Origin of the sequence: Erwinia sp. Eh17-17, assembly GCF_039675725.1 — a bacterium.
Classification (GTDB): Bacteria; Pseudomonadota; Gammaproteobacteria; order Enterobacterales; family Enterobacteriaceae; genus Erwinia.
The window spans coordinates 114592-172262 of the sequence record NZ_JBDFQT010000001.1 but is presented as its reverse complement, the minus strand read 5'-3'; the positions used below and the strand labels follow the sequence as shown (position 1 = coordinate 172262).

Annotated in this window: 34 protein-coding genes (2 of these 34 only partly in view); 8 read left to right on the top strand and 26 right to left on the bottom strand. The window is 53.1% G+C overall.

Annotated elements, in window-relative coordinates:
- The 5 genes from ompC to ABEH87_RS00680 all read right to left on the bottom strand — a co-directional run.
- A protein-coding gene (gene ompC / locus ABEH87_RS00700) for a porin OmpC (protein WP_346573008.1) crosses the window boundary here: on the bottom strand, window positions 1-389 show its beginning. It extends 718 nt beyond the left edge of the window; only the first 389 of its 1107 coding nucleotides appear in the window; it begins with the start codon at window positions 387-389; the stop codon falls past the left edge of the window.
- A gap of 461 nt (window positions 390-850) precedes the next feature.
- Window positions 851-2020, bottom strand: coding sequence for an HlyD family efflux transporter periplasmic adaptor subunit (locus ABEH87_RS00695; protein WP_346573006.1), 1170 nt, complete (start codon window positions 2018-2020; stop codon window positions 851-853).
- A complete protein-coding gene (locus tag ABEH87_RS00690) occupies window positions 2017-4185 on the bottom strand; it encodes a type I secretion system permease/ATPase (RefSeq protein WP_346573004.1) in 2169 nt (722 codons plus the stop codon). The genes ABEH87_RS00695 and ABEH87_RS00690 overlap by 4 nt, the downstream gene beginning before the upstream one ends.
- A gap of 39 nt (window positions 4186-4224) precedes the next feature.
- Window positions 4225-5574, bottom strand: a complete 1350-nt coding sequence (locus ABEH87_RS00685; RefSeq protein WP_346573002.1) for a TolC family outer membrane protein — start codon at window positions 5572-5574, stop codon at window positions 4225-4227.
- 494 nt (window positions 5575-6068) lie between these two features.
- The gene (locus ABEH87_RS00680) at window positions 6069-21074 is read right to left on the bottom strand and encodes an Ig-like domain-containing protein (protein WP_346573000.1); all 15006 of its coding nucleotides are present in this window, start codon (window positions 21072-21074) and stop codon (window positions 6069-6071) included.
- 798 nt (window positions 21075-21872) lie between these two features.
- Between ABEH87_RS00680 and ABEH87_RS00675 the strand changes: the two genes are divergently transcribed.
- The 3 genes from ABEH87_RS00675 to rcsB are packed head-to-tail and all read left to right on the top strand — an operon-like array spanning window position 21873 to window position 26352.
- Window positions 21873-23027, top strand: a complete 1155-nt coding sequence (locus tag ABEH87_RS00675; RefSeq protein WP_346572998.1) for an MFS transporter — start codon at window positions 21873-21875, stop codon at window positions 23025-23027.
- A 15-nt stretch (window positions 23028-23042) separates the two neighbouring features.
- Window positions 23043-25703 (top strand): phosphotransferase RcsD, encoded by a 2661-nt coding sequence (rcsD, locus tag ABEH87_RS00670; RefSeq protein ID WP_346572996.1) that lies wholly within the window; start codon window positions 23043-23045, stop codon window positions 25701-25703.
- Window position 25704: 1 nt separating this feature from the next.
- Window positions 25705-26352: a response regulator transcription factor RcsB gene (gene rcsB, locus ABEH87_RS00665; protein ID WP_346572994.1), complete on the top strand. Its 648-nt coding sequence runs from the start codon at window positions 25705-25707 to the stop codon at window positions 26350-26352.
- A gap of 61 nt (window positions 26353-26413) precedes the next feature.
- On the opposite strand, the gene rcsC is transcribed toward rcsB, so the two are convergent.
- Window positions 26414-29269 (bottom strand): two-component system sensor histidine kinase RcsC, encoded by a 2856-nt coding sequence (gene rcsC, locus ABEH87_RS00660; RefSeq protein WP_346572992.1) that lies wholly within the window; start codon window positions 29267-29269, stop codon window positions 26414-26416.
- Window positions 29270-29374: 105 nt separating this feature from the next.
- Window positions 29375-30358, bottom strand: coding sequence for an AraC family transcriptional regulator (locus ABEH87_RS00655; RefSeq protein WP_346572991.1), 984 nt, complete (start codon window positions 30356-30358; stop codon window positions 29375-29377).
- 76 nt (window positions 30359-30434) lie between these two features.
- On the opposite strand from ABEH87_RS00655, the gene ABEH87_RS00650 reads away from it, so the two are divergent.
- The gene (locus ABEH87_RS00650) at window positions 30435-31445 is read left to right on the top strand and encodes a hypothetical protein (protein ID WP_346572989.1); all 1011 of its coding nucleotides are present in this window, start codon (window positions 30435-30437) and stop codon (window positions 31443-31445) included.
- 64 nt (window positions 31446-31509) lie between these two features.
- On the opposite strand, the gene gyrA is transcribed toward ABEH87_RS00650, so the two are convergent.
- Window positions 31510-34146, bottom strand: a complete 2637-nt coding sequence (gene gyrA / locus ABEH87_RS00645; protein WP_346572987.1) for a DNA topoisomerase (ATP-hydrolyzing) subunit A — start codon at window positions 34144-34146, stop codon at window positions 31510-31512.
- Window positions 34147-34336: 190 nt separating this feature from the next.
- Here gyrA and ubiG point away from each other — a divergent pair, with 190 nt between their 5' ends.
- Window positions 34337-35062, top strand: a complete 726-nt coding sequence (gene ubiG, locus ABEH87_RS00640) for a bifunctional 2-polyprenyl-6-hydroxyphenol methylase/3-demethylubiquinol 3-O-methyltransferase UbiG (RefSeq protein WP_346572985.1) — start codon at window positions 34337-34339, stop codon at window positions 35060-35062.
- A gap of 40 nt (window positions 35063-35102) precedes the next feature.
- Here the strand turns inward: ubiG and ABEH87_RS00635 are convergent, their stop codons facing one another.
- From ABEH87_RS00635 to ABEH87_RS00575, 13 genes are all read right to left on the bottom strand, one after another.
- Window positions 35103-35732 carry a hypothetical protein gene (locus ABEH87_RS00635; RefSeq protein ID WP_346572983.1) on the bottom strand — a complete coding sequence of 210 codons (630 nt, stop codon included), beginning with the start codon at window positions 35730-35732 and terminating at the stop codon, window positions 35103-35105.
- Entirely contained in the window at window positions 35729-37417 is a 1689-nt protein-coding gene (locus tag ABEH87_RS00630; protein WP_346572981.1) for a hypothetical protein, read from the bottom strand. Before ABEH87_RS00630 ends, ABEH87_RS00635 begins: the two co-directional genes overlap by 4 nt.
- Before the next feature lie 31 nt (window positions 37418-37448).
- Window positions 37449-37976 (bottom strand): tight adherence pilus pseudopilin TadF, encoded by a 528-nt coding sequence (gene tadF, locus ABEH87_RS00625; protein ID WP_346572979.1) that lies wholly within the window; start codon window positions 37974-37976, stop codon window positions 37449-37451.
- 431 nt (window positions 37977-38407) lie between these two features.
- On the bottom strand, window positions 38408-39169 hold the full coding sequence (locus ABEH87_RS00620) for a hypothetical protein (protein WP_346572977.1): 762 nt from the start codon (window positions 39167-39169) through the stop codon (window positions 38408-38410).
- Window positions 39166-40080 (bottom strand): type II secretion system F family protein, encoded by a 915-nt coding sequence (locus tag ABEH87_RS00615; RefSeq protein ID WP_346572975.1) that lies wholly within the window; start codon window positions 40078-40080, stop codon window positions 39166-39168. Before ABEH87_RS00615 ends, ABEH87_RS00620 begins: the two co-directional genes overlap by 4 nt.
- Window positions 40077-40988 (bottom strand): type II secretion system F family protein, encoded by a 912-nt coding sequence (locus ABEH87_RS00610; RefSeq protein WP_346572973.1) that lies wholly within the window; start codon window positions 40986-40988, stop codon window positions 40077-40079. The genes ABEH87_RS00615 and ABEH87_RS00610 overlap by 4 nt, the downstream gene beginning before the upstream one ends.
- Window positions 40981-42234, bottom strand: a complete 1254-nt coding sequence (locus tag ABEH87_RS00605) for a CpaF family protein (protein WP_346572971.1) — start codon at window positions 42232-42234, stop codon at window positions 40981-40983. Before ABEH87_RS00605 ends, ABEH87_RS00610 begins: the two co-directional genes overlap by 8 nt.
- 6 nt (window positions 42235-42240) lie before the next feature.
- Complete coding sequence (locus tag ABEH87_RS00600; protein WP_346572969.1) at window positions 42241-43392, bottom strand: hypothetical protein; 1152 nt, start codon at window positions 43390-43392, stop codon at window positions 42241-42243.
- Between the two features lie 3 nt (window positions 43393-43395).
- On the bottom strand, window positions 43396-43851 hold the full coding sequence (locus tag ABEH87_RS00595) for a hypothetical protein (protein WP_346572967.1): 456 nt from the start codon (window positions 43849-43851) through the stop codon (window positions 43396-43398).
- On the bottom strand, window positions 43838-45139 hold the full coding sequence (locus tag ABEH87_RS00590; protein WP_346572965.1) for a pilus assembly protein N-terminal domain-containing protein: 1302 nt from the start codon (window positions 45137-45139) through the stop codon (window positions 43838-43840). The genes ABEH87_RS00595 and ABEH87_RS00590 overlap by 14 nt, the downstream gene beginning before the upstream one ends.
- A gap of 2 nt (window positions 45140-45141) precedes the next feature.
- On the bottom strand, window positions 45142-46047 hold the full coding sequence (locus ABEH87_RS00585) for a hypothetical protein (protein WP_346572963.1): 906 nt from the start codon (window positions 46045-46047) through the stop codon (window positions 45142-45144).
- 557 nt (window positions 46048-46604) lie between these two features.
- A complete protein-coding gene (locus ABEH87_RS00580; RefSeq protein ID WP_346572961.1) occupies window positions 46605-46829 on the bottom strand; it encodes a Flp family type IVb pilin in 225 nt (74 codons plus the stop codon).
- A gap of 275 nt (window positions 46830-47104) precedes the next feature.
- Window positions 47105-47746 carry a winged helix-turn-helix domain-containing protein gene (locus ABEH87_RS00575; protein ID WP_346574532.1) on the bottom strand — a complete coding sequence of 214 codons (642 nt, stop codon included), beginning with the start codon at window positions 47744-47746 and terminating at the stop codon, window positions 47105-47107.
- Between the two features lie 1097 nt (window positions 47747-48843).
- Here ABEH87_RS00575 and nrdA point away from each other — a divergent pair.
- The 3 genes from nrdA to yfaE all read left to right on the top strand — a co-directional run bounded on the left by nrdA (window position 48844) and on the right by yfaE (window position 52607).
- Entirely contained in the window at window positions 48844-51129 is a 2286-nt protein-coding gene (gene nrdA, locus ABEH87_RS00570) for a class 1a ribonucleoside-diphosphate reductase subunit alpha (protein WP_346572959.1), read from the top strand.
- A 91-nt stretch (window positions 51130-51220) separates the two neighbouring features.
- A complete protein-coding gene (gene nrdB / locus ABEH87_RS00565; RefSeq protein WP_346572957.1) occupies window positions 51221-52351 on the top strand; it encodes a class Ia ribonucleoside-diphosphate reductase subunit beta in 1131 nt (376 codons plus the stop codon).
- Between the two features lies 1 nt (window position 52352).
- The gene (yfaE, locus tag ABEH87_RS00560; RefSeq protein ID WP_346572956.1) at window positions 52353-52607 is read left to right on the top strand and encodes a class I ribonucleotide reductase maintenance protein YfaE; all 255 of its coding nucleotides are present in this window, start codon (window positions 52353-52355) and stop codon (window positions 52605-52607) included.
- 59 nt (window positions 52608-52666) lie between these two features.
- Here yfaE and ABEH87_RS00555 read toward each other — a convergent pair whose 3' ends face one another.
- The 5 genes from ABEH87_RS00555 to menH form a co-directional block, all read right to left on the bottom strand.
- Window positions 52667-53857: a nicotinamide mononucleotide deamidase-related protein YfaY gene (locus ABEH87_RS00555; protein ID WP_346572954.1), complete on the bottom strand. Its 1191-nt coding sequence runs from the start codon at window positions 53855-53857 to the stop codon at window positions 52667-52669.
- A gap of 80 nt (window positions 53858-53937) precedes the next feature.
- The gene (menE, locus tag ABEH87_RS00550) at window positions 53938-55302 is read right to left on the bottom strand and encodes an o-succinylbenzoate--CoA ligase (RefSeq protein WP_346572952.1); all 1365 of its coding nucleotides are present in this window, start codon (window positions 55300-55302) and stop codon (window positions 53938-53940) included.
- Window positions 55284-56252 carry an o-succinylbenzoate synthase gene (gene menC, locus ABEH87_RS00545; protein ID WP_346572951.1) on the bottom strand — a complete coding sequence of 323 codons (969 nt, stop codon included), beginning with the start codon at window positions 56250-56252 and terminating at the stop codon, window positions 55284-55286. Before menC ends, menE begins: the two co-directional genes overlap by 19 nt.
- Entirely contained in the window at window positions 56252-57109 is an 858-nt protein-coding gene (gene menB / locus ABEH87_RS00540; RefSeq protein WP_346572949.1) for a 1,4-dihydroxy-2-naphthoyl-CoA synthase, read from the bottom strand. Before menB ends, menC begins: the two co-directional genes overlap by 1 nt.
- A gap of 9 nt (window positions 57110-57118) precedes the next feature.
- Window positions 57119-57671, bottom strand: the 3' portion of a protein-coding gene (gene menH / locus ABEH87_RS00535) for a 2-succinyl-6-hydroxy-2,4-cyclohexadiene-1-carboxylate synthase (RefSeq protein ID WP_346572947.1). The gene runs 215 nt beyond the window's last position; the window shows 553 of its 768 coding nt (coding positions 216-768); the start codon falls outside the window, past its right edge; its stop codon occupies window positions 57119-57121.

The window sequence follows — 57671 nt, the reverse complement described above, 5'->3', positions numbered from 1 at the left end:
AGGACGTCGGTCCACGCGCCGATGTCGTACAGCACGCCGTAGTTACGACCATAATCGAGAGAGCCTGCATCGCCAAACTTCAGACCTGCAAAGCCAACGCGGGTATAGCTGTCCGCAGTCCCCTGGCTTTCAGCGGTGTTCAGCGCAGCCTGATATTCCCACTGACCGTAACCCACCAGCTGGTCGGAAATCTGAGTTTCGCCTTTGAAACCAAAGCGCAGGTAAGACTGGTCACCGTCTGAACCGGCATCGTCAGAGAAGTAGTGCAGGCCGTCAACTTTACCGAAAAGATCCAGCTTGTTGCCGTCTTTATTATAGATTTCGGCCGCACCGGCACTACCGGCAACCAGCAGCGCTGGAACCATCAGGGAAAGAACGCGAAGCTTCATTTTAATACCCTCTCGATTATAAGTTTTATTTTGCCACTGCGTGCTAAGTGTGGAAATTAAGCACTTAGTGTCATCTTAAGCCGGGGAGAGTAATTATCTATCAAGAAAATGATACTAAATTTCGGAAAATGTTTCATTGAAGGGTTATAACATTTCTGAATGTAAATAACGGGGAACTTTTACACAGCACAGAGGGACCAAAAATAGCGCACAAAAAGACAAAAAATAAGATAACTCTTATAATTCATCACGTTAATAAAACAGCCTGCAATAGGCACTGATTGATAAAAAATTTCCAGAAAGGCGTTGTATTATTATCCCGCTATCATCATTTTATTGAATTATTATCTTCACTCACCCCGAATGAGTTGTACCATCTAATATTGTTGCCAGGCTTAATGCCTGGCATTTTTTTATCTGTTGCGAATGCCCCCCTGTTTCTGACCATTGCTGGCCAAATATCAACGCTCGCGCATCGACTCTTTGACCTTGTTCAGAGGCTTGATCAAATAGTCCATTACGGACTTCTGGCCGGTTTTAATCTCAACATTCGCCACCATTCCCGGCACTATCGGGAATTTACGCCCCGCTTTATTCGTCAGCTCTGCTTTATCGGTACGCACATAAACCCGGTAGTAATACTGGTCACGTTTGACCTCATCCTGCAGGGTATCAGGCGATACGGTTTCCACCTCTCCGCGCAGGTCGCCGTAAATCGACGAATCATAGGCCGTGACTTTCACCGTCGCCGGCAGTCCGGGGCGAATATAGGCAATATCACGTGGGTTGATGCGGGTTTCAATCAGCAGTTGATCCTCCAGCGGCACAATCTCCATCAGCTTGCCGCCCGGCTGAAGTACACCGCCCACGGTGGTGACCTGAATATCTTTTACGATGCCGCGCACCGGGGAGTATATGGTGGCACGGGTCAGCTGATCCTCTTTTCCGGTCATCACCTGCAGCTGCGCGTCCAGATCGGCGTTGTTTTTCACCTGCTCTTCGCGCGCGCGCACGGCATAATCGTTTCGGGCCTCATCAATTTTCCCCTGCAGCTCGGCAACCTGACGGCGCAGACGGATTACTTCCACCTCTCCCGCCGCACCTTTCGCCACCAGCGGCTGTGTCATACGCAGTTCATCCTGAACCAGTTTTTTTGACTGCTCCAGATTACTCACCGTCTCCTGCAGGTTACGCCGCCGCGACTGGAACAGCTGCGTTTCACGCGCCACCAGATCCGGTTCTTTCAGCGTTTCCGCACTGAATTTTAGCGGCGCTTCGGTCAGCTCAGCCCTTAAACGCTCAGCCGATGCGCGCAAAGTGCGCGCTCTGGCTGCCGCTTCACCAAAGTTAGACTGGAAGCGGGTGGGGTCGAGTCTGGCCAGCACCTGCCCTTTCTCGACAATGTTGCCTTCGTGTACGTTGAGTTCGTCCACGATGCCGCCGTCCAGGCTTTCAATCACCTGCGCCCGGCTGAGCGGCGTCACTTTCCCGGTGCCGACGGTGACTTCATCAAGGATGGCAAAATGTGCCCAGACAAAAAACAGCACCAGCGCCAGGGTACAGAGCCAGATGATGGCAGAGGTGCGCCGTTCATTCTGTTTCAGACTGCGATCCATCAGTACCAGACTCATGCGGTGTCTCCTGCTTTTACGGGGGTCACAGGCTGAGCCGCCTGGGCGGTCTGGGCGGTGGCTCGCTTCAGAATGTCATCTTTCGGACCGTCAGCGATGACGCGGCCGTTATCCATCACGATAATGCGGTCCACCATTTTCAGCAGCGCAGGACGGTGCGTCACCAGCACCAGCGTGCGTCCGCTCAGCCAGTTCTGCATCTGGCGGATAACGTGTTCTTCAAGCTGTTCATCCATCGAGGCGGTAGGTTCGTCCATCAGCACCACCTGCGGCTGACGCAGGATCATGCGGCTGAGCATCACCATCTGGCGCTGCCCGCCGGACAGCCCGCGCCCGCCCTCATTGATGATGCGGTCCAGGCTGGCAGCATCCTGCTGAACCAGGCTTAGTGCTCCGCTGACGCGCAGCGCCTGCAACATATCCTGCTCGCTGGCGTGCGGGTTGCCCAGCATCAGATTCTGCCGCAGCGTGCCGAAGAACAGGCGCGAATCCTGCGACAGCCAGCCTAGCTGACGGCGCAGATCGACCGGGTCGATGCGGCGGACGTCAACACCATCGACAATCACCTTGCCCTGGGTCGCCAGCGCCTGACCGGCCAGCAGCTTCAACAGCGTGGATTTGCCCGCGCCAACGCGGCCAAGAATGGCGATGCGTTCGCCGGGTTTGATTTGCAGCTGGTTAATGGCGATCACGTTTTTCACGTTTTCTTCATCGTAGCTGTACTGAACGCCGCGCAGATCGTAGTGCCCCGTCAGGGTCGGACAGTGTGCCATATCGCCCTCTTCCGGCTGATCGAGCGGTTTTTTCAGCAGTTCATCCAGCCCGTTCATCGCGCTTTTAGCATGCTGCCAGCGCGAGAAGACCATGGTCAGCTGCATCAGCGGCGCGATGGTGCGCGAGGAGAGCATACTGCTGGCCACCAGCGTACCCGTAGTTATCTGACCGTCGAGTACCAGATAAACCCCGAACACCAGCATGCTGGCATAGGTCAGCTGCTGCACGCTCGATGCCCAGCCGGTCAGACGTGCGCCCCACAGGCGCTGCTTCATACCGATGGCTGCACTCACCTCGTGCGTCTGTTCCCACTGGCGTTGAAAGTAGGGTTCCGCCTGCAGTGACTTGATATCCTCAATCCCTTCGATGGTTTCTACCAGAATGGCGTTGCGCAGCGCCCCTTCGCGCAGTCCTTCTTTGGCCAGCTTTGCCATCGGGATCTGGATCAGCAGGCCGGGAATGACGATCAGCGGGATCGCCAGCAGCGGCACAATCACCAGCGGTCCGCCTATGAATGCCATGATAAACAGGAACAGAATCACAAACGGCATATCTGCCGCCGCGCCAACGGTGGTCGAGGTCAGCAGTTCACGCACCTGATCAATCTCGCGCAGCTGAGAAATAAACGACCCGGTCGATTTCGGACGTGCCTCGTTGCGGATATTCATCGCGCGCGCAAACAGCATAGAGGACACTTTCAGGTCGATGCGTTTTCCCATCAGATCAGAGACCTGGGTACGCATCAGACGAATGAGATATTCGATCACCGCTGCGATCAGTACGCCGCCAAACAGCACCCACAGCGTGGCTTCCGACTGCGCGGGGATCACCCGGTCATAGATCTGCATTGAGAACAGGATGCCCGCCAGCGCCAGCACGTTACCGACAATCGACGCGAGGGAAATTTCGCCTATTTTGCGCCCCATGCCGTTAAAGTTCTGCCAGAACCAGTGTTTTTTATACGGCTGGACGAACTCATCAATGCGCGCATCGCGCCCGCGCGCCGCGACGCCGATAATGCCCACTTCCTGCTGGCTCTGCTCCAGCAGCTGTGACAGCTCGCTTTCGCGTACCACGTCGCCGCCGTCACTGAGCCAGTAACGGGCATTCCCCTCGCTGTCGATAGCTTCCACCACCACCACGCTGCCGCTTTCCATAATCAGCACCACCGGCGTCACCTCCTGCCGCCAGCGAATGCTGTCACGCGGGGTCATCGTCAGGTGCAGGCCAAGCAGCCCTGCCAGCCGTTCAAGCTGCTGCGGCGGGGTGAGATGTTCAAACCAGCGCATCTGCTGGCGCAGGGTTTTACCGTCAGCCGGTTTACCAAAGCGGGCCGCCACGCGCAGCATGGCGTCGATCCAGTTTTCCGTGGTTGCGGTCTGTTTAGTCATATAAAACTGCCTTATCTGGTTATCTTACCCGCAGCCGCACTACAGCGACGGCAGCGTTTGTCCGCTATTGGCTTCACGATCGATGCCCAAAATGTCCAACAGATTGTCAACCGCTGCGGCATAACGCACCGTGGCATCCCAGCCATCGTACAGTGCCGTCAGGCGGCTGCTGTCAGCCTGGAAGACATCCTGCTCCACGCTGAGCAGGTCGTTCAGACTGCGTTTATTCAGTTTGTATTCATCGGCATACACCTCACGGGTGTGGTCTGCGCTGCTTAGCTGCTGCTCTCCCGCTTCTTTACGCTGCTGCGCCCCGATCATGTCGGCATAGGCGGTGGAGGCATTCTGATTAATTTGCAGTTTTGACTGCTGGATTGCGGCTTCAGCGGCCTGACGGTCACCCTCGGCGGCACGGGTCCGGGCATTGACCAGCCCGCCCTGATACAGTGGTGCTTCGACCTGCAATTGCAGTTCGTCATCCCAGTAAGAGCGGCTTTCATTTTCATAGCGGGTGCGGCCCGCCTGGACTTTGATGGTGGGCCAGTGGTTGGACTGCGCCTGGCGCACGCGCTCCATCGCCGCCTCCTGTTTCGACTGCGCACTGCGCACGGCTGCGCTTTTCTCGTAGGCGATTTTATCCAGCGTTACCTGCTGATTAAGCAGCGCCTGCGGCAGTTCCGGCAGGTTTTCCGAGGTCACCCCCGTCAGCACCGTCAACTGTGCCCGCGCCGAGCGCGCCTGCGCACGATACTGCTCCATGCTGGCATTCATTCCGGCGATACGGGTCTGCGCCTGCAGGACATCGGACTGGGAGCTTAACCCGGCATCGGCACGCAGCTTCGCCATGTCCCTGACCCGTTGCAAAGAAGCGATGTTGAGACGAGCGGCATCCACCAGCGCCTGATAGCGCTTCACCGCCAGATAGGCCTGCAGGGTATCCTGGGCGACCGTCGTCATGGTGTCGTAGAGGGCGTAGCGATAAGCCTCGGAGAGTTTATGTTGTTCATCAATGGCCCCGCCGGTGCGGCCAAAGTCATACAGCAGCTGGCTGAGCGTGATGCCGCCAGAGCCACTGTTATTCAGGCTACCTGCGGAGTCAGTCTGTTGCGATCGTCCGCCGCTCGCCATCAGAGAAACCTGGGGATACCAGGCACTTTTTGCCGCGTCGAGATCGGCTTCCCCGACCCGGATCTGTGCCGCCGCTTCGGAAATTTTAGGGTTGCGGGCAAAGGCCCGCAGAATGGCATCACGCAGTGTCAGGCTGGTTATCTGTTCTTCCGTGGGGGCGGCTCGCCAGTTAAAGGCCGCGACAGGTTCCTGTTTTGCCGCCTGTACGTGCTGTCCGGCCAGGCAGGTTGTAAAACACAGCAATATCACCCTATTTTTCATTTAGACACCTGTGATCCTGATTTTTCGGGCCAGAGGCGGGCTGAATCATGGTGTATCCCCTTGTGTACCCGGTAAGTGAGTCAGCGTCTGCGCAGGAAAGCGGGCCTGAGGCCATTTTTTCCACGCAAAACATCAGCCAGCGCGACAAAAATAGCGCTGAGCTTCACCCGGTGTACAACGGGTCACAACGTAACCCTGAACAAGGAAAATGATTAAATTAACTATTATAGGAATGCTGGCGCGGCTAACGTTATCCGGGTCTTCAGCGTAGTGCCCGTGGTCATCATCTGGAATAACGCCACGTTATGCTTATTTTATCTTATTGTTATTTCGCTCTTACTCACTTTGTAAAACTATTTTTTGAGTTATTCAGTGCCATAACGTAAAACAGCGGCCGAAGCCGCTGTTGGATTGTTCTGCTACCAATCTATCACTTCCTCTTAACTTTAGACGCACTGCGCGGGAATGCGACCCGCGCAGGCGTTATTTTTTCGTTATACGACATGGACCTGGAGATTATGCTGGATCAGCACATCGCCCAGGGTGTTGTCCGACGACAGCGCCGAGTTGTGATAAATATCAAACGTCTGCCCCTCCACCGTACGCTGCCCGGTGGTGGCCCAGACGCCGCCGTCGGTATTGGCCAGCGTCACCTGGTCACCTACGGTCCCTTTGATCAACAGGTCATCGGTCTGCCTGTCGGTGATGTTCAGCGCTTCGTTCAAATCCAGCTTGATGCTGTTGTTGCCCGCAAGGCCAAGGTCGATAATCTCCACGTGCTCGATTTTCAGGCCGAGTGCGGTGAGATCCAGCACCATATGCTCGCCGTTCAGCACCAGCGTATCCGTCCCCGCTCCACCATCAATGTGGGAGAAATCCAGCGTACTGACAGTGATATGATCATTGCCAGCGCTGCCGGTAACGGATTCACCGTGGACGGTCAGCCCATCCGCCAGAGTAATCGTCACTCCACCGATGGTGTAGCTGCCCTCCTCCGTTACCGCTGCCGTAGTTTCACCGGCGGCTGCGGTGCTGACCACGGCACTGCTGGCCGCACTGTCGGTGCCGCTGGTATCACTGCCCGTGACCAGGGTGGAGTCTGGCGTCGCCGCCGTATGCGCGGTGGCGACGGTACTGCTCTCCTCCGTGGTGTTGGCCGTACGGCTGGCCGAGTGATCGGTAGAGGCCACGGCCAGTGAGTCATCGGCCGCCGCGGCCATCATCGTCAGCGCCGACGCCTGAGCCACGCTGACCGCTGGCAACAGGGTGCCGACCGTCAGCAGACCGCTGGCGGAAGCCGGGTTTTTCGCCACATCCTGCGCCGCCACTGAGATGGTAGAGCTCAGTCCGAGGTAAGACAGGATGCTGCCGGTGAAGGTGCGGGTATATCGTCCTGAGCTGTCAACCGTTGCCGTGGCGGTAGCGACGTGCGTGCCCTGCGTCAGGGTAATCGTCACCACGGTGCCCGCCGCCAGACCTCGCGAGGAGCCTGATACGACCAGCGAACCGCTTAACAATGTGCCCAGCAGGTTATCGACGCCTCCCACGGCAATCGCCGGCAGGTTTTGCGTTACGGCAGTGAAACCGGCGCTGGTGCTGGCCGTATTCCCGGCGATATCGCGAATGGTAATTGGCAGTGACTGCGCACCATCCGCTATTGCACTCAGAGCCGCCGGGGTGAGAGCAATGCTCCATGTCCCGTTCGCCGCCACCGTCGAGCTGTAGGTGGTATTCCCGATAGTGACAGAGACCGTACCGCCAGGGGCATTAGTAGAAACGCCGCTGATGGTCTGCGTCACGGACGACTCCGCGCGGTTCAGATAGTGGTCGCCGCCAAACAGGCTGCTGTCCGTCAGCGTTATCGTTGGCGTGGTGTGCGTCCCGACAATCAGTGCAGACGAGTTGGTCACACTATTGCCCGCTCCGTTGGTCAGGGTCGCCGTCACCGTCGTATTGCCATCCGCAATCTGCTGCAGGCTGGCCGCCGGAACAGAGACGCTCCAGGTACCGTTGGCTGCAACCACCGTGGTGTAGACCAGGCCGCTGCCAACGCGGACGGTCACGGTCGACCCTTCCGCATTGGTGGTGGTGCCCGAAATCGTCTGAGCCGTCTGGGCCTCTATCGCATTCAGTGCACCATCGCCGAACAGCTGGGTAATGGTGACCGATGGCGGCGTTCCGGCGATAACACTGACCGAGCCGTTAGCGGTGGCAATATTGCCATACGGGTCGGTCAGGGTTACGGCGACCTGTTCGGTGCCGTTTGTCAGCTTAACAAGTTCAGTTTTCGGCACGCTGAGGCTCCAGCCGCCGCCGCTCCCCACGGTAGTGGTATAGGTTACCCCGGCCAGCACCACATTAATGGTTGAACCGGCCACCGCATTGGTTGTCGTCCCGCTAATCAACTGAGCGGTAGCCAGGTCTCCGGCGCTGAGAATGCCGTCGCCAAATACCGTATTCACCGACACGGTCGGCGCCGTTTTCACTCCGATAATCACCCCGGCGCTGGTGCTGGCGGTATTGCCCACCGCATCGGTTACGGAGACCCCGACGGTCAGATTGCCGGTCAGCAGCGTATTGAGCAGGTTCGGTGCCAGCACGGCACTGAAGTTACCGCTGCTGTCAGTGCTCGCCGTCAGAACGGTGCTGCCGACGTTGATTCTGACGGCAGTTCCTGCGGCCACACCAGCGATGTTCCCGCTGAGGGTCTGCCCCAGTAACGCTTCCACCACGCTCAGCACACCATCACCAAACAGCGGATCCAGCGTGACCTTCGGCGGCGTGATACCCACAACGGCACTCAGTGGCGTGGTGCTGGTGTTGCCCGCCGTATCCGTCACCGTGACGCCGACATTGAGCGTACCGTCAGTCAGCGTTGCCAGCAGCGCCGGGGTTAACGACAGGCTGAATTTGCCGTCACTGCCCGCCGTCGCCGCCAGCTGCGTACTGCCTATGTTGACCGCCACGCGCGCGCCGGCGCTGGTGGTCCCGCTGATAACCTGGGTCAGCAGGGCATCGGCGGCATTAAGAACACCGTCGCCAAACAGTTGCAGTTCGTTCAGTACCAGGGATGGCGGAGTCAGACTTAGCTGCAATCCGCCGGTGGTTTCAGCGCGGTTACCGGCAATATCCGTCACTTCAGCGCTGACGGTCAGAGAGGCGCCCGTCAGCTTCTGCAAATCTGTCTGCGTCAGGCTGGTGCTGAACTTACCGCTGGCATCGACCGTGGCCTGAACCTCAACCAGGCCGCCCAGCGTCACCTTAACGATGGAGCCCGCCGCAACGTTTTTCACCGTACCGCTAATCAGCTGGCTGGCAAAGTTGGCCACATCGGCAATATTGAGCACGCCGTCGCCGAAAATGGTGTTCAGGGTGATTTCAGGCTGTTTGTTGAACACGCCGATGGTGGCGGTGTTGCTGGCGGTATTCCCCGCCGGATCCACCACTTTTACCCCCAGCGACAGGTTGCCGCTCGCCAGCGCCGTCAGGTCTGTGGCAGGGAGCACCACGCTCCAGCCGCCGCCGGCCTGTACCACAGCGCTGTAGGATTTCGCCCCCAGCGTGACGGTCACGTTCGAGCCTGCAACCGCATTCAGTGTCCCGCTCAGGGTCTGCCCGGCCTGTGCTTCCAGCAAGTTGAGCAGGTTATCGGTGCCAAACAGGTTGGTCAGCGCTCCCACCACCGGCAGATTGTCGACAATGGTGGTTACCGTCGCCGTTGCCGTCGCCACATTGCCCGCGACATCAGTCAGCACAAGGTTCAGCGGCACCGTCCCGTCGCCTAACGCCGTCAGGGCCGCTGTTGGTACCACCAGCGTCCAGTGACCGTCCGGACCAACATTTGCGGTCACTATCTGACCATTGCCCAGCGTCAGTGTGACTAAGCCGCCAACCGCCGACACCGACTTACCGGTGATCAGCTGGTCAATCCCGGCTTCAGCCGCCCCCAGATAACCCGCCAGACCATTTTCACCAAATACCGTATCCACACTCAGCCCCAGCAGGCTGTTGAACACTTTATTGACGGTGATCGACGCGCTGGTCTGGTTTCCGTGTTCGTCGGACACTCTGACCGTCAGCAGGTTGCCGCCGTCCAGCAGTCCGGCAAGCGCCGTTGGGGTAAGTGACAGGCTGAAGGCCCCGTTCAGCACGGTTCCCTGCGCCAGCGGTGTGCCGCTGTTGCCCAGATAGACAGAGACGGTTTGTCCGTCCGCGGCGTCTGTTTTGCCCGTAAGCAGTTGGGTGGCGCTCGCCTGCACCAGGTTAAGAACGTTATTCCCCAGCAGGGCATCCACATCCAGCAGCGGTGCCACGGTGTCGACGATAACAGGCCGCGTTATCGTTCCCGTGTTACCCGCCGCATCGCTCACGGTCGCCGTCACGCCGTTCACGGTCTGTGGCAGCGCCTGAAGGTCGGCAGACGGCACGTTCACCGTCCAGGTTCCCCCGGCCTGCACCACGGCGGTATAGATTTTGTTTCCCAGCGTGACGGTGATCAGACGACCGATTTCCGAGGACGTACCGGTAATGATCTGCGGCACGGCAGCTTCCGCTGCGGTGAGAGTATCATCCCCGGCGAATGACGTAATGCTCACCACCGGTGGTACGAGATCGATCAGAAGGGTGCTGGTGGACGAGACAACGCTGCCGGTATCCGGCGTGAAGGTAACCACCACCGACTGTGACCCGGTGCCAAACAGCGCATTTTCCAGCGGTCCGCTGCTGAAATTATTGTCCGTGCGCGTATCGCCGACCGGGATGGTCGCCACCAGGTTGCCCCCCACCGTAATGGTGATCGACCCTCCCACCGTAAGAGGCACGTTGATCAGTGCGCCGGACAGCGTAGTGGTTAATGGATCGCTGGCATTGATAATACCGTCGCCGTTGACAGGCGCCAGCGTGACAAGGGCATCGCCGGTGGGATTAACATTTAAGTTGACTGTCCCACTAACGATGTCGAAGTTCCCTGCCGCGTCGGTAATATCCACGGAGTAGGCACCGCCTGCGGCGATCAGCGCCTGCAGGGCCGCCGGGTTGACGTTGATTGACCACTTGCCATCCGCGCCAATAACGCCGTACAGGCTCTGAGTGCCGATGGTCAGCGTGACGGTGGATCCCACATCGTTAATGCCGGAGGTTCCGGTCAGCGTCTGCGTGCTCAGACTTTCCGCATAGGTAAGCGTGTTATCTCCGGCGAGGACCAGCTCGTCAATCAACGGTGGCAGCGTGTCGATGATGAATGTTTCGTTCAGGGTATTGGTGTTACCGCCGGGGTCGGTCACGGTGATGATAATACCGTGCTGATTCTGCCCCAGCTGGCCCTGAATATCAGCCAGCTCAGACGGTGATAACGTCAGGGACCAGCTACCATCGGGATTCACCACGGCGGGAAGCGCCGTCAGGTTTCCGAAGGTCACCGTCACAATCTGCCCTGCTCCTACCGCACCGGTGGTACCGCTCAGTATGGTCTCATCAAGAAGAACATCTTCGTTGAGATAACCATTTTCAAACGGCACCTGCAGCGTCGGCTGCGGCAGCGTCAGATAGGCATCAAAATTCCCGGTGGTGGTGCCGACGTTCCCCGCCGCATCCGTCACCGTCACGATGATCTGGTGTGTGGTATTGCTCAGGCCGTTCAGCGCGCCCGCAGGCAGGGTCACCGTCCAGTCGCCGTTGGCGTCAACCGTACCGTTATAGACCACGCCGTTGACATCCACTTTCAGCGTCACGTTCTGGTCCTGGCCCGCCACCGGGGTGATGCCGGTTTTACCCGTGATAGTCACCACTCCCGCAGCCTCGCTGATGCCCAGCCCATCGCCAAACGGAATAGTTATCGTTGGCAGAGGTGCCGTCAGCAGTGAGTCAAAGGTGTCGCCGACCTGCGCGGTATTGCCGTAAACGTCGGTCGCCACAACCACGATAGTATGTTCACCGTTGGCCAGCCCTTTCAGGAAGTCGCTGCTGAGATCCAGAGACCAGCTACCGTTGGCATTTACCGTCGCCGCCACGGCAGCAGCATTGTCAATGCTGACCATCACCTTCTGTCCGGCACCCAGCACCCCGGTAGACCCCCTCAGTACCTGATCCACGCCTGCTTCGGCAATATTCAGCAGGCTGTCAAAAAACGGCGCGCTGATGGTGGGAGCCGGTACGTTATTAATCGCCACCGTCAGTAACGAGCTGTCTGTTGCCGTGTTGCCAACGGCATCTTTCACCGTCACGCCAATCGTCCACTCGCCATCAGGGAGCGCTTTTAAATCAGCAGCAGAAAGCGCAAGTGACCAGCTTGTTCCGTCAGCACTGATGGTCGCTGGCAGTAATGTTCCGTTGATGCTGACCGTCACCGTGGCCCCTGCCGCCAGTCCGAGGAAGCTCAGCCCCCCGCTCAGCGTTGCGCCAGCGTCCACTTCGTTCAGCGTCAGAATACCGTCACCAAACAGCACTTCCGGGATCGTGATAGTCGGGGCCGCCGTAATCAGCGCGTCAAAGTCCAGCGAGGTCGTTGCGTCATTATCAGCCCGGTCAAGCGCTGTGACCTCAATAGTGTGTTTACCATCACCCAGTGCCAGCATCTGCGCTGGCGTCAGGGTAACCGTCCACACCCCGGAATCATTCACGCTGACGATCAGGTCGGAGATCGGGTTGCCATCGATGGTCAAAATAACCGTTTGACCCGGACCCGTCAGGCCCGTGGTTCCGGAGATCGTCTGATTGACGGCCGCTTCTGCCAGGTTGAGCAGTTTGTCACCAAACGGAACGTCGATAGTCGGATTCGGGGCGGTCAGCACCAGCTCGGCACTTAATGTATCGCTGGCTGGGTTCACCTCATCAGGCAGAGTTGACACCGTGACCTGCACCACACCATTACCCAGTGCTGTCAGGGCGTTAGCCGGGATCTCTGCCTGCCAGAGCCCCCCGGCAATGACCGTGCCGGTAAAGGACAGGGTCCCTACGGTCACCGTCAGCGTCGTCCCCACGTCCAGGTTGGTGGCGGTGCCTGTCAGGATCTGCACGGCAGCCGCTTCATCCAGATTAAGCAGCCCGTCGCCGTCAAACGGTAAGTCCAGTGTCAGAACCGGAATATCCCTGACGGCCACATCAAAGTCGACGTCGAGGATTTTTTCGTTACCGTAGCTGTCTTTGACCGAGACGCTGATCTCCGCCTGGCCATTAGCCAGCGCCAGCAGGTCAGCAGCAGGAATGGTGGTACTCCAGATACCATCAGCATCCGCCAGCACGTTGTACACTTTCCCCGCCAGCGTGACCGTCAGGTTGAGGTTCGGATTGGTCGTACCGCTGACCACCAGCCCGGCCTGCGCTTCGGCATAGCTGAGAATACCATCCACTGCCACCGCCGCTCCCACGGTCAGGGTCAGATCCGGCTGCGTATTATGGACGGTGAAGCTGTCACTGGCCGTCGCCGTATTGCCCGCTACATCGTTACCTGTCGCCGTAATGTTATTACTGTTCTGCGGGAGGTTCTGAACATCGCTGCGCGGAATGGTGGCCGTCCAGTCACCGTTGCTGTCAACGGTCGCTGGATACTCTTTCCCGTTAACCGTCACGGTAATGGTCTGACCGGCCGGGATATGCTGGCTGCTGCCGGTGACGATCACGCCGTTGGCGTCCTGCGACTCCCGGTAATCAATCATGTCATCGCTGGTGACCGGGTTGATCGAAATGGTCGGCAGATCGGCTCCGCGCGCAATCACGGTAAAATCACGGGTGTCATCGGCCACGTTGTCATAAATGTCTTTAACCGTAACGCTTACCTGCTGCGGACCCTCCGTGATGGTGCCCACCGATGCAGCCGGTACGGCATAATTCCACACGCCGCCCTGCACCTGAGCCTGGAAGGTCTGACCATTAAAGCTAATCGTCACGAACTGCCCGTCGGCGACGTTGGTCGTGGTGCCACTTAAATTCAGCACCTGGCCCAGTTCGTTAGTGTTGAGATAGTCGTCACCCGATATTGCATTGATCGTAATCGTCGGCAGATCGCCGGCAGCGGCTCTGACTTCGACAGTTTCAGTTTGTGGCAGTGACGTATTGCCCGCTTTATCGGTCAGCGTGGCGGTCACCACATAGCTACCGTCGGTCAGGTTCTGCGTCGCATTGCCCGGCAGGTCAAAGCGCCAGGTTCCGTCATCCTGCACCGTAGCCAGGTAGGCAGGCTGATTACCATTAAAGGTGATGCTCACCTGCTGGCCGGCGTTATCCGGAGAGGTGCTGCCGCTTATGGTGACGGTTTGCAGGATTTCAGTGGCATTGATGACGTTGTCAGAGGCTACCGGATCCAGTAGCAGCGTTGGCGCAGTGAAATCAACGATCGCGCTAGTGGAGGCTGAGCCAACATTGCCGTGAACATCGGTGACCTGCACGTCAATCTGCACCGACGGCGGGGTCAGTCCCTGCAACGTCGAACTGTTCAGCGGCAGCGTCCAGTTGCCATTACTGTCAGCCGTAATGTTGTAAACCTGTCCGTCAACCGTGACCGTGACCTTCTGCCCTGCGCCGGTCGCCCCGGTGGTCCCGCTCAGTGACTGGCCGTTGACGGCAGCGGCTTCGGCCGCATTGAGGTAGCCATCGCCGAACGGCAGGTTAATCGTCGGCTGCGACGGTGTGGTATCCAGCACAATCGGACGGTTTACCGTCACGACGTCGCCGCTCTGCGGCGTGGCCACTACCGACAGGGTGTAGCCGTTGTCCGCCAGACCGGTGAAGGCGCCGGACGGGATCACGGCACTCCACTGGCCGTCGCTGCCAACAGTCGCGGTATAAGGCTGGCCGTTAAAGGTGACCACTACCGTGGTTGTTCCCTCCGGTACACTTCCGGTCACGGTGATGCCTGCGCCTGCTTCAAGCGCATTCACCACATCGTCACCGGCAACCGGGTTCACCAGCAGCGGGTTGACGATGGTCGGATCCAGTATCACGTTGGCATTCTGGGTGACGCTGTTGCCTGCCGGGCTGGTGACGACCACCGACACCGTGTTATCGCCCGGCGTCAGCGTATTAAGTGCAGTGACCGGCGCAGTAACCGACCACTTGCCCTCACCGTCCACCGTGGTGGTCAGCGTTTCACCGCCAATGGTGACGCTGATGCTGTCCCCCGTGGTTCCGGTACCGCTAATTTTCAGCGGCTGAGCAACTTCAGCACTGTCAATGATGCCGTCTCCGGCGAGAGGATCCAGAGTGTAGACAGGGGCTGCGGTGTTAACCTGTACCCGTTCGGTATCCACGGTTTTATTGCCTGCCGGGTCAGAGGCAGTGACGGTGACGTCGTAACCCCCATCGGCCAGCAGAAGGAGGTCGCCCGCCGGGATCGTCGCGGTCCAGTTCCCGCTGCCATCAACCACAGCGGTATAGGTTTTGCCCTCCAGGCTCACCACTACCGTGCTTCCCGGCGTGGTGGTACCGGTAATGTCCAGCGGTAACCCCTGTTCGCTCGCGTTGATGATGCCGTCTCCGGCAATATCACCATTCAGCGTCAGATCGGGCAGCGTGGTAGCGACAGTGACGGGCGACGGTGCAGAGGCCGCAGTATTGCCTGCCACGTCAGTGGCCGTGACGATAATAGTTTGTGAGCCCGCAGGCAGTGCCAGAAGCTCAGCGGAGGTCAGCGTCAGGCTCCAGACACCGGAGCTGTTGACGGTGGGATAGAATTTCGCCCCACCAATATCAACCTCGACCGTCTGGCCGTTGCCGGTTACACCAGTGGTCCCCTGAATAATCTGCGACGTTAACGCTTCGGCATTGTCCAGAGTACCGTCGCCAAACACCGGGGTGGTCAGCGTTGGCGCTGGCAGAGTCGTCTGCACAATCAGCGAAGCATTGCTGGTCGCCAATGTCGCGTCATCCGGGCCGATCAGCGTCGCCGTGCCGTTGTAGCTCCCGTTACCCAGATCGGCGACCACGGTCTGAGGAATGGTGACAGTCCAGGTGCCGTTGGGCTGCAACACGCCGTTGTAAGTCACGCCATCCAGTTCAAAGGTCACCCGGCTGTTTGCCGGTGCATTGACAGTGACCAGCGTGACGTCGAGTCCCCCTACCGCCTGAGACTCGCTGAAGCTAAGATAGCCGTCGCCAGCGAGCGGGCTGACCGCTACGGCGGCTTGGGTGTCATCAACGGTAAACACTTTATCGCTGGTTCCGGTATTACCCGCTTTATCGGTGACACTGACGGTCAGGGTATAGGTGCCGTTTGCCAGCCCGTCCAGTATGTTCGCGGGCAGGTTAGCCTGCCAGCTGCCGCCGGACAGAATCGTGGTAGTGGTGCTGTAGGTCGCGCCATTGCCGCTCAGCGTCAGGGTCAGCGTCTGTCCGGCTTCCACGTCTGATGCCGTACCGCTGATAATCTGGTCAACCTGCTGTTCGGCACCGTCCACCACATTATTGGTGGTGATATTATTGACGAAGATTGACGGGACACCGGTATCGACCGTCAGCGGGGTGCTGGCCGTCGCGGTATTACCCGCCGCATCGGTGGCGGTCACCGTCACGGTATAATTATCATCACCCAGCGCAGACAGTGCGGTGCCAGGGATCAGCACCGACCACAGACCGTTACTACCCACCACCGCATTGGCGATAGTGCCCCCCAGCTCAACCCGGATCAGGCTACCCACTTCACCCGTTCCGCTAATGGTCAGCGGCTGACCTGCCTCTGCGGCATTGATGTACCCCCCGGAGACCGGGTTGAGGCTGACCGCAGGCGCGGTGGTATCCACGTCAATCGTGCGCACCACGGTCGTGGTGTTTCCTGCCGTATCGGTACTGGTGACCTGCAGGTTATTACTCCCCTCAGGCAGCGCCTTCAGCGCGCTGACCGGCAGCTCGATCTCCCAGTGTCCGGTGCCATCCACGATAGCTTCGTAGGTTTTATTATTCAGGGTGACGGTAATACGATCGCCCTGCGTACCCGACCCCTCAATGATCTGAAGGCTGTTCTGTTCTGCCAGGTTAATGCGGTTATCCGTCGCTACCGCATCCAGCGTGACAACAGGAGCCAGGGTATCCTTAATGAAGCTGCCGCCGATGCTGACGGTGTTGCCCGCATTATCCCCGAACGTCACCGGCAGATTGGTTACCCCTTCCGGCAGGCTTTGCAGTGTGGCTGAAGGGATTGATATGCTCCAGTTGCCCTGCGCGTCTACCGTTCCGCTATAGGTGATGCCGCCAAGCACTACGCTGACCGTCTGGCCTGCGCCCACGACGCCCGTGGTCCCGCTCAGCGTCTGCGCACTGCCCGCTTCACTGGCGTTGAGATAGCCATCGTCAAACGGTGGGTTGATCACCGGCTGGAAGAGCGGATTGACTTCACTGTTCAGCGACTGTTCGACGGTGACGGTGACACCGTTCACATCCACAGCGCTGGCGCTGACCCTCTCACTACCATTCGTCAGACCGACTAAATCGGCCGCCGGGACAGTGACGGCCCAGCTGCCATCGCTGTTGGTGGTGGTCTGGTAGGCCCTGCCGCGGAACGATACCGTCACGGCGCTGCCAAAGGCGACAAAGCGGCTGAAGCCGTGGATGGAAAGTGGCAGCAGCGCTTCTGCGGCGTTCAGCGTGTTGTCATCGCTGATCACCCCAATAGCGATGGCGCTGAAGCTGTTGTCCACGGTAAAGCTGCCTGCACCGCTGGCCGGGTTACCCGCCACATCGCTGACGCTGACCGTATAGTTATCCGTGCCGTTGGCCAGATTAATCAGCGCAGCGGCCGGAACCAGCACGCTCCAGCTGCCGTCTGACTGAACCAGGCCGGTGTACTGGCTGCCATTCAGGCTGACCGTTACCACCTGACCCGCCTGGACATTGGTGGTCGTCCCGGTCATCAGCTGCGACAGGCCCTTTTCCGCGCCGTCGAGAATATTATCCCCGGCGAAGGCACCAGCAGTGATGGTCGGCAGTGAGCCACTGGCGGCAATCACCGTCAGCGGCTGGCTGCTGCTGCCAGTGTTACCGACAGGATCGGTGGCGGTGACGGTCACGGTGTAGCTGCCGTCCGCCAGTCCGGATACAACGTTAGCGGGAACGGTTACCGTCCAGTTACCGTTTTCGTCTACCGTCGCCGTGTAATTAACATCGTTAATGCGCACCACGACACCCGCACCCGGTTCGGTGGTACCGGTCACAGACAGTGCAGCATTGTGCTCCAGCGCATTGAGATAGCCATCGCCGGAGATCGGAGCAACGGTCACCAGCGTCGGTGCGGTATCGATCGTCACCGGTGCCAGCGCGACGGTTTCGTTACCGCTGCTGTCACGGGCGGTCACCTTGATATCATATTGACCGTCAGCAAGCGTTTGTAACGTTGACGGCGCAATATTCAGGCTCCACAGGCCATTGCTGTCGGCACTGGTCTGGTAGGTGACCCCGTTGAGCAACACGGTTATGGCGCTGCCCGCTTCTGCAGTCCCGGAGACCAGCAGCGGCTTGCCCTGCTCCGTGCTGTTGATAATGCCATCACTGGCGACCAGCCCGACAGACAGCGCCGGGCTGAGCGTGTCCACGCTGACGCTGGTGGTATGCACAATCTCATTGCCGGCGCCATCACGCACGGTCACCAGCAGATTGTTACCCCCCTGCGGCAGATTTTTCAGGTCTTCCGGCGGTAAATTGATGCTCCAGTTGCCGTTGGCGGTGTTAACCGTGGCCGTGTAGGTTTTGCCATTCAGCTGAACGGTGACCACCTGATCCGGCAGAGCCAGTCCGGTGCTGCCGCTGAGCGTCTGCAGGGTTTGTGATTCTGTCAGGTTGAGGATATTGTCGCCGCCAAAGGCCGCATTGACGGTCACATTGTCCGGGAAGTTTGCCTGGACACCGATGTTCAGCGTTGCGGTGACGCTGGCATTCGACGGGTCGGTGACCGTAATGGGATAGCTGCCGTTGGCGACGCCCACCAGGTCGGCGGCGGGAATTGAGGTAGTCCAGTTACCGCTGGCATCCACGGTGGCACCGTAGGTCTTGCCGTTAAAGGTGACGGTTAAAGGCGTGCCGTCGGGCAGATTCTGGCTGCTCCCGCTGACGGTCACCGGCAGTTTCGCTTCTGCGGCGTTAATCCAGTTATCGTCGCTGACCGGCGCAATACCCAGCGCGGCCACCTGTGTATCGCGCACCACGCTCACCTGACCGTTGTCATTCACGGTGGTGCCGTGGGTATCGGTCACCGATGCGGAGTAACTCAGGGTTGCCCCGTTTACCAGAGCGGTGAATTCACTGGCAGGAATGCTGACGTGCCAGATCCCCCCCGGCTGAACCACAATATTTTCGTAGGTTGTTCCGTTAAAGACCACGGTCACCAGCTGACCCGCTGCGACGTTAGTCACGGTCCCGCTCAGCTCCTGAGCGACCAGCAGCTCCCCGCTTTGTAAGACATCATCCCCCGTGAAGGGATTAATCACGATCGCTGGCTGACTGCCTGGCTCGACCGCCAGGGTGACACTGCCAGAGTCGGTGCCCACGTTACCGGCCGCATCTGTCGCGGTGACCGTAACCGGATAGGTTCCGTCAGCCAGCGCGGCTTTATCATCCGCAGAGAGGGGAATGCTCCACTGACCAGAACCGTTAGCCGTGGCGGTCAGGCTCAGTTCCCGCCCGCCAATGGTCACTTTAATCACGCTGCCAGGCTCTGCCGTACCCGCGATCTCCAGGTTACCCAGTTCATTGACCGAGACATAGTTATCGCCGGTCACCGGGAGCAAATCGACGACCGGAGGCTGAGTGTCCACGTTCAGCTCACTGGTGATGGCCGGGGTGACATTGCCATTTTTATCGCTGGAGGTGACCACCAGGTCGTGTTCACCCTGCCCAAGCTGTTGCAGCGCCGAGGCTGGAATACTCACGCTCCAGCTACCGTCCGCGTTCACCGCGGTGGTGTAGGTTTTCCCTTCAAGGGTGACAGTGACCGACTGACCGCCGGTGCTGACCCCCGTTACCGTCAGAGGCAGGCTGATGTCGGCCGCATTCAGCGTGTTATCGAACTGGATGCCGGTGACAACAGGCGGCAGGCTATCCACAGTGACCTGAACGATGGTACTGCCCGGGTTACCCGCGGGGTCGGTGACGTTAACCACCAGCGGCAGGGTGGCTTCAAGCTGGCCCCCGACCGCACCCGCCAGGATCGTCACGCTCCAGCTGCCGTCGTTGTTGACCGTGCCGGGGTAGGTATTGCCGTTGAAGACCACAGAGACCGTTTGATTAGGCCCGCTGATACCCGTACTGCCGGTAATCGTCTGCGGCTGCGCGGCTTCCGGCCCCGTCAACACGCCATCACCAAACGGCAGATCGATTCCCACACTCGGCAGCGTGGTGATCACATCCACCGTCACAGTCGTGTTATTGCTCAGAAGCGTGCCGTCCGGCAGCGTCACGGTGGCCACAATCAGGTTTGAACCCTGCGGCAGCTGCTGCAGGTCAGCGGAGGGAACCGTCACGGTCCAGCTACCGTCGGCCTGCGTCGTTGCGGTATACCCCTTCCCGCCCAGGGTGACAGAGACCTGGGTTCCTGCGGCAACCCCGCTGGCGGTGCCCGTCAGCGTCAGCGGTGCCTGAGCTTCCTGAGCATTAAGATAGCCATCGCCGCTCACCGGAGAGGTAATGCTTACCCCTTCCGCAGGGGCTGGCTGCACGTCAATGGTATGGCTATCGCTGGCGGTCTGACCTGCGCTGTCAGCGACCGTCGCGGTGATGGTCGCTGTGCCGTTAGCCAGCGCCAGCAATGCGCTGGATGGCACCGAGACGCTCCAGCTACCGTCAGCCTGGACCGTGGCGCTGTAGGTGACGCCGTTGAGAACGATGGTAACCACCTGTCCTGCCTGAACGTTGGTGGTGGTTCCACTCAGCAGCTGGCTGGTTCCTTTTTCCGCCGCGCTCAGGACGTCATCACCGGCAAACGTGCCGATGGTCAGCGTCGGCGGGATTTGCGGTGGGTTTGTACCACCGCCGTTGTTGCCGCCGTTGTTACCGCCGTTGTTGCCGCCGTTGTTGCCGTCATCACCACCGCCACCGCCGCCGCCGCCACCGCCGAGTGCAGCGGCACCCAGTCCGACCAGGCCCAGCGCGCCAAGACCCGCCGCTGTTATCACGCCGTTACCGGCACCGGTATCGGCCAGCAGCAGAGGTTCAATGCTGCCAAGGGATTCGTACTGCGGAGTGAGGACCATGGCGGTCTGGGCATCGGCAAACTCGCTGGTCAGCGGGAACAGTGCATGTTCAGGGGGGTTGACCCCATCGTCAAACACCAGTTCGCTGTGATCGCCATCCACGTCATCGAAGAAGAACTGTTGATAGCGCACGGTAGTGCCATCTTTCATGTGCAGAATGAGGTCGTTACCCTGGCGCTCATATTGCGCCACCATCTCACGCGTGCCGTGAATTTTTACGATGCTGGGCTGGTTGAGCAGAACGGTTTTGGACGAGCCCGCATTGGCCTGAGAGAGGAGAGATCCGTCGTCGCGTGAAAGAATGTCAACGCTGCCATTATTGAGCTGTGCCATTTTAGTAACCTCATGTACATCAGAGAACAGGATTTAAAATTCAACGCGACAAAAAGTGAAAAAAATCTTCACTTTCACCGACATTAAATAAATTTTATTCACGCCAGCGTGTGGCGCTACTTTTCACCTGATGTACAGTCAGGGGGGACTTCCCCTGATAAAAAATGGTTTAAACTGACCTGTGCTGCATTTTTTTTGTTTAATTCCTCACTCACATATAATTAATAAAATAAATGTTTGTTTTGAATAAAATTAATCGTATCGATTCACACCTCTAATCAATGCCGGTAGTTTACTTTAGATAAACTTGTCAATAATTGTTTAAAAATGAAAATCGGTCTCATTAATGATTTGATTTAATTAACAGAAATAAAATTATTTCTGGTTAATAGCTAGTGTTACAAAAGATTAAAAAGAGGGAAAACCAGATAATAACGCTGCGTGAGTGACGCGAAAATTTCATGTTGATCCGTGATGTTCCGCACAGGTACATGGCGGTCAAAAATCCACCAAAGGGGAGAATAAAAACCACAGTGAAACGCTTTTTTTATCAGCGTTACCAGTAATTTGAGTTAAGCGACGCTTTCCATCCGCCACGCCAGGAGTGTTCTGAAAATTTAGCTTTAAGGGATAATTCTGATTATCTGGCGTGTTTTCAGCGGTTATTAAATTTACGCAGGCTGTCACACCGCGCTGGCACTCGCTCTCAGAGAGGGCCAGAGAAAGGGTTTAGCTTCTTTACTGGCACTAAATGTGGTAAAAAATGAGGTTAATAACGCGACAGGCCAAATGGACAAAATGACAACACCGGAAGCACCTGCCTCTGACAGCCAGGCACTGGCTACACAGCGCGCCACGCGTGCCGTGTTTTTAATTGCAGGTATTGGTATGGCGTCGTGGGCCCCTCTGGTTCCCTTTGCAAAATATCGTGCCCAGCTGAGCGATGGCTCCCTCGGTACGCTGCTGCTGTTCCTCGGCTTAGGGTCGCTGATTGCCATGCCGCTAACCGGTATGCTGGTGGGTCGCCTGGGATGTAAGCGCGTGATTGCCAGCGGTAGCCTGCTGTTACTGATCCTGCTCCCCCTGCTGGCAACGCTATCGACACCGGTAACGCTGGCACTGGCGCTGATGGTCTTTGGCGCGGCGATTGGGCTGATTGACGTGGCGATGAATATCCAGGCCGTTGAAGTCGAGAAAACCGCGAATAAAGCCATGATGTCCGGGTTCCACGGTTTCTTCAGCGCAGGAGGCATTGTCGGTGCCGGCTTGGTCAGCGCCGCACTGGCGCTGGGGGCTTCGCCGCTCATTTCGGTGTTAATGATTAATCTGCTGCTGGTCCTGCTGTGGCTAACCTGCCAGCGCCATCTCCTGAATCAGCGTCTGCACCAGCCGGATACTCCGCTGTTCGTGATGCCGCGCGGCTGGGTGCTGTTCCTCGGTGCTCTGTGCTTTATTCTGTTTCTGACAGAGGGTGCTATTCTTGACTGGGGCGCACTGTTTCTGACTCAGCACCGGGATCTGCCTGCCTCACAGGCCGGGCTGGGTTACGCGGTGTTTTCTGTCGCCATGACGATTGGCCGGCTGTTCGGCGACCGCATCGTTCACGCCGCCGGCCGCACGGCTACCCTGTTTTTCGGCTCGCTCGGCGCGGCGGCCGGGCTGGTGCTGGCCGTGGCTGTGCCCGATGCAACCTTTACGCTGATCGGTTTCCTGTTGGTCGGTTTTGGCGCCGCCAATGCGGTGCCGATTATGTTTAGTGCGGCGGGAAAACAGCAGGCGATGCCGGCCAGTCTGGCGATTGCCGCCATGACAACCATTGGTTACGCCGGTATTCTGGCAGGCCCGGCCCTGGTGGGATTTATCTCACAGTGGTCCAGTCTGTCCGTTGCTTTCAGCGCGATTGCTGCGCTGCTTTTGATCGTCGCGGCCAGTGCCCGACTGATTACTCGTTAAACGGGATTTCACCACATGTTGCCCTATAAATTTCCCCTGACCTCTGGCAATGTTACGCGCTTCTTTGTGATGTTCATTCTGGTGCTGCTGCTGGCGTCAGGATTCATGATCCACAATGCGGTCAACGCCTGGCTGACGGAAAAACGCTACGCGATGGCGGACATCACCCATGCGATGCAGAAACGCATCGATGCCTATCGTTTTGCGACCTGGCATATTTACGAAAATCTGGCGGCCAACGCCACCGGTTCACCCGCCAATAGCCTGCAGGAAACCCGACTGCGCCCGGACGTCTATTATCTGGAAAAAACCCGACGCAAAACGGAAGCGCTGATTTTTGGCTCTCACGACAGCGGCACGCTGGATATGACGCTGCGTATGTCAAACTATCTCGACACCACCTGGGGGGCGGAAAACAGCACCTGGTCGATGTATTTCCTGAATGGCCAGGACAACAGCCTGATTCTGGTCTCTACGCTGCCGCTGAAAGACATGGCTTCGCGCTACAAAGAGAGCGCCATTAGCAATATTGTTGAAGCGCGCCGGGCCGAGATGCTGCAGCAGGCCAATGCGCTGGATGAGCGCGAAAGCTTCTCCCCTCTGCGGCGCTTTACCTGGCAGAACGACCACTACTTTACGGTGCGTACCACCTTTAACCAGCCCGGCCATCTGGCGACGGTAGTGGCCTTTGATCTGCCGGTTAACGATATTATTCCCGCCAATATGCCGCTGGAAAATTTCCAGCTGAAGCAGGACACCACGCCGGTGGCCGAAGGGGATGACAGCCAGGACAGCAGCAGCAGTACGCGCATTAACTGGATGAACCCCAATATTGAGATTGCCGGTTCGCTGGCCAGCACGCCGCTGCAGTTGGTCTACCGCGTGCCGGTCACCGGTCTGGTGATTGATACCCTGCGCAATCTGCTGTGGCCACTGCTGGCAAACCTGACGCTGCTGCTGCTGTCGCTGGCGGGACTGTTCCTGCTGCGCCAGCAATCCCTGCGTCCGAGTGAAAACCAGAGCGCCGAGCTGGAATCCCTGCGTCTGCTCAACGAAGAAATTGTCGGCACCCTGCCCGTGGGGCTGCTGGTGTACGACTTCGCTAACAACCGCACCATCATCAGCAACAAGATTGCTGAACATTTGCTGCCGCATCTTAACCTGCAAAAAATCATTAACATGTCCGATCAGCACCAGGGCGTTTTGCAGGCCACGGTAAATAACGAAGTGTACGAGATACGCCATGCGCGCAGTATGATTGCGCCGCATACGCAGCTGTTTATGATGCGTGACCAGGATCGTGAACTGCTGGTTAATAAGAAGCTGCAGAAAGCGCAGCAGGTGCTGAATAAAAATCATCAGTCGCGTCAGCAGTTACTGCAAAACCTGGGCCATGCCCTGCAACGACCGCTGAATGACGTCATCGCCCATTTACATGCGCTGGCAGATGAACAGCCCGCTGAGCAGGTTAACCTGTCGCTGGAAGCCTCACAGAGGCTGAGCCGCCTGGTCGACGACATCGTGCTGCTTAATCAGCTGGAAACGCTTGACTGGGCACCAGATGCCGGAAGCTTTAACCTGCAATCCCTGCTTGATGAGCTGGTGGCTGAACTGCTTCCGGTCATGCGGCGTAAGGGGCTGACCCTGATGATCGCCAATAATCGCAGCAGTGATGAAACTCGTTTTGGCGATCGCCGGGCCATCGGCAAGATCCTCTCCACGCTGCTACATTATGCCGTGACCACCACCACCTGGGGGCGGGTAAGCGTGACGGTGAATGCAACAGAAGACCGCCGCGACCGCCTGTCGATTGAGATTGTCGATACCGGAGCCGGTCTGTCCGCCGACGAGATGTCGAACACCGATTTCCCGTATCTTGGCGAAACCCATCAGGATCGCTACGGTCAGGCTTCCGGCCTGGCCTTTTTCCTGTGCAAACAGCTGTGTAAGCAGCTGGGGGGCCAGCTGGAAATCAGCGCCAGCCCGGATATTGGCACGCGTTACAGCATTCAGCTCCATGCTCCGCTCGAACCTCAGTTAGAGCAGGAAGAAAAGCTACTGGAAGGGGTGAATGCTCTGATTGATATTACGGTTGATGATGTCCGGAAAATCGTTGTTCATCAGCTTGAAGACTGGGGCGCAAACTGTATTACCCCCGATGAGCGCTTCTCCGGTCAGGAACACGATGTGCTGGTCACTGACGAACCTGACCGTTTAACCCCGTGGGCATTGTTGCTGACGGATGACGAACCCGGTTTCAGTCCGTTAACGGCGAATCAGTACCGGGTGAACTTTAATATCAGTAGCGCCATGCAGGATGCATTGCTGACACTGATAGAACAACAGCTGGCCCAGGACGGGCTGGCAGATGAAAATGCTGAACAGTCAGAAACGGTGCCGCTTTTCGCCAGTGGATACTTTCAGCTTTTCGTCGATACAGTACCCGATGATGTCAAGAGACTGTATAATGAGGCCGCAAACAGGGATTATAGTGCGCTTGCTCAGACCGCGCATCGGCTGAAAGGCGTGTTTGCCATGTTAAATTTGCTACCCGGCAAGCAGCTTTGTGAAACGTTAGAACATCACATTGAACAGTGTGACGATTCAAACATTAAAAATACCACCAGTGAAGTTGATACTTATGTCAACGACCTGCTGCAGCAAGGTAACCAATAATATGAATAACCTGAATGTCATTATTGCCGACGATCATCCCATTGTTCTGTTCGGTATTCGTAAGTCACTCGAGCAGATTGAATGGGTCAACGTTGTTGGTGAGTTCGAGGATTCCACAGCTTTAATTAACAGCCTGTCCAAGCTTGATGCGAACGTTCTGGTCACTGACCTGTCGATGCCGGGCGAAAAATATGGCGACGGTATTACGCTGATTAAATACATCAAGCGTCACTACCCCGATCTGTCGATCATTGTTCTCACCATGAACAATAACCCGGCAATCCTCAGCGCCGTACTGGATTTGGATATCGAAGGAATTGTCCTGAAGCAGGGTGCACCAACTGACCTGCCTAAGGCTCTGGCCGCGCTGCAGAAAGGCAAAAAATATACGCCTGACAGCGTTGCCAAACTGCTGGAGAAAATCAGTGCAGGCGGTTACGGTGACAAGCGTCTGTCACCGAAGGAAAGTGAAGTCCTGCGCCTGTTTGCAGAAGGTTTCCTGGTGACCGAGATTGCCAAGAAACTGAACCGCAGTATCAAAACCATCAGCAGCCAGAAAAAATCAGCAATGATGAAACTGGGTGTGGATAACGATATTGCACTGCTTAACTACCTGTCATCTGTCAGCATGTCACCCGTCAAAGAGTAAGTCCGTATTCACATTTGGCGTGACGATGGTGTAGAGGCTGACCTTAGGGTCAGCCTTTATTTTATTCAACGCTTCCCCTGCTCCTGCGCGCCAGCTCCGCATATTGCGTCAGCGTCTGCTGCAACGTATCCATGGTCACCGGCTTCGACAGGCAATTATCCATGCCTGCATCAATACAGCGCTGCTTCTCTTCAGCCAGTGCATTGGCCGTGACGCCCACGACCGGGAAGGTTCTCCCCTGCTCACGCAGACGCCGGGTCAGACCATAACCATCAAGGTTAGGCATGTTGACGTCCGTCAGAACGATATCGATCTCGTTACGAGCGATCACGTTCAGCGCATCAAGACCATCGCGCGCGGTTTTCACCCGGTATCCCAGCGAGCCGAGCTGATCGGAAAGCAACATGCGGTTAATCGGATGATCGTCCACCACCAGGATCAGGATGTCATCGTGGGTGATACTGTTGTCATCTTTCGCCAGCAACGCAGGCAGGCCTTCCGGCTGACCGGCTTCTATTCGCCAGATTCGCGCCAGCAGCGCCGGTAATTCATGCGGCGTCGTGGTGGCACAGACCCACTGTGCTGCCGTGATGTTCTGTGGCGCATCATTATGGCGATGGTCAAAACGCACGGTTGCACGCACGCTCTGCTCCGGCTGGAAATCATGGTCGGTAATAATGATGTCATCGGCTGCGGCGTCGCCTTCATAGCGCTGAACCTGCAGGCCGTGCTGGCGTAACAGGCAGGTGAGGAAGGTGGCCAGCTGTTCGTTGCGCACGGCCAGCCAGCAGCGTTTATCCTGCAGTCCGTCGTGCAGCTCTGCGGGCATCTGGCGACTGTTATATAGCGGAATACGAATAATAAACAGACTCCCCATGCCGGGTTCAGAGTCGACCTCGATATCACCATCCATCATGTTGATCAGTTTTTCACAGATCGCCAGACCCAGTCCGGTCCCCTGGAAATTACGCTGTACCCCGCTTCCCACCTGGAAGAACGGGTCGAACAGGCGCGTCAGCTCTTTCGCCGGGATCCCTACCCCGGTGTCACGCACCCGGAACGCCAGATAGCCATCCTTCACATAGACATGGAGGATAATGCCGCCCGTATGGGTAAATTTGATGGCGTTGTTAAGCAGGTTAGAGATCACCTGCTGCAGGCGCATCGGGTCACCGTCCAGGCTTTGAGGAACGTCGCTGTCAATAAAGCACCACAGCGTCAGACGTTTTTTAACCACCATGGCCAGATAGTTAGAGGTGATGTGCGCCACCACTTCACGCGGGGAAAACTCCGCGGGTTCAATTTTCAGCTGCTCGGATTCAATCTTTGAGAAGTCGAGAATATCGCTGATGATTTTCAGCAGCAGGCTGGAGGAGTTATTCATCGCCGTCACCAGCGACTCCACGCCCTGCGGCAGCGACTTGGTTTGCAGAAGATCGAGGTTACCGATAATCCCGTACAGCGGGGTGCGTAGCTCATGGCTGACGGTGGCAAGAAACATCGATTTAGACTGACTGGCCTGCTCCGCGGCCTGGGCCATCTCCTGCAGTGACTCTTCCATTTTCACGCGTGCGCTGACGTCCACCAGCACGCAGATCGCCACATTTTCATTGCGATAGCGCGAGTGAACAAAGCTGATTTGCAGGTTAGTATTGCTCCCGGTCAGAACATCCACAAAGTTGACCTGCTGGCCGCAGATAATTTCCGTCAGCCGCAGGCGGTCCTCCTGGGTCAGCATCGTGAGATAGTTGTGTGCCAGCTCATTACTGAGGATATTGGTGCCGTCACTGGTGCGCAGAATGCAGATCCCCACTGGCGCGGAAGCCACAATTTTGCGGTTAAACTGTTCGTGTTCCTCCAGCCGGTGTGCATTATCTTCGGCAGGCAAAAACATGCGGCGTTCAAACAGCCACGCCAGGGTAAACAGCACAATGGCGCTGACCAGGTTTAGCAGCAGTGCGTTGATGATCAGAATTTTTAACTGCCCGACCATCATATCCGTCGAAACCGAATACACCACGCTCAGTGAAGAAGGCGGCAGGCTTTTCTTCATGATCAGCTGTTTATAACCCGATACATAGCCAAACCAGGCGGCATCGTCAGGCAGATCGTCCGTTGAGAATTCCGGGCCATTGCGCGCGGAAGAGAGCACGCGCTGGTTATTCTGATCGATCAGAGTCGCCGTCACCGGCAGGCTCCCCGGCAGAACCAGTTCATCCATGCGGATGCCCTGCTCAATGCCGAGCAGCGCCGTCACCTTATTGGCCACATATACCGGGGCGATCATATAGTAATAACCTACGCCCGGCTGTGCCGCAGGCGAAATCCAGAACTGGCTTTTCTTACGCTCGTCATCGTTACTGTTGCGATATTTTAGGATGCGATCGCGCAGTGATTTCAGCGCCCGTTCCCGATCCACCGATACGGTGCCCAGACCGAACTCCGCCAGACAGGAGCTTTCTCCCCCGATAAAGAACACCCGGTTCAGTTCGTAAGCGGAGGCAAAATTTTCTTTCCAGTAGTTGAGGAAGTAACTGAGGGGTTCCAGTGAGTTACGCCAGGTATTACTCATGGCGTTACAGTCTGAATCCGCATACAGCGGATAAAACTGAGGTGCGGTGGCTTTAACCGGAAATACGCCGTTGATGGCGTCCAGCCTGCTGACGGAGGTATTCAGTCGATTTTCAGCAATAAACTTCAGCTCACGGGTGACATCAGCAGAGTGGCGAACATACCACTGGGCCTGATCGTAGCTGGAATTAAACTCCTGACGAACCTGTGACTCTCTTTCGTGCAGAACATTAATAATATAAAACGTGGTCAGCAGCGCACCCAGCGTCCACATCATCAACGCCAGGGCGCGGAACAGATAGCGGGAGATCTTTAACGTCGTGCGGAAAGAGACAAGATATTTCAAGCGTAACCCACTGGCAGCCGTAACGGACAAAAGAAAATCATTGCCGATACAGTAGCGTCAGGAGGGTAAAAAAGCCAGTTATCAGCGCAGTTGCGCCCTGCTATTTCAGTGATTTTCAGCCTGTTCCCAGGCCTCCCTGCGCCACTGAGAGGGGGTTTTGCCCGTTATGCGCAGAAACTCCCGGTTAAAGTTCGATTTGGTCTGAAAACCGACCTCCTCCATGACATCGATGACCGTTTTGTGAGTCAGTGCCAGCCGTTCGCTCGCCTCGCGAATGCGCCAGCCGTTAACATACTGCGAAACACTCTGCTGGTGCAGGCCGTTGATGGCGGCGGAAACCTGTCGTGTCGGTATGCCGGCTTTCCGTGCCAGGCGGGCCAGGTTGAGCTGGGGTTCCCGGTACAGCCCGGCCAGCATCAGTGCATCCAGACGGCTCATGATGGTGTCATCTCCTGAACTGGCTACCCTGACAGCCCTGTTAGCCACAGGGGGGGCGGGATGCACGGTGAGTAACAGCATCAGGCACATCACGCCTGCGATAGCCAGGTTACCCGATAGCAGTAACCACTGGGTCCCCACCGCTGCGGCGAAAACAATCAGTAATGAAATGGTCAAATCCAGCGCGGCAACGGCTATCAGCGTCAGGGCCAGAGACTGCCATCCACGGTGCGTCAGCGGAGTGTCTGCCAGGGCTGTTTGCGTCAGTACATCACTTCCCGGCCTGAGTCGCCGCAGCATCAGCAATGCACAGCCCAGCCAGATTGCAGGCATTAGCCAGTCGATGGCCTGCGGCAAAAACAACACGCAGACGATCATGGTCATCAGTACCAGGATAGTGCTGCGGCATGGCAGCCGTTCGCCCGCCGCCTGCTCCAGCGCCAGGCGGCACATCAGCGGCAGTGCCGCAGCGGTAACCGGCTGCAACCAGCGCCCTGTTCCCGCTGCCGGGAAGGCAATCGTCAGCCCGGCAACCAGGCTGTGCAACAGGCACAGTAATAACAGCAGCCGGAACAGCCGCCCGGCATCCCGACGCTGTACCAACAGCATCACACAGATCAGACTGAGGAAAAAATTAACCGGTATCAGCATAGGACTCTATCGCGATCGAGGACGCCATGCGCCCCTAAAATTCTGATAATAGGCCTTTTATAGCTCAAGAGTGAATATGATGCGTACTATTATTTCTGCCCTGCTGCTGCTGCTCAGTTTTCCCGGCTGGAGTTTTTCCGTGGGTACTCAGCAGGAGACGATCGTCGATGCCCGGACTCAGCGTACACTCACTGTACGTGTCTTCTATCCCACCCACAGCCAGCTGCCTGCTCAGCAGCAGGCGGAGAGCGGCGTCTTTTCCGGCTATCCCGCCATTACGCGAGCCCCCCTTGCAGCAGGCCGTTTTCCGCTCATCGTGTTCAGTCACGGCAGCGGCGGCAATAACGCCAGCCTCGCCTGGCTGGCACTGCCTCTGGTCGCTCAGGGGGCGATTGTGATTGCGGCAAACCATCCGGGCAGTACCACCGGTGACTCTCGCCCCACTACCGACCTGACCTTACAGATCGCCGATCTCTCTTTTATGATCACGCATTACCTTGAGAGCACCCCGTGGCAGCAGGCCATCGATCGGCGAAAAGTCGGTGCGGTGGGCCACTCAAAAGGCGGCTACAGCGTGCTGGCGCTGGCGGGTGGCAGGGTGAGCCGTGAGCGGCTGAACCACTACTGCCAGACCATGCCGCAGATGCCGGACTGCCAGTTTTACCGGCGCAACGGCGTCCAGCTGGAAAATACCGATAACACCCGGCTGGCCGCCAGCTATCGCGATCCCAGAGTGAAGTTTGTGGTGGCGCTCGATCCGGGCATGAGCTATGTCCTGACCCGCAGCAGCCTGGAGGCTATCCATATTCCGCTGCTGACCATTGCCGCAGGCTACTTTATTCATGCCAGCGGCACGATGAACCTGGGGGTCGACAAACTGAAGCTGCCGCTGCTGACGCTAGCTGACGCCGGGCACTTTGATTTTCTGCCTTTATGCCAGCCTGCGGCGGCGGGAATACTGGCAGAGGAAGGCGAAGCATTTATTTGTGAAACGCCGCGCGCTCAGAGGGAGAAGATCCACCAGCAGACGATCGCGGCCATCAGCCAGTTTATGCAGCGCAACGGCTTTCTGAACGCCCCGCGCTGAGCTGAATTTCAGGCAAAAAAAAGCCGGTTCGTCATGAACCGGCTTTCTCATCAGCGACTAACGATTATTCGTCATCAGCCTCTGGCGCATCGTCGTCATTTTCCACTTCCGGGGCAATATCATCATCCCCTTCCGCTACGCTGCCGTCGATAGCATCCAGCTCTTCTTCCGCTACCGGTTCGGCCACACGTTGCAGACCCACGACGTTTTCGTCCTCAGCGGTACGGATCAGGATAACACCCTGGGTGTTACGCCCCACCACGCTGACTTCCGATACGCGGGTACGCACCAGCGTACCGGCATCAGTGATCATCATGATCTGATCGCTGTCGACCACCTGTACGGCACCAATCACCGGGCCGTTGCGTTCGGTCACTTTAATCGAGATCACACCCTGCGTCGCACGCGACTTGGTTGGATACTCGGTATTAGCCGTACGCTTACCGTAGCCGTTCTGGGTAACGGTCAGAATGGCACCCTCATCACGCGGCACAATCAGTGACACTACGCGGTCGCCTTCTGCCAGCTTGATACCGCGCACGCCGGAAGCGGTTCGGCCCATGGCGCGTACCGCCGTCTCGGCAAAGCGTACTACTTTACCGGCAGCAGAGAACAGCATGGCTTCGTCGCCACCGTTAGTCAGCGACACGCCGATCAGTTCATCGTCATCACGCAGATTGACGGCAATAATACCGGCGCTGCGCGGGCGGCTGAACTCTTTCAGGGCGGTTTTCTTCACGGTGCCGCTCGCGGTCGCCATAAAGATATTCCAACCGTCTGCGTACTCGCGTACCGGCAGGATCGCCGTGATACGCTCGTTGGCTTCCAGCGGCAGCAGGTTGACAATAGGACGGCCGCGGGCACCACGGCTGGCTTCCGGCAGCTGATACACTTTCATCCAGTACAGACGACCCCGGCTTGAGAAGCACAGGATGGTGTCATGGGTGTTGGCGACCAGCAGGCGGTCAATAAAGTCTTCTTCTTTGATACGTGCTGCCGACTTCCCTTTGCCCCCACGACGCTGCGCTTCGTAATCAGTCAGTGGCTGATACTTGACGTAGCCCTGGTGAGACAGGGTAACCACCACATCTTCCTGATTGATCAGGTCTTCGATGTTGATGTCGGCGCTGTTTGCGGTAATTTCGGTGCGACGCTTATCGCCGAACTGATCGCGGATCAGCTCCAGCTCTTCGCGGATCACTTCCATCAGGCGCTCAGAGCTGGCCAGAATACGCAGCAGTTCTGCAATCTGCTCCAGCAGCTCTTTGTACTCGTCGAGCAGTTTTTCATGCTCAAGGCCGGTCAGTTTCTGCAGGCGTAAATCCAGGATGGCCTGAGCCTGCTGCTCGGTCAGATAGTACTGACCATCGCGGATGCCGAACTCATCTTCCAGCCACTCAGGGCGGGCAGCGTCGTCACCGGCACGTTCCAGCATTGCCGACACGTTGCCCAGCGCCCACGGACGCGCGATCAGGCCCGCTTTGGCTTCGGACGGAGATGCAGCATGGCGGATTAGCTCGATAATCGGATCGATGTTCGCCAGCGCCACCGCCAGTGCTTCAAGAATATGCGCACGGTCACGCGCTTTGCGCAGTTCGAAAATGGTACGGCGGGTGATCACTTCACGGCGGTGACGCACGAAGGCTTCAAGGATATCCTTCAGCGGCATGATCTTCGGCTGACCCTGATGCAGAGCCACCATGTTGATACCGAAAGAGGTCTGCAACTGGGTCAGGGAGTAGAGATTATTCAGTACCACTTCGCCGACCGCATCGCGCTTCACTTCGATCACGATGCGCATACCGTCTTTGTCAGACTCATCGCGCAGTGCGCTGATGCCTTCCAGACGTTTCTCTTTCACCAGCTCAGCAATTTTCTCAATCAGGCGTGCTTTGTTCACCTGATAAGGAATCTCATGCACGATGATGGTTTCGCGACCGGTTTTAGCGTCGACTTCCACTTCGCCACGGGCGCGGATATAAATTTTACCCCGGCCGGTGCGATAGGCTTCTTCGATGCCACGACGACCGTTGATGATAGCAGCAGTGGGGAAGTCCGGGCCCGGGATGTGCTCCATCAGGCCTTCAACGGTAATGTTCTCGTCTTCAATATAAGCCAGACAGCCGTTGATCACTTCAACCAGGTTGTGCGGCGGAATATTCGTCGCCATACCGACTGCAATTCCTGAGGAGCCGTTAATCAGCAGGTTCGGTACCCGCGTTGGCATCACTTCCGGGATTTGCTCGGTGCCATCATAGTTTGGCACAAAGTCGACGGTATCTTTTTCCAGGTCCGCTAACAGTTCGTGAGCGATTTTGGACATGCGTACTTCGGTGTAACGCATTGCCGCAGCGGAGTCGCCGTCGACGGAGCCGAAGTTACCCTGACCATCGACCAGCATGTAGCGCAGCGAGAACGGCTGCGCCATACGGACGATAGTGTCATACACGGCGGTGTCGCCATGAGGGTGATATTTACCGATAACGTCGCCGACAACACGGGCGGATTTTTTATAAGCTTTGTTCCAGTCGTTACCGAGCACGTTCATAGCGTAAAGCACGCGGCGGTGAACCGGCTTTAAGCCATCACGGACATCTGGCAGCGCACGGCCAACGATGACCGACATTGCGTAATCCAGATAGGAGTTTTTCAACTCTTCTTCGATATTGACCGGTGTAATTTCGCGGGCGAGGTCGCTCATGGACGCGCTTTCCTTACTGTTATTCCCGGATTCAAAGGTGCGAAAGTATATCACATTGCGTCCAGGTGTTGAATGGAAAGCATCGCTTTGGCCGCTTTATTGCATTCTCTTTTTCCCCGGACGGCAACCTTGCCTCCCTGGGGGAGTAACCATGTATACTGCGTCAAACTTTGGCTGGAGTAATAACCCAATGAAAGCAGAACAAAACGCGGGCGCGCAGAACGTGGACCACAGTGAAATTGCTAAATTTGAAGCCGTAGCTTCACGCTGGTGGGATCTGGAAGGTGAATTTAAACCCCTGCACCGGATTAATCCCCTGCGCCTGGGCTGGATTGCTCAGCACGCTGACGGGCTGTTTGGCAAGAAGGTGCTGGATGTTGGCTGCGGTGGCGGCATTCTGGCAGAGAGCATGGCTCGTGAAGGCGCTAACGTGACGGGTCTGGACATGGGCGCAGAACCGCTGGAAGTGGCACGTCTGCACGCGCTGGAGAGCGCAGTCACCATTGACTACGTCCAGCAGACGGTTGAAGAACACGCTGAACAGTTTGCCGGCCAGTACGATGTGGTGACCTGCATGGAAATGCTGGAACATGTCCCGGATCCGCGTTCAGTGGTACATGCCTGCGCGCGCCTGGTGAAACCCGGTGGTCAGGTATTCTTCTCTACCCTTAATCGCAACAGCAAATCATGGCTGATGGCGATTATCGGCGCAGAATATGTATTGCGCATGGTGCCGCGCGGCACCCACGATATCAAAAAGTTTATACGCCCGGCAGAACTGCTGAACTGGGTGGATGAAACATCGCTGCGTGAACGTCATATGATTGGTCTGCACTATAACCCGGTGACCAACCACTTTAAGCTGGCACCGGGTGTTGACGTTAACTATATGATCCACACGCAGGCAGCAGAGTAAGGTGACTCTCCTCCGATGGCACACCGCCATCGGACGCCGACTAACGCACAGACATCCCGACAGGATAAGAAAAAGCGTAAATATCCACACGACGGTTATTGCGCCCTGTTACTGCTTTTTCCTGCGGGGTTTGACGGTCGCCCAGAGCAATAATGGCGCTGGAGACATCTTTAGCAAAATGGGTCAGTGCATTTCGCGCCCTGCGGAAAGACAAATCCAGGTTGGGGCGGGATTGACCGGTACTGTCTGCCCTGCCCACCATCACCAGACCGCGATAAGAACCGGCGTACAGGGCCTGTTTTATACGTAGCGTATTCCCGCTCTCAATCACGTCACTTCCGCGCTCAAAATAAACCGTACCGATGTAGGTCATCTTTAGCGAAAGGTGCCTCAGTATCAAGTCATCCAAATTTGCCGTATTGCCTGAAACAGACACACGACATAACTGCAGTTTTAAGTCGCCAAGTTGGCGGAATACATGGCGCATCGAGGAGTCCCGCCCCCCTGCCCCACGGATAACATTGCCGTTAAAGTAAAATAACTGTTTTTTTTCTACCGTGGGGCCGGATGAATTGAACTGTATTTTACATTCCAGTTCAGCGGGAAGAGTGACCATAGCCGAATGACCACAATGGGCGAGCAACAGCAGAGATAATACAAACATCTTCATGGCTGCGCATCCCTTGAAGTCGATTCCTGTGAGATCAGATAAAGCAATCGAGCTTCAATCGTGTCAGAGATACTTTGACCAGGGGTTGGCTTAATATCGTCAAGTACGATATAACCGGCATCATCCTTCTGTGGTGTTGCACACTGCAGATCAAGAAACTTTTTCTTAGCTTCCTGGTCGGGTACTATAAAAACAATTTTTATGGCATTTCTTTTGTACCATGATGATTGAATAGCAGCACAGCTGTTCTGGATAGCCTGCAATTCAGCTTGCGCTGCATCGCTATTACCCTTACCTCCCAGACTCTCTTTCTTATCTGATGCGAAAACTAAAATAAGACTCCTTCTGTTTGTACCCGAAGAGTTATTCGCCATTCTCCCAGCCCAGAGAATACCTTCAAGAGATTTTAATTTCTTATTATCAAAGGGGATAGACAATATGGTGTCTTTTATAAGGTTATAATCATGGCTATCGTTGACTACCGGAACTGAAGGGCAGGTATCAGTATAAGTATCAGCAAAAAAACCCACTGTCTTGACGGCAAGATCGCTTAGACTATCAGGTGCTGATGTCACATCACTGGCAGAATGACTGAAATCTTCGCGACTAATTGAATAGCCATTGCTGTTTGCAAAAACATCGTTATAGTCTTCGAGCAGTGGATAGTTATCTTCATGAATATTGTAATGGTTGGCCAGAGGAAGATATTTTTCGTATTGTTCACTTTGCATCATACTGTCAACCTTGGATTGCTGGCCCGGTATCTCTTTATTTAACTTATCGATAGCAGCTTTACTCTGCACAATTTTAATATTAGCATCATTATTATTACGGCCTAATTGGGCGAGAGAAACTGAGATGCTGTTATATTGAGGTGTACCAGGCGTTGCATTCGCCAACTGCGCTCGTAAACTTTCGAGGTTTTTTTCGTTTTCTCTAACAATATTACCAACCCATGTGACATCGAGCTCAGCTTCGCGAAGTTTATGTATCATGCGTTTTAAGATTTCTTCTTCATAGTAGAAATTCTCCCACCATTTAAAACTAAATTTATCCCCTCTTGATATGCCTGTGTAACAATAGTAGTCCAAGTTAACACGAAATGAATAAGGTATAATGCTAACGCGACTACCATATGCATTATAGAATAACTTCGTTACCATTTGAATTAAGGGTTGACGAACAAGATTAACATTATTTTTATTTTCTGGTGTGTTTTCAATGGCAATGATAACATTTATCGGCTTAATAAGCTTTATAGACCGATCGTAAGTATTGATGTTAACATTTCTGTCGTTTCCTATAGATTCATTGATATCTGCAAAAGGTACCTCGACTGATTTGCTTGTCGAGGCTGAATTCCTTATCGGGGTGATAGAATGAATATTAGCACTTGAAGAAACGATTTCTTTTAAATTCAAAAAATCAATTTTTGACGTGAACTGATAGCTGGCAGTGCTATCCTCGGCACTTACGGCAGACAGGATTTTATTGGCATTGTCATCATTCAATCCTTCACCGATAAGTGACACTCTCGTGAGTGCATCAGCATTAGAAATCTGACGTGATTTTTCTAATACCGAATACGATATGTTATCAACCCAAAATACACATATAAGCACTATTGCGCCACCGATAGCAAAAAAGGGTGTGACGCTTCCTTTCTCAGAGTACAGAAAACTCATTCCATTGCCTCATCTTTGAACATATTTAAATTTAGTGATAATGCCCCGGTTCAATGGCCGATTCGCTAACAACCCCAATGTCGTCATCAATAAAACCAGTAAAGGTTTTTAAGCAGACCGTTACTCGATAGACGCCATTCATTCTTCCATAAGAGGTCACAATGTTGATGCCATAACTGTTAAGTGGCTTATTGATACGACAGACCGGATCCTGGGAATCCAGCTCTACTTTTTTATAACTCCCCGTTGCATAGGCTGTAGACTCAACAATGATAGTAATATTATTATTTTTAAAATCTGGATAAAATCTTTCTATCATACTACTAAGTTTTTCCATATCCTGATCGCTGAGATCCTCACTGTCAAACAGGATATTTCTTTGAGAGATCACCGAAACAACCTGCGAAGCCAGTTTGAAAGCATTAAGGTGCAGCGTAATCAGAACTGATTGATAAATGACAAAAGACAGAACAAATGAAAAAAAAATGCATATAAATGTCGTCTCTATAGCGATGGCACCACGCTCATCATCGATCAGCTTTTCAATTGTAGTAATCATTTATTAAAAAAACCTCTCGTTTAATGTCTACCGGCAGCGATAACAGAGAGGTAAACACAGGATTAGTGTACTTTCTCGTTACCGTGTAAGTGAAATTGACTATCTTGTCATACCTGCCACATGAGGTGGTTTGTTTTAAGTCGAGGTTGTTGTAGCAATGTATACGGACGTCAGTGTAAGCCAGCGAACTAAAATAGTTACTGGCATTGTCTTGTTCAAGCTGCCCGGCAAACTGACTGCGTAACTCGGTATACCGGGTATTTAACATAGAAACGTCCATCCGATGGATGGCGATCTGCTCATTATAGGTAATCATTGCAATATCAGTTTGAAACTTTAACGTTTCATAAATAAAAAAGAACAAAAACATAATAATAGAGATACATAACGTCGCCTCTATCGTCGCAACACCGCTTTCCTCTTTGAGGAGCTTATATATTCTTGACATTGTGGATAGCTTTTAATTCGTCAATAACGGTTAAGGCTTCAGCCTGCGGATATCTGCGGGTTAATAGCTTGAAGGCCTGTCCTTCATCACCCTGACTGATTAAAGCCATCACTAAGTTAGACAGCATGGTATCAGAGTGAGAATCATTATAGCCACGATAGAGTAAAGAGATATCACCGCTGGCGTTTGCATTGCTGCGCATATATTGCGCAATAGATAAATTATCGCTAACAGATAAGTCACCTGGCAAGTATTTACCTGCTGTACCGAGCAGTTCAATACACTGGTCAAATAAGTTTTTCTTACAGTATGCAATAGCAAGATAAGTGAGAACCTTGCCATACTGCTGATGAGTCAATTCCTTATTCTTATTCAGCTTATTAAGGACATTAAAATGGGTCGTCACTGAAGAGAAATCACTCAATTTAAGATCGTTCCTCATCAGCTCCATAGTGAGCTTTATAAAATTGTCGGTATCTTTACTTTCGTCGATATGCATAGACGAAAGTATAGATTTTTGCAAATCGTATTTACCCTGCTGATAATATATATCCGCAAGTCCGAAATTGAGGTCAATATTCTCTGGGTCTTTTTTTAATCGTTTCATCATAATAGACTGAGCTTTATTTGTTGCACCCATCTGCAACGAAAGCTTGAGTTTGTCTTTATCAGGAATAGACTGGTCATCATGAGATGAACACGAGCAGATAAGCATAATACCCACAAGCATCAGCAAGCGTTTCATTTTGTCAGTATCTCCAGTGACATGTTTTGCATTGCACGTAACAATCCGGGTGCAATGATCTCAACAATGATAGGAAACATAATGAACAAAATAAGTGGAATACCCATTTTCGCATTGACCTTCCCTATCTTTTCTTCTGTTTCCATGAAATGGAACATCCTTATTTCTCTTGCAAGATCCTGAAAGCTTGAATGCATTCCTGCGCCATATTGGGCTGAGTTCTTCACTGTTGAGATAAAATCATTAACTTCGCTTAAATTTATCTTTTCCTGCAACTTCACACAGGCGAAGTCAAGGTTGTTATGTTTTAAATCTCGTGAAAATTGGATCATCTGATATGACAGCAGTGTAGAGAACTTATGTAATATCGGTTCAACCGCATCCAGTGACGCAGTCAGCGTCATCCCTGTTCGTATACACGTTGCCGTCAGGTCGAGAAAATAAATAAAATTTCGTCGAAATTCCTGTAGCTGTTTCTTAGCTCGTTTTTCCAGAAATAACTTACTGCCGATATAAAATATGGCCAGAGATGCAGGAATAAAAACGACACTACACCCATCGACAAACACCAGATAAAGCGTCACCCCGGTAAAAATAAAAAAAGTACACAATAGCAAAAGATAATATATGATTGCGGATTCATCGCGATAAAAACCAGCATCAATAACTAATTTATGATATTTTTTGTTTTTTAAATAAGCATTAAGAAAAATCAGCATTTTGCTTTTGATAATAAAGAAACACTCCCGCAATTTAACGCGAATACTGAGATAGTCATTTAATTTATTATAATCCGAGACGATAAAGTAGAACTTATCGTAATACTCCTCTTCTTTCTTGTGTTTTAGTGTCATCATTAAAAATGCTATCGCACCAAAAAGAAAGCATAAGATCGAAAGTACGTAAATCATAATTCAACCTCTCTGATCATTTTCGATATAATGACAAAACCAACGGTGACACTGATAACAGCATAGATAACAACAATACGGCCATAATAGGCGTCAAACAAATACAGAAAATTTTCTCGTGAAAAAGAATATAACACTCCCAGCATAATTAACGGCAAAAATGCCAAAATTTTCGCTGCTCCACGCGCTTCTGAAGTTAATGCTTTAGTCTTTTTCTTTATGACCTGCGCTGAGATTAAGTCATCAGCCAGAGAGAGTAATGTATCCTTCAGGCTCCCGCCTTTTTTAACCGACACTTTTATGTAAGAGCTAAACACAAAGTATCCTTTATAAGGATATAACTTTTCACCTTTGTCTAACACCTGTTCAAATGTTGCACCATTTCTAAGCTGGTCGGAAATCCGCTGAAATTCTTTTTGCATGATGCCATGAATATTCTGAGCCGCCGCGTCTATCGCTGCATAGATAGTTTGTCCAACAGCCATATTTCGACTAATCATTCTCAGCGCGGAGGGGAAGTTACTCTCAAAGTAATCACTAAACATTAAATTGAACTGACTGATAACGAAATATATCCACAACGCGATCAGGCAAACAATGCCAAAAAATGAGATAATGACTGATAATTCAAATGTGAGTGAACAAAACGTCCAAAAGGACAAATAGAATAATAGTACCGCCACAGAAGAAACTATATTTTTAACACCAAGGATGAAGACGAAGTCTTGATCGAGCAGACGGCTGAAAAGCGTAAAGGTTGTTTTTTTCTTATGGTCAGTAACTTTAATATCCTGATTAATAACAACGATGTAACTCATTAACTTTTTCTTTTCTACCGAAACTTGATACTTTTTATAAAGCAACATGAGTAGACTAAAGAAAATAATTACGCTCAGGATTTTAATCATTGAGCACACCTTTGAATTCAGCTAGTAATCCCATAAATGATGCCTTTTCTTCCAGAAGAGAATAGGACACATCCTGCTTAAATTCATAGTGATAAGTACCATCTGAATTTTTAATATTATCCAGATAGAAAATATTCTGACTCTGGATCACCTCCCCTTCAAGAGAACCAATTTCAGTAATCGCCGTAATTTTCCTTTCGCCGCTTGGCAAACGCGCACACTGAATAATGATATCAATGGCCTGTGAGATCTGGCCACGTACCGTTGCCTGGCTAAAGTTAGCGTTCGTCATCGACAACATGCTTTCCAGACGCACCAGCGCATCTTTAGGTGTATTGGCATGGATGGTAGAAAGCGATCCTTCGTGGCCGGTATTCATTGCCTGCAGCATTTCAAACGTTTCATCACCGCGACACTCACCGATGATAATGCGATCCGGACGCATACGCAGCGCGTTGATCACCAGATGCCGGATACTCACTTCCCCGCCACCATCAACACCTTGTGGCCGAGATTCGAGGCGAACAACATGGTCTTTCTGTAACTGAAGTTCTGCGGCATCTTCGATGGTCACAATACGGTCACCGTCACCAATTTCATTAGAAATAGCATTCAATAATGTTGTTTTGCCCGAACCAGTCCCCCCTGAAATGATGATGTTTGCTTTAGCGCGTACCATCAAACTCAGGTAATGTGCCATTCTCTCCGTCATTGAGCCAAAATTTATCAGATCGACAAGGTCGAGCTTGTCCTCTTTGAATTTACGAATCGAAATCGTACATCCATCCAGAGCAACAGGCGGAATGATAATATTTACACGGCTTCCGTCCGGTAAACGGGCATCGACCATAGGAGAGCTTTCATCAACACGTCTGCCAATAGGTGCCACAATACGTTGTGCTACTCTTAAAATTTGTTCATTTGATTTGAAGTTAACCTCCTGCCTGATGAGCTTACCTGCACGTTCGATATAGATCGAATTGCATCCATTAACCATAATATCATTGACGGTAGGATCGATAAGTAAGTCTTCGATGGGGCCAAACCCATGAATATCATCATAATAACTTTTTGTTAACTCTTCAATTTTCCTTCTGCTAAGAATAATATTTTCACGGTCAAGCACAGTGACTAAAAGACGTTCAATATTATTCATTGCCTCATCAATATCTATATTAGCTTGCTCATCAGTATCAATGCTATCCAACAGATATCCGCGAATCCTTTCATAGAGTTCAATATTCATTGTCACTTACCTGATAATACAATCAATGATGTTTTCACTTTCTTTAGATTTATTGAATAAGCTAGCCAGCTTTTCTGGTAGTTTAGAACCCGAAGAATAATCTATCTCGATCTGTAGTTTCTGTACTATCTCACTATCAGTGATATTATTGACACTTAATACTTTCGAGGTATTTGTTGGCCTAATCGAGATAAGTTTGTCCCTTTTCTTACTCTCTCTTTCATTTTTAAATGAAATGCTATTTTTCAGATAGTTTATATTATAAACAGATTCTATTCTGCCATTAGTCATCAGAACCCGGATATCGCTGTTTTTAAGCATGGACAGAGCCACAGGAAAAGCAATAAGATAATACGGCAAGTTCAGAAAAATGAATCCATAGGCATTGCTGACAGAGTCTACTATATTAGATATACGCTGAAGCAAATAGTTGGCATCATTCATTTTAACGTTATCCGCCATTACATTGAATGACAGATAGTCAAGCTGCTCACGAATATGAGAAATCAGTTTTAATGATGATTCAGTATCAATTTCACTGTCAATATTGAGTGCCAGCGCTGTCGCTTTCTCGTTTGCTTTCACACCCAGTGTCGCATCGTAATAAATATTACTAATATCACAGTTTATAAACAGCGCTGAGTAACCTTTCATCGTTTTACTGCTAAGCAGGTCGTTGAAGGTACGATAACTCACCTCAGCATCCGGTGAGGTATTACATAACCCAACGACTAATGATGTTCTGGAGCGCTCATAGCCAAAATACTTTACAATTTCCGATATGAGATACTTTATTTCGTTATTACGAACAAAATAGTTACTAAACCCATTGTCTCTGGCAGTACACACGGCTCCGATAGAATCTTCGAAGCCAATCAACATTGCCGGATAACGGCCGCGCAATATTTTAGCAATCTCAATCGTTTCGCTTTCACTGTAGGCCGCACCATCGATAACAAAATAGGTTTTAGACCCAGGAATGTCATTAACCGTGTCCAGCAGTTCACCGACATTAAGATAATTATTTATCACCTCGACACCATATAATGATAAGGATTCGGTGATTCGCGTAAAATCGCTGGGTGTTTTAGTCAAAAAGTAGACTTTTTCTCTTTTTTTTACACCATCGCTTTTTCTTTTGATTTTATCTAGGAACACTTTTTACATCCTGATTTCGTTATCATTCACTGTTATTGGGCAAATTATTGCATCTTCATACTCTTTCATTTCCTGGTATGTGGCCTTGTACCAGTCATAATCATCGACCGCAAATTGATAACATGCCCCACCTGCCTGATGTTTATTTTCAACGAGTACAGTCACATGCACGTTTTTGTTCTGTAAGAACCGTAGCGTCGAATTAACTTCATATTTTAGAAATAAACTTTCTTTTAACTTTTTAGCTTCCTGATAGTTGTTATTATTATATACAACAATAACTTCACCAACTCGATCATGGCTATTTTTGGCGATAATTTCATTGAGCTTTTGCATCTGTACTTCACCAGGTGCAGTTTTAAAGCCGACGATGTAATACTCTTTACCATGGTGGAATACATCAACACATCCCATAGAGGTAAAGATCACAAAGGCCAAAAACAATTTATTCAATGACATAATCAGCCTCTTTAATCACATCATGAGTAACCTCGCTCATGTCTTGCTTTAAATTAAAAAAGACTTCCCAGGGACTACTAAATTTTACATACGGTAATCGAATATTTTCGCCCTGAGACGGCTGTACGTACTCCACTGTCGCGAAAATAACCAGCTCGCTCCTCCCTGTCTGAAAACCGGCTGACTTGAACAGAGCGCCAAGCACAGGAATATCAGCCAATCCCGGTATTTTATTCACGGACTGGGTCTGGTTATTATCAATCAACCCGGCTAAGACAAATGTCTCTCCATCTTTCATTTTTACAGAGGTTTTCACCTCACGCGTTTTGATGGTCGGTAACTCTGTATTTTCATAGCGGTAGTAGCCCGCAATTTGCGATGACTCTACGCTGACATCCATGCTTATACTGGAATCTGCATTGATAACAGGAGTGAAATTCAGTAAAACACCGTAATCCTTCCACTCGACGTTACTGCCGTTCTGATTCTGCTGGAAGATGGGAATTTCACCACCTCCATGGAAACTTGCTGATTTACCATTAGTCACGGTCAGACTTGGCGTCGTCAGTACATTAGCCAGATTGTTTTTGGCCAGTGCATTAATTGCAACGCCTAATGAGTCAAAACCAAATCCCTTAACCAGTCCGGTATAAATCCCGCCATTAACGGTGAGGTTGCCACCGTCGACGCCCCCGACACTGCTTCCTCCACCGCCGCCAGAATCATTATTTTTTATCTGTCCCCAATCAATCCCCAGATCGTCAGTAACTGTTTTTGATACTTCTGCCACGGTGACACGAATCTTAATCTGTTGATTTTTTTGAATATCAACAGAATAATGAATCTTTTCCGGATCAACATACTGGTCCAGCAATTCCTTAATTTCATCCAGGGTATCATTATCTTCTACACTGCCGCTGACCAACAGGTTTTTACCCATATCAATGGCTCTGACATATTTATATCCTGAGCTCACCAGCAGGGTGTTTATTGCGGTGGCACTATTACGCAAATCATTGACTCTTATTTTTAATATCTTTCTCTGGCCCTTTATGCCTGTAATGTTGATGTTAGTATCGCCCTCTTTTTTTCCAAATATATAAATACTGTTGTCTTCACCCATACGAAAATCAGCAACTTCGGGTGAACCGACCACCACTCTCTTTATGGGGAAATCAACGTTAAACTCCTGTGACATATTGACATCAATATCAATCGCATATGTTGAGAATGACAGGAGCATCAACGTCACCACGGAGTAGAATGCGTGCCTGAATGAGATCATCATTATTATTGTGCCCCTCTTATTTCGACTACCCTATCCCTACCGCCCGAGGAAGGCGCCCCGGAAACCACGTCCGACGGTGTGATTTCACGACTGGCTTTACGTATCTTAGAAATGCCACTTTCCATGTTATTTACTTTTTTAGGGGAGACGAAAAACATACCCAATATCTGAGCCTGTATGACAAGCTCCAGATCCTGCTTTCGAAAGAATGCATATACGACTTTCACACCATTATTAGAAATATTATCAGCATGGTTACTGTTTTTACTCTTTATATCAGCATCAGAAGCTTGATCGTTTTCATGTAGTTCGTCCTTTTTGGCTTCTTCATAATCCCTGATATAGTAAACATTTTCGGCAAAGAGCTTAACCCGGGTATCTTTATACTCTTTTCCGAGTTGATCTTTATCCTCGAAATAATTATTTCGATAAGTTTGATTGTCGTTAGAAATCAAATATAAGTCAATAAACCCTCTGTCTCGCAATGAAGGGTTTGAGATACTACTGGCCAGAACAGAAATTGGCATGATGACATATTCGGATCTTATTTTGTCTACTATTTTTCCTATATCATCTTTTTCTATAACCTCTTCTTTTGAAACATTTCTGATTATCGTTGAATCTTCATTCAGTATTTTCTTCACATCATTCTTACTCAGAGAGTTCTTCAACCACGCTGGTTTATTATCTACGGGATATTCGACAACCCGGTCGCGAAGGTCAGTTGATGTAATGAACTCACCCACGTAAAGATCTCGTGTCGCGGTGAAGTACACCTCGCGAGCTTTCACTGGAGCAGTTGCTGACGGCCTGCTCTCTTTTGTTTCATCTTTACCTTGTGTAATGATACCCATAACACCCAGTATCATTACAAAAATAGCGACAACAACTAAAAATTTATACCGCATTAAATGAGCCCTGCCAATATTAATGGATAAAAGTAAACAGGCATAAACTTATCACTATTGGAATCCCATAGGGTATCCCGTGCTTGATACGGTCAACTTTCTTCACACAGGGTATTTTGCATAATAAACAACGCCACAACACAGCCCATATACCGCCACTAAAGGCAATAAAGAGCATAACAGCACTGTAATAATCAGCTTTAGTGACCAACAAAGTCGTAAAAATAAGCTTTATATCGCCAAAGCCTACAATGTCATAATGTGACAGCGCTGCGCCAACGATTAAAATAACTCCCGGAAATACCAGGTATGACACGCTGGCTGGCTCAGTACCGTTAAGGCTCTGGCTAATAAATCCCACCAGTAATATCACATATTGTGAAATATTCGGTATCCGCCTTTCAGATATATCACTCCAGGCTATGTAAAGTGACAATACTACAATAGTTATATATAGCATAATCATCTTAGCCACTAAGAATAGTGGCTATATTTAGGATATTCAGGTTTTCTCACAGACTTGCTGTGATATCCTGAAAAAGTTATTTAATGATAGATTACTTAACCAGGATACCCTGTGCGCCGGTAATCTTAGTTGACATCGCAGTCCATGCACCTTGAAGTGACTTCAGGAAACCGCCTGTATCAAAGATAAAGAACAGTGCTGATGCCATAGCAACGCCAATGATGGCATATTCAATTGCAGTGATACCACGTTCGTCATTAGAAAAGCGGGATGCCTGAACTTCAGACCATAGTTTGATAATCATATTGTTAAACACTTCATACTCCTTGTTAATCCCAGATAGATGTGCCTGTGTAATATCGCACAACACACTATCACATGCTCCATTCAGAGATTAAGGTAAACCACCTTATTTCGAAATGCGCAGGCACCATTGCAATACCGCTAATGGCATATACGATTCGATAGTCGTTTTCCTTTACATGAGGAAACGTGAAAGAATCTCGCTCCGCTCAAGGGAACCATTATCACTCATGAGTTTGATGCAAGTCATATCAATTTTTCAATTTATATAAAAAACGAAAAATGGCACTACGGTTTTACATTTTTTTTGTCTGACCCATGACCCTTTATCACGTCGCAACTGCTGTTAAAGAAACTCAAGTTTTGATAGCACGTATCAAGGTATCCCTTCGACTCACACAATGGAACTATATGCTTTTCAGTGCAGTACAGTGGAATGTTCATCTCATTTTCTATGCTACTCCGGAACTCGATCATTTCTTTTTGCTTTACCCCAATATAGGCCAGCCAGCAAAGCAGCATGATAAAATATAAAATAACTAAAGAAAATAAAGAGACAATCAAATACTTAATCCCTATCCTTGTTTTTGTTTTTCCTGCGGGGGGGGTTATTTTATCTGAGTCATCATCACAGCATCCGGGCGGGTGCTCTTGCTTGTTGCCATCATTCAGATAATCCTCTTCATCATTGCCAGACGTGATTTTTATATTACTGCTATCCATCAAGTAGCCCTGCCGGGGTACGGTGATAATAATATTCTTGTCTACATCACCAATCTTCTTTCTTAGCTGATTAATTGTCTGGTTAATGGTGTAGTTCGTCACATACCTTCCCCCCCAGACTTCATCACACATCATATCCCGACTGACTGCCGAGTCAGCATGGTTCAATAACAGCTCCCAGATTCCTTTTTCTTTGGGACGGAGGATAACTTCACCGGCCTCCTTACCCTCAATGAAAAGGTTTTTTTATTGACATCATATAAAATCATTACAAATCCTTTTGCCCGACAATCTATCCTTTGATACGGAATAGCCTAAAGTCATTTCCTTCTCTGGTCAACTTTCTGTCAGCCGCACCTGAAATACACTTTATAAAAAAAATTTTTACCTCTTTCTTTAAAAAATAATAATAATAATAAATTAATTCTTTTTTTAATCCTCCCGACAACGGCAAGAAAGAGCGGATATAAATTTTTAAACATATATAACCTGAGGCACTTAGTTAAGTTTTATAAATAACGCACCTCTCTGATTTTTATATTTTTATACCAATGACCTCACTAAGATTTCACCGCCGGGTTATCGCCAGGTCTAATATCGCACTCGTCGCTAAAACGTCTCTGCTATCTTCTTCTTTCAATTAAAAGGAGAGTGTGAATTTCACTATATCGAATTTTTCCGGGATCCTGTCATGATGAAAAAGCACTGAAAAAACCAGATGTAATTAGCCTCTCGCCTGTCATCGTTGTGAATGAAATAATTAAAAATCTCATATTTCTCCCTAATACAAACGAAGTAATTCCGGGGGTATGTCTGAGTCTGGTAGCAACACAGATAAGGGCGCCCGGATCTCCCTGTCACATCGCTCTCTGTTAATGAAGCAATGAGGCTCTTCAGCGGCAGCTCAAGGTCATCTGATAACCAGATTGAACCCAATGGGTCATCCCGCCTTCACGGCCCAGCGCCCTTTTGTAAAGCACCTCATTCGCAGGAATAAAACTGAAAATTTCTGATACTGAGCAAGAAACCCGCGCTTGATCAAAATTCTAAAAAAATTCTCAACCCATTGACAATGACCCAGGGCCTTGAGAAACGTGGACTTAGGAAATTTGTAGCGCCTGCAACCCCAGTTTTCAATGAAAATCAAGCCTTGTTAAGCACGTGGAAATTACTAGAATACTCACCATATTGTTACTTAGGTTTCCCTCACCCCCTATATATAGTGTTTATCCACAGAGTTACTCACAATGAGAAATCTGTGTATAAGCGTGGGGATTATTTGTTAAGGACAGGTAAAACGCGACATGAATCAGAGTCTGCTTGTAACCAAACGCGATGGTCGCACCGAGCGTATTGATCTCGATAAAATCCACCGTGTTCTCGACTGGGCTGCGGAAGGTCTGCAAAACGTCTCCGTATCCCAGGTTGAACTGCGATCCCATATCCAGTTCTACGAAGGTATCCGCACTTCTGATATCCATGAAACAGTTATCAAGTCAGCCGCTGACCTGATCTCCCGTGATGCCCCTGACTATCAGTACATGGCCGCCCGCCTGGCCATTTTCCACCTGCGTAAAAAAGCCTATGGCCAGTTCGAACCGCCAAAGCTGATTGATCAGGTCACCCGCATGGTTGAGATGGGCAAATATGACCCTCACCTGCTGGAAGACTACAGCAAGGAAGAGTTCGAGCAGATGGACGGCTTTATCGACCACTGGCGCGATATGAACTTCTCCTACGCGGCGGTAAAGCAGTTAGAAGGTAAGTACCTGGTGCAGAACCGCGTCAGCGGCGACATTTATGAAAGTGCTCAGTTCCTTTATATTCTTGTCGCAGCCTGCCTGTTCTCCGGCTATCCGCGCGAGACGCGTCTGGATTACGTTAAGCGTTTCTATGATGCCATTTCGACCTTCAAAATCTCGCTACCTACGCCGATCATGTCCGGTGTTCGTACGCCAACCCGCCAGTTCAGCTCCTGTGTGCTGATCGAATGCGGTGACAGCCTGGATTCGATTAATGCCACCTCCAGCGCTATTGTGAAGTATGTTTCGCAACGTGCCGGTATCGGTATTAACGCGGGCCGCATCCGTGCCCTGGGCAGCCCTATCCGCGGCGGCGAAGCATTCCACACCGGCTGTATCCCGTTTTATAAGCACTTCCAGACGGCCGTTAAATCCTGCTCTCAGGGCGGCGTACGCGGCGGTGCAGCGACCCTGTTCTACCCGATGTGGCACCTGGAAGTTGAAAGCCTGCTGGTCCTCAAGAATAACCGTGGCGTGGAAGGCAACCGCGTGCGCCATATGGACTACGGCGTACAGATCAATAAGTTGATGTATCAACGCCTGCTGAAAGGCGAAGATATCACCCTGTTCAGCCCGTCTGACGTGCCTGGCCTGTACGATGCTTTCTTCGCTAACCAGGAAGAGTTCGAGCGTCTTTATACTAAGTATGAAAAAGACGACAGCATCCGTAAACAGCGTATCAAAGCCGTGGACCTGTTCTCACTGATGATGCAGGAGCGTGCCTCTACCGGCCGCATCTACATTCAGAACGTTGACCACTGCAACACCCACAGCCCGTTTGACCCGGCTATTGCCCCGGTGCGTCAGTCTAACCTGTGTCTGGAGATCGCGCTGCCAACCAAGCCGATGATGGACGTCAATGACGAAAACGGCGAAATAGCGCTCTGTACGCTGTCCGCGTTCAACCTGGGAGCGATTGAGAGCCTGGACGACCTGCAGGAGCTGGCCACGCTTGCTGTACGTGCGCTGGACGCCCTGCTCGACTATCAGGATTATCCAATCCCGGCCGCTAAACGTGGCGCGATGGGGCGTCGCACATTAGGTATTGGCGTCATTAACTACGCTTACTATCTGGCCAAGAACGGCGTACGCTACTCAGACGGTAGCGCAAATGAACTGACACATCAGACCTTTGAAGCCATTCAGTACTGGCTGCTGAAAGCGTCCAACGATCTGGCTATCGAACAGGGTGCCTGCCCGTGGTTCAATGAGACCACCTATGCACAGGGCATTATGCCTATCGATACTTACAAGAAAGATCTGGACGCGATCTGCAATACCCCGCTGTTGCTCGACTGGGAAGCACTGCGTGAGTCGGTGAAAACCCACGGCCTGCGTAACTCAACGCTGTCGGCCCTGATGCCGTCTGAAACCTCTTCGCAGATTTCAAACGCCACCAACGGGATTGAGCCTCCGCGCGGCCATATCAGTATTAAGGCATCGAAAGACGGTATCCTGCGCCAGGTGGTGCCGGAGTATGAGCGTCTGAAAGATAATTATGAGCTGCTGTGGGATATGCCAAATAACGATGGTTATCTGCAACTGGTTGGTCTGATGCAGAAATTTATCGACCAGGCAATTTCATCTAACACCAACTATGACCCGACGCGCTTTGCTAACGGTAAGGTGCCGATGAAACAGCTGCTGAAAGATCTGCTGACCGCCTATAAGTTTGGCGTGAAAACGCTCTACTACCAGAACACCCGTGACGGTGCGGAAGACACGCAGGAAGACCTGGCTCCATCAATTCAGGATGATGGCTGCGAAAGCGGTGCCTGCAAGATCTGACAACGGTGGGCCGGGCATGCCCGGCCCCTACGCGATACATTGACTCTGTCGGGGTCGGGCCTGCCTGCCCCTGAAGCATCTGGATTGAATCATGGCTTACACCACATTTTCGCAGAATAAAAATAATCAGCTGTTGGAACCGATGTTCTTCGGTCAGTCGGTGAACGTTGCCCGTTTCGATCAGCAGAAATACGACATCTTTGAAAAACTGATCGAAAAGCAGCTCTCTTTCTTCTGGCGTCCGGAAGAAGTTGACGTATCCCGTGACCGCATTGATTATCAGGCGCTGCCGGACCACGAGAAACACATCTTCATCAGCAACCTGAAATATCAGACGCTGCTGGACTCTATTCAGGGACGTAGCCCGAACGTGGCGCTGCTGCCGCTGATCTCGATCCCTGAACTGGAAACCTGGATTGAAACCTGGGCATTTTCAGAAACCATTCACTCGCGCTCTTACACCCACATCATCCGTAATATCGTCAACGATCCGGCACTGGTGTTTGACGATATCGTCACCAACGAGCAGATCCTGTCACGCGCCAAGGATATCTCTGGCTACTACGACGATCTGATTGAGATGACCAGCTACTGGCATCTGTTGGGTGAAGGCACACATCAGGTTAATGGTAAAACCGTCACCGTCAGTCTGCGTGCCCTGAAAAAACAGCTGTATATCTGCCTGATGAGCGTCAACGCGCTGGAAGCGATTCGCTTTTACGTTAGCTTTGCCTGCTCTTTCGCTTTCGCCGAGCGTGAACTGATGGAAGGCAATGCCAAAATCATCAAGCTGATTGCCCGTGACGAAGCCCTGCACCTGACCGGTACTCAGCACATGCTGAACCTGCTGCGCAGCGGTGAAGATGACCCGGAAATGGCAGTGATTGCTAAAGAGTGTCGTCAGGAATGCTACGATCTGTTTGTGCTGGCTGCCGAGCAGGAAAAAGAGTGGGCAGAATATCTGTTCAGCGGCGGCTCTATGATCGGCCTGAATAAAGATATCCTGTGGCAGTACATTGAGTACATTACCAATATCCGCATGAACGCAGTGGGCCTGGATTTGCCGTTTAAAACCCGCTCGAACCCTATCCCATGGATCAACTCGTGGCTGGTTTCCGATAACGTGCAGGTTGCACCACAGGAAGTGGAAGTCAGCTCTTATCTGGTCGGTCAGATTGACTCTGAAGTGAACGCTGACGACCTCAGCGATTTCGAGCTGTAAGATGGCGAGCATTACCCTGCGTACCTCCGGTGCGCAGCTTGAGTGTGATGATGAACACCCTTCTCTGCTGGCCGCGCTGGAGTCACACCGGGTCTGTGTGGAATATCAGTGTCGCGAGGGCTACTGCGGTTCGTGTCGCACCCGTCTGCTAAAAGGTGAAGTGAGCTACAGCGCTAAACCGCTGGCCTTTGTTCAGCCGGGTGAAATTTTGCCCTGCTGCTGCAAGGCCGATGGGGATATTGAGATCGAACTGTAGCCAGGCGGCACATCATCCCCCAGGGGCTGACCTTCTTTCTGGTCAGCCCTTTTTGACATTTATAACGTTTCTACCACATCAATCCAGCCGTGTCCGGTGGTAACTGACTGACCGTTAAGCCAGCGGCGCAGCATATTCATCGCCATCATCGCCACCATATCCTGCCGTGCTTTCAGGCCATGTTTGCTGACGTTGAACTTCACTTTTTGTGCAAAAGTCCCGTCCGGCGTATGCAGGGCGAAACCCAAACGATCGTCTTCCATTCCGCCAACCACCAGCGCCAGCCGGGCATGATTCTGTTTCGCCAGCTGCTGGCTGCGTGCCGCCAGTAACCCCAGCGATTCTGACTGATTGGGCAGCACGTTACCCGCGGCCAGCGCGGCCCCGGCCGAGATCAGCTGCCACTGCAGCAGCCCGGCGCTGAATTGCTCGCTGATAGCCAGAGTGAGTTTGTGCTCTTTCAGACGACGCGCCAGCTGCTCAGGTAACGTTTCAAATCCTTCAAAGATCACACTGTCGCCGGCAATCTCACGCACCTGCTGCCAGAACTGCTCCATCTCCGGTCTTTTAGACTCTGGTCCGTTCAGCTTCAGCTCAATAATGGGCATGGATGCGCGATAACCCATCACCACGCCTTCCGGCAGCGGCAGTGGCTCAATATCCGATGCCAGATCACTTTCACCGCGACCAAAAGTGGTCATTCGCAGACAGACTGGCGGCTCCGGCAGCTGGAAACGGGCTTTCAGGCGCGGCAGGATTTGATCCATCACCATCACCTTATATTCGGAAGGCACGCCGGGCGTGAAGAAAATCCAGCAACGGTTAAGCTGCATGGCAAAACCACAGGCCGTACCGACCGGGTTATCAATCATCTCCGCACCCTGCGGAATTTCAGCCTGTTTGCGGTTGCTGGCGGCCATCACTTTGCCACGGCTGGCAAAGAAGGCTTCCATTTTTTCCAGCCACTCGGGATGAGTTTGCAGTTCAACACCGGCCGCTTTCGCCGCCGCCAGCGCACTGAGATCGTCACTGGTCGGGCCAAGGCCACCGTTCACGATTAAGACATCAGCGACCTTGCTGCGTTCAGTCAGGACCGTCACCAGCTCCTGCAGGCTGTCACCTACCGTCTGACGGCTGGTCATCGGCAGGCCATGTTCAAACAGCACTCCGGCCAGCCAGGCTGCATTGGTATCGACGATCTGTCCGTGCAGTACCTCATCGCCGGTCGCGAGCATTTCCACTCTTATCATGTTGTTCTCCGGTGTTCTTATGTCATGACACTGTAGGAAGCCCTTTCGCTAAACACAATGTCATTTTTCACATCACCGGTTTATTTTTGCTGCTGTGCAACCCACTGTGTGAGCTGATGACGCGACAGTTTGATACCCCCGCTCGCAGTCGGCGGTAGCGCATACCACTGCACCGGGCGCTGCCAGGCAGCCAGTTCGGGGGCTACCCACGCGGCCAGTTGCTCTGGCGCGACGTCACCGGCCACCAGGGCTACCGGCCGTTCACCGTACTCATCATCCTCCAGCGGGACTACCACCGCCTGCATGACCTGCGGATGCAGCATCAGCAGGCGCTCGACGATTTCCGGCTGTACTGCTTCACCGCCGCAAAAAAACAGATTGTCACGACGCCCGATAATGCACAGTTCATCCTGCCGCCACGCACCAAGATCGCCAGTGTGCAGCCAGCCATCGGCGTCAGCCAGCGGCTGCACTATCCCGTTCAGCCAGTAACCCTGCGCCAACGTCGGCGATCGCAGCCAGATTTCACCGTCAACGATCTTTAATTCCTGTCCGGACAGCGGATTCCCGACGCCGGGACGATCGTCTGCGCGTTTTGCACACACCGTCGATGCGGTTTCAGTCATACCATAGCCGCAGAAACAGCGAATACCTGCCGCCTGCGCCTGCTGTACCAAATCAGGTGCGATTGTTGCCCCCCCCAGCAGTACCGTATGCAGCGCGGCGGGCAGCACTGGCTGACGCAGCAGACGCCAAAGTTGGGTAGGCACCAGCGAGGCATAACTGCTGTGCTCCAGTGCGGCAGTGACCCCCGCTGCGTCAGGCACGATCAGCGTGGCTCCGCTACTCAGCCAGCGCCAGAGAATGCCCAGGCCGGAGATATGGAACATCGGTAGCGACAGCAGCCAGCGGTCGCGCGCAGTGAACCCCGTCAGTTCAACCACCGCCGCAGCGCTGTGCAGATGAGCGCGAAAATCATGTGCTGCCAGTCTGGCTAAGCCAGTCGAGCCGGAGGTCAGCGTCAGGGTGGCCAGCTTATCCGGCTGCCAGGTCTGGATAACACGTCCTTCGGCCCGCAGATTCAGCAGTTGGGGAACAGACACGCCGGCATCACTGACCGCGCCGAGGATAAAATCAGCAGCTATCACTGGCAACAGCGCCATCAGCTGGCTGTCGGGCAGTTGCGGATTCAGCACCACGACGCGTGCGCCACAGGCCAGTAAGCTCAGCCAGCCGATCACCGCCTGCAGGCTGTTACCGCCGCGCAGTATGACCACGTTTTCTGACTGCACACCCTGATGGCGAAAGCCCTGAGCATACTGCACGATCTCCTGTTCCAGCTGCTGCCAGCTTAAGGTCACATCGCCTGCGTCTATCGCCAGCGCATGGGGGCAGCTGCGCTGCCACTGCCGCCACGGCCAGTCAGTTATTGCTGCCACAGACATAGCAAACTCTCCTTGTCCTCAACGGGTAAAATAGAGCCAGGCCAGGCGCGCAGCAGTTGATGCTGCATCAGTTGCAGCGTGTCGAGGCCTGGCAGTACACCCGGCGTCAGCCAGCGCGCCAGCCGCGCCAGCTGTGTCAGCCCCATGCTGGACTCCAGCGAACTGCCGATCACCGCCGTAAGCCCCTGCGCCTGCGCCCGCTCCACCTGCTGCCGGACGCACTCAATGCTGCCGGTCAGCGTCGGTTTAATCACTACGGCCACTACGCCAGGTGCCGCGCTGAGAGCCTCAGCGTCTTCGCGCAGGGTTTCATCCCATGCGATGCTAATCCCGGTTGCAGCGGCAAAAGCCAGGCTTTGCTGCTGGTCCCTGCACGGCTCTTCAATAAAGGCGATGCGCGAACGCAGCGCTGGAGAAATGTAGCGGGCAAAGCTCAGCGCTTTATCCAGCGTCCAGCTGCGGTTGGCATCCAGACGCAGTGTCAGATTCGGCAATGCTTCCAGCAGCAGGTTGACCTGCATACCGTCGCGCACCGCCTCAAACAGCCCCACCTTCATCTTTGCCAGGGGCTGTGGCAGCTGGCGCAGGCGCTGAAAAAGTTCGTCCGGGTCGCCACTGCACAGCTGCACCCGTCGGTACTCCCCCTCCACCGGCAGACGGTTTGCCAACTCGGCGAGCGCGCAGCTGATGCCAAAAGCGACCGAAGGCAATGCGCTCTCCGCAGGCTGTTCCCCTTCACACCAGCGGGTCAGCCAGTCAGTGGCCTGCTGCTGCGCCTGTTCCGGGGTTTCCTGGCTAAACAACGGCAGCGGGGCTATTTCACCCCAGCCTTCGTTCTGCCCGTCGCTCAGCTTCACCAGCAAACCCTGGCGCATTTTTAGCCGCTGATGGCGCAGTATCACCCCGGCATCCATCGCGACCTGATAACCATAAAGCGCGGCCCGGCGCATCAGGGGTTGCGCCGGAAGTGGCTGAAGTCGGGCTGTCGCTTCTGATTGAACGCATTGCGCCCTTCCTGCCCCTCTTCCGTCATATAGAACAGCATGGTGGCATTACCTGCCAGTTCCTGTAGCCCCGCCTGCCCGTCACAGTCCGCATTAAGCGCCGCTTTCAGACATCGCAGTGCCATCGGGCTGTTTTGCAGCATTTCGCGGCACCAGCGTATCGTCTCTTTTTCCAGCTCAGCCAGCGGGACCACCGTATTCACCAGCCCCATCTCCAGCGCCTGCTGCGCATCGTACATCCTGCACAGGAACCAGATTTCGCGCGCCTTTTTCTGACCGACAATACGCGCCATATAGGCTGCGCCCCAGCCGCCGTCAAAGGAGCCGACTTTTGGCCCGGTCTGGCCGAACTGCGCGTTATCGGCAGCGATCGTCAGGTCACACATCATGTGCAGGACATGCCCTCCGCCCACCGCGTAACCAGCAACCATCGCCACTACCGGTTTTGGGCAGGTGCGAATCTGCCGCTGTAAATCAAGAACATTGAGGTGATGGACCCCGTCATCATCCTGATAACCGCCGTAGTCGCCGCGCACTTTCTGATCGCCGCCGGAGCAGAATGCCAGGTCGCCCTCACCGGTCAGAACAATCACACCAACCGCCGGATCGCGCCGGGCATTATCCAGTGCCTGCTGGATCTCGCTGATGGTTAACGGGCGAAAGGCATTGCGCACCTGCGGACGATTAATGGTGATTCTGGCGATGCCATCGTCGGTTTTGTGATAGCGAATATCGCTGAACCCGGTGCCACAGTCGTGCCAGCAGACCGGGGCATTGAGCTGGCTTTCATCGGGATACAACATCAGAGCTCCTTAATTATGATCGAGTACGCGGGCAAGCTGGTGAGCAAATGCCAGAGGGTTAGCCAGGTGCGCATTGTGACCTGCGGCAGGGATCACCGCAGGTGGAAGGGCAGCCTGTTGAGCCAGCTGCAAAAATTTCTGGTCCCATTCACCGCACAGAAAACGGAACGGGAAGGTTTGATCCCGCAACTCCGGTAGCAGGTCGGGCTGGGCCGACAGCGAGGTGGCCTGCAGCATTGCGGCCAGATCCTCTCCACGATTATTCAGACGACGGGCGACCAGCCGCTGACGCTGGATAGCGGTCAGTTCGGCAAACACCGGCTGCTGATACCACAGGTTCAGCGCCTGTTCGAGCGGCTGCTGACGGAATCGCGCAGCCCAGCTAAGATCGTGTTCGCGGCGGGTACTGCGCTCACTGTCGCTGCTGAGGCCAAAATGCCCCGCCTCAACCAGCAGCCCCGCCAGTCCGTCCCCCGCATGGCGACAGGCATGGTAAAGCGCAAGTCGCCCGCCAAGGGAGTAGCCGATCAGCCAGTAGCGGTCGACCTGGTGATAGCTGAGC

Bases quoted from the DNA above. Each gene is read 5' to 3' on its own strand.
- ABEH87_RS00685 (WP_346573002.1), bottom strand. From the start codon at position 5,574: ATGAAAAATAGGGTGATATTGCTGTGTTTTACAACCTGCCTGGCCGGA.
- rcsD (WP_346572996.1), top strand. From the start codon at position 23,043: ATGTTGCCCTATAAATTTCCCCTGACCTCTGGCAATGTTACGCGCTTC.
- ABEH87_RS00615 (WP_346572975.1), bottom strand. From the start codon at position 40,080: ATGATTTACGTACTTTCGATCTTATGCTTTCTTTTTGGTGCGATAGCA.
- ABEH87_RS00585 (WP_346572963.1), bottom strand. From the start codon at position 46,047: ATGCGGTATAAATTTTTAGTTGTTGTCGCTATTTTTGTAATGATACTG.
- ABEH87_RS00650 (WP_346572989.1), top strand. From the start codon at position 30,435: ATGATGCGTACTATTATTTCTGCCCTGCTGCTGCTGCTCAGTTTTCCC.
- menC (WP_346572951.1), bottom strand. From the start codon at position 56,252: ATGCGCCGGGCCGCGCTTTATGGTTATCAGGTCGCGATGGATGCCGGG.
- ABEH87_RS00605 (WP_346572971.1), bottom strand. From the start codon at position 42,234: ATGAATATTGAACTCTATGAAAGGATTCGCGGATATCTGTTGGATAGC.
- ABEH87_RS00555 (WP_346572954.1), bottom strand. From the start codon at position 53,857: ATGATAAGAGTGGAAATGCTCGCGACCGGCGATGAGGTACTGCACGGA.
- gyrA (WP_346572987.1), bottom strand. From the start codon at position 34,146: ATGAGCGACCTCGCCCGCGAAATTACACCGGTCAATATCGAAGAAGAG.
- tadF (WP_346572979.1), bottom strand. From the start codon at position 37,976: ATGATTACTACAATTGAAAAGCTGATCGATGATGAGCGTGGTGCCATC.
- ABEH87_RS00610 (WP_346572973.1), bottom strand. From the start codon at position 40,988: ATGATTAAAATCCTGAGCGTAATTATTTTCTTTAGTCTACTCATGTTG.
- ABEH87_RS00635 (WP_346572983.1), bottom strand. From the start codon at position 35,732: ATGAAGATGTTTGTATTATCTCTGCTGTTGCTCGCCCATTGTGGTCAT.
- menB (WP_346572949.1), bottom strand. From the start codon at position 57,109: ATGTTGTATCCCGATGAAAGCCAGCTCAATGCCCCGGTCTGCTGGCAC.
- yfaE (WP_346572956.1), top strand. From the start codon at position 52,353: ATGGCGAGCATTACCCTGCGTACCTCCGGTGCGCAGCTTGAGTGTGAT.
- ubiG (WP_346572985.1), top strand. From the start codon at position 34,337: ATGAAAGCAGAACAAAACGCGGGCGCGCAGAACGTGGACCACAGTGAA.
- nrdA (WP_346572959.1), top strand. From the start codon at position 48,844: ATGAATCAGAGTCTGCTTGTAACCAAACGCGATGGTCGCACCGAGCGT.
- ABEH87_RS00595 (WP_346572967.1), bottom strand. From the start codon at position 43,851: ATGTCATTGAATAAATTGTTTTTGGCCTTTGTGATCTTTACCTCTATG.
- ABEH87_RS00590 (WP_346572965.1), bottom strand. From the start codon at position 45,139: ATGATGATCTCATTCAGGCACGCATTCTACTCCGTGGTGACGTTGATG.
- ABEH87_RS00695 (WP_346573006.1), bottom strand. From the start codon at position 2,020: ATGAGTCTGGTACTGATGGATCGCAGTCTGAAACAGAATGAACGGCGC.
- ABEH87_RS00655 (WP_346572991.1), bottom strand. From the start codon at position 30,358: ATGCTGATACCGGTTAATTTTTTCCTCAGTCTGATCTGTGTGATGCTG.
- nrdB (WP_346572957.1), top strand. From the start codon at position 51,221: ATGGCTTACACCACATTTTCGCAGAATAAAAATAATCAGCTGTTGGAA.
- ABEH87_RS00690 (WP_346573004.1), bottom strand. From the start codon at position 4,185: ATGACTAAACAGACCGCAACCACGGAAAACTGGATCGACGCCATGCTG.
- ABEH87_RS00675 (WP_346572998.1), top strand. From the start codon at position 21,873: ATGACAACACCGGAAGCACCTGCCTCTGACAGCCAGGCACTGGCTACA.
- ABEH87_RS00680 (WP_346573000.1), bottom strand. From the start codon at position 21,074: ATGGCACAGCTCAATAATGGCAGCGTTGACATTCTTTCACGCGACGAC.
- ABEH87_RS00620 (WP_346572977.1), bottom strand. From the start codon at position 39,169: ATGAAACGCTTGCTGATGCTTGTGGGTATTATGCTTATCTGCTCGTGT.
- menE (WP_346572952.1), bottom strand. From the start codon at position 55,302: ATGTCTGTGGCAGCAATAACTGACTGGCCGTGGCGGCAGTGGCAGCGC.
- rcsB (WP_346572994.1), top strand. From the start codon at position 25,705: ATGAATAACCTGAATGTCATTATTGCCGACGATCATCCCATTGTTCTG.
- ABEH87_RS00630 (WP_346572981.1), bottom strand. From the start codon at position 37,417: ATGAGTTTTCTGTACTCTGAGAAAGGAAGCGTCACACCCTTTTTTGCT.